The organism is Marinomonas sp. 63XJN7_9_ISO-PGPR-S23-217, from assembly GCF_056173515.1.
In genome coordinates this window covers 2409086-2466756 of record NZ_CM149678.1, presented here as the reverse complement: position 1 = coordinate 2466756, position 57671 = coordinate 2409086, and the positions used below count along the sequence as shown (strand labels likewise).

General features: G+C 44.7%; 53 protein-coding genes and 1 pseudogene (2 of these 54 running past the window's edge). 20 read left to right on the top strand and 34 right to left on the bottom strand.

From position 1 onward, the window contains the following. Positions 1 to 948, bottom strand: the 5' portion of a protein-coding gene (locus tag AC0VYI_RS11495) for a tRNA-queuosine alpha-mannosyltransferase domain-containing protein (RefSeq protein WP_475449441.1). It extends 162 nt beyond the left edge of the window; only the first 948 of its 1110 coding nucleotides appear in the window; its start codon is at positions 946 to 948; its stop codon lies off the left edge, out of view. 115 nt (positions 949 to 1063) lie between these two features. On the opposite strand from AC0VYI_RS11495, the gene AC0VYI_RS11490 reads away from it, so the two are divergent. Next, positions 1064 to 1807 (top strand): dienelactone hydrolase family protein, encoded by a 744-nt coding sequence (locus tag AC0VYI_RS11490; RefSeq protein WP_475449440.1) that lies wholly within the window; start codon positions 1064 to 1066, stop codon positions 1805 to 1807. Positions 1808 to 1825: 18 nt separating this feature from the next. Here AC0VYI_RS11490 and AC0VYI_RS11485 read toward each other — a convergent pair whose 3' ends face one another. After that, a complete protein-coding gene (locus AC0VYI_RS11485; protein ID WP_475449438.1) occupies positions 1826 to 2380 on the bottom strand; it encodes a YaeQ family protein in 555 nt (184 codons plus the stop codon). Positions 2381 to 3100: 720 nt separating this feature from the next. Between AC0VYI_RS11485 and AC0VYI_RS11480 the strand changes: the two genes are divergently transcribed. Next, entirely contained in the window at positions 3101 to 3316 is a 216-nt protein-coding gene (locus AC0VYI_RS11480; RefSeq protein ID WP_475449436.1) for a YjiS-like domain-containing protein, read from the top strand. Between the two features lie 261 nt (positions 3317 to 3577). Here AC0VYI_RS11480 and AC0VYI_RS11475 read toward each other — a convergent pair whose 3' ends face one another. From AC0VYI_RS11475 to AC0VYI_RS11465, 3 genes are all read right to left on the bottom strand, one after another. Further along, positions 3578 to 3850: a hypothetical protein gene (locus tag AC0VYI_RS11475; protein ID WP_475449434.1), complete on the bottom strand. Its 273-nt coding sequence runs from the start codon at positions 3848 to 3850 to the stop codon at positions 3578 to 3580. A 109-nt stretch (positions 3851 to 3959) separates the two neighbouring features. Next, entirely contained in the window at positions 3960 to 4400 is a 441-nt protein-coding gene (locus tag AC0VYI_RS11470) for a LexA family protein (RefSeq protein WP_233407797.1), read from the bottom strand. Between the two features lie 183 nt (positions 4401 to 4583). Continuing rightward, positions 4584 to 5078: a hypothetical protein gene (locus AC0VYI_RS11465; RefSeq protein WP_475449432.1), complete on the bottom strand. Its 495-nt coding sequence runs from the start codon at positions 5076 to 5078 to the stop codon at positions 4584 to 4586. A gap of 275 nt (positions 5079 to 5353) precedes the next feature. On the opposite strand from AC0VYI_RS11465, the gene AC0VYI_RS11460 reads away from it, so the two are divergent. Further along, positions 5354 to 5917, top strand: a complete 564-nt coding sequence (locus tag AC0VYI_RS11460) for an acetate uptake transporter (RefSeq protein WP_475432263.1) — start codon at positions 5354 to 5356, stop codon at positions 5915 to 5917. Positions 5918 to 6196: 279 nt separating this feature from the next. Beyond that, on the top strand, positions 6197 to 9664 hold the full coding sequence (locus AC0VYI_RS11455; protein WP_475449430.1) for a PAS domain-containing hybrid sensor histidine kinase/response regulator: 3468 nt from the start codon (positions 6197 to 6199) through the stop codon (positions 9662 to 9664). Between the two features lie 102 nt (positions 9665 to 9766). On the opposite strand, the gene AC0VYI_RS11450 is transcribed toward AC0VYI_RS11455, so the two are convergent. The 3 genes from AC0VYI_RS11450 to AC0VYI_RS11440 form a co-directional block, all read right to left on the bottom strand. Then, positions 9767 to 10405 (bottom strand): LuxR C-terminal-related transcriptional regulator, encoded by a 639-nt coding sequence (locus AC0VYI_RS11450; RefSeq protein ID WP_475449428.1) that lies wholly within the window; start codon positions 10403 to 10405, stop codon positions 9767 to 9769. Between the two features lie 22 nt (positions 10406 to 10427). Continuing rightward, the gene (acs, locus tag AC0VYI_RS11445; protein ID WP_475449426.1) at positions 10428 to 12383 is read right to left on the bottom strand and encodes an acetate--CoA ligase; all 1956 of its coding nucleotides are present in this window, start codon (positions 12381 to 12383) and stop codon (positions 10428 to 10430) included. A 228-nt stretch (positions 12384 to 12611) separates the two neighbouring features. Next, positions 12612 to 14804 carry an OsmC domain/YcaO domain-containing protein gene (locus tag AC0VYI_RS11440; RefSeq protein ID WP_475449425.1) on the bottom strand — a complete coding sequence of 731 codons (2193 nt, stop codon included), beginning with the start codon at positions 14802 to 14804 and terminating at the stop codon, positions 12612 to 12614. A gap of 470 nt (positions 14805 to 15274) precedes the next feature. On the opposite strand from AC0VYI_RS11440, the gene AC0VYI_RS11435 reads away from it, so the two are divergent. Then, the gene (locus AC0VYI_RS11435; RefSeq protein ID WP_475449423.1) at positions 15275 to 16318 is read left to right on the top strand and encodes an IS630 family transposase; all 1044 of its coding nucleotides are present in this window, start codon (positions 15275 to 15277) and stop codon (positions 16316 to 16318) included. Positions 16319 to 16392: 74 nt separating this feature from the next. Here the strand turns inward: AC0VYI_RS11435 and AC0VYI_RS11430 are convergent, their stop codons facing one another. From AC0VYI_RS11430 to AC0VYI_RS11410, 5 genes are all read right to left on the bottom strand, one after another. Beyond that, entirely contained in the window at positions 16393 to 17415 is a 1023-nt protein-coding gene (locus AC0VYI_RS11430; protein ID WP_475449421.1) for a DUF2971 domain-containing protein, read from the bottom strand. A 289-nt stretch (positions 17416 to 17704) separates the two neighbouring features. Beyond that, the gene (locus tag AC0VYI_RS11425) at positions 17705 to 18601 is read right to left on the bottom strand and encodes a competence protein CoiA family protein (protein WP_475449420.1); all 897 of its coding nucleotides are present in this window, start codon (positions 18599 to 18601) and stop codon (positions 17705 to 17707) included. A 128-nt stretch (positions 18602 to 18729) separates the two neighbouring features. Beyond that, positions 18730 to 19470, bottom strand: coding sequence for an IS21-like element helper ATPase IstB (istB, locus tag AC0VYI_RS11420; RefSeq protein ID WP_475443432.1), 741 nt, complete (start codon positions 19468 to 19470; stop codon positions 18730 to 18732). Positions 19471 to 19479: 9 nt separating this feature from the next. Beyond that, positions 19480 to 21012: an IS21 family transposase gene (gene istA / locus AC0VYI_RS11415; RefSeq protein ID WP_475443430.1), complete on the bottom strand. Its 1533-nt coding sequence runs from the start codon at positions 21010 to 21012 to the stop codon at positions 19480 to 19482. Positions 21013 to 21282: 270 nt separating this feature from the next. Continuing rightward, positions 21283 to 21567 (bottom strand): hypothetical protein, encoded by a 285-nt coding sequence (locus AC0VYI_RS11410; protein WP_475449418.1) that lies wholly within the window; start codon positions 21565 to 21567, stop codon positions 21283 to 21285. Between the two features lie 117 nt (positions 21568 to 21684). On the opposite strand from AC0VYI_RS11410, the gene AC0VYI_RS11405 reads away from it, so the two are divergent. Next, on the top strand, positions 21685 to 23028 hold the full coding sequence (locus AC0VYI_RS11405; protein WP_475443365.1) for an IS1182 family transposase: 1344 nt from the start codon (positions 21685 to 21687) through the stop codon (positions 23026 to 23028). A gap of 264 nt (positions 23029 to 23292) precedes the next feature. On the opposite strand, the gene AC0VYI_RS11400 is transcribed toward AC0VYI_RS11405, so the two are convergent. After that, positions 23293 to 24156, bottom strand: coding sequence for a hypothetical protein (locus AC0VYI_RS11400; protein ID WP_475449416.1), 864 nt, complete (start codon positions 24154 to 24156; stop codon positions 23293 to 23295). 979 nt (positions 24157 to 25135) lie between these two features. Here AC0VYI_RS11400 and tnpA point away from each other — a divergent pair. The 4 genes and pseudogenes from tnpA (at position 25136) to tnpC (ending at position 27398) form a co-directional block, all read left to right on the top strand. Then, on the top strand, positions 25136 to 25420 hold the full coding sequence (gene tnpA, locus AC0VYI_RS11395) for an IS66 family insertion sequence element accessory protein TnpA (RefSeq protein WP_475443557.1): 285 nt from the start codon (positions 25136 to 25138) through the stop codon (positions 25418 to 25420). Then, a complete protein-coding gene (tnpB, locus tag AC0VYI_RS11390) occupies positions 25420 to 25764 on the top strand; it encodes an IS66 family insertion sequence element accessory protein TnpB (RefSeq protein WP_067021190.1) in 345 nt (114 codons plus the stop codon). The genes tnpA and tnpB overlap by 1 nt, the downstream gene beginning before the upstream one ends. 26 nt (positions 25765 to 25790) lie before the next feature. Further along, positions 25791 to 26090, top strand: a pseudogene (locus AC0VYI_RS11385) (IS66 family transposase); the annotation flags it as partial. Between the two features lie 48 nt (positions 26091 to 26138). Beyond that, on the top strand, positions 26139 to 27398 hold the full coding sequence (gene tnpC, locus AC0VYI_RS11380; RefSeq protein WP_475449814.1) for an IS66 family transposase: 1260 nt from the start codon (positions 26139 to 26141) through the stop codon (positions 27396 to 27398). A 117-nt stretch (positions 27399 to 27515) separates the two neighbouring features. Here tnpC and AC0VYI_RS11375 read toward each other — a convergent pair whose 3' ends face one another. Further along, positions 27516 to 27734 carry a hypothetical protein gene (locus tag AC0VYI_RS11375; protein ID WP_475449414.1) on the bottom strand — a complete coding sequence of 73 codons (219 nt, stop codon included), beginning with the start codon at positions 27732 to 27734 and terminating at the stop codon, positions 27516 to 27518. A 163-nt stretch (positions 27735 to 27897) separates the two neighbouring features. Here AC0VYI_RS11375 and AC0VYI_RS11370 point away from each other — a divergent pair, with 163 nt between their 5' ends. Beyond that, positions 27898 to 28941, top strand: a complete 1044-nt coding sequence (locus AC0VYI_RS11370) for an IS630 family transposase (protein ID WP_475444872.1) — start codon at positions 27898 to 27900, stop codon at positions 28939 to 28941. A gap of 182 nt (positions 28942 to 29123) precedes the next feature. Here AC0VYI_RS11370 and AC0VYI_RS11365 read toward each other — a convergent pair whose 3' ends face one another. After that, positions 29124 to 29582, bottom strand: coding sequence for a GNAT family N-acetyltransferase (locus tag AC0VYI_RS11365; protein ID WP_475449412.1), 459 nt, complete (start codon positions 29580 to 29582; stop codon positions 29124 to 29126). A gap of 269 nt (positions 29583 to 29851) precedes the next feature. Between AC0VYI_RS11365 and dusA the strand changes: the two genes are divergently transcribed. From dusA to AC0VYI_RS11345, 4 genes are all read left to right on the top strand, one after another. Further along, on the top strand, positions 29852 to 30889 hold the full coding sequence (gene dusA / locus AC0VYI_RS11360; RefSeq protein ID WP_475449410.1) for a tRNA dihydrouridine(20/20a) synthase DusA: 1038 nt from the start codon (positions 29852 to 29854) through the stop codon (positions 30887 to 30889). A 5-nt stretch (positions 30890 to 30894) separates the two neighbouring features. Continuing rightward, entirely contained in the window at positions 30895 to 31845 is a 951-nt protein-coding gene (tal, locus tag AC0VYI_RS11355) for a transaldolase (RefSeq protein ID WP_199476826.1), read from the top strand. 117 nt (positions 31846 to 31962) lie between these two features. After that, the gene (locus tag AC0VYI_RS11350; RefSeq protein ID WP_475449408.1) at positions 31963 to 32475 is read left to right on the top strand and encodes a sugar O-acetyltransferase; all 513 of its coding nucleotides are present in this window, start codon (positions 31963 to 31965) and stop codon (positions 32473 to 32475) included. Positions 32476 to 32604: 129 nt separating this feature from the next. Next, positions 32605 to 33705, top strand: coding sequence for a PQQ-dependent sugar dehydrogenase (locus AC0VYI_RS11345; RefSeq protein WP_475449406.1), 1101 nt, complete (start codon positions 32605 to 32607; stop codon positions 33703 to 33705). 161 nt (positions 33706 to 33866) lie between these two features. On the opposite strand, the gene AC0VYI_RS11340 is transcribed toward AC0VYI_RS11345, so the two are convergent. Together AC0VYI_RS11340 and hrpA are read right to left on the bottom strand one after the other, a co-directional pair. Further along, positions 33867 to 34865 carry an MlaA family lipoprotein gene (locus AC0VYI_RS11340; protein WP_475449404.1) on the bottom strand — a complete coding sequence of 333 codons (999 nt, stop codon included), beginning with the start codon at positions 34863 to 34865 and terminating at the stop codon, positions 33867 to 33869. Between the two features lie 9 nt (positions 34866 to 34874). After that, complete coding sequence (hrpA, locus tag AC0VYI_RS11335) at positions 34875 to 38750, bottom strand: ATP-dependent RNA helicase HrpA (protein WP_475449402.1); 3876 nt, start codon at positions 38748 to 38750, stop codon at positions 34875 to 34877. A 210-nt stretch (positions 38751 to 38960) separates the two neighbouring features. On the opposite strand from hrpA, the gene cysK reads away from it, so the two are divergent. Then, positions 38961 to 39926: a cysteine synthase A gene (cysK, locus tag AC0VYI_RS11330; protein WP_199476821.1), complete on the top strand. Its 966-nt coding sequence runs from the start codon at positions 38961 to 38963 to the stop codon at positions 39924 to 39926. 110 nt (positions 39927 to 40036) lie between these two features. Here cysK and AC0VYI_RS11325 read toward each other — a convergent pair whose 3' ends face one another. The 13 genes from AC0VYI_RS11325 to AC0VYI_RS11265 form a co-directional block, all read right to left on the bottom strand. Next, the gene (locus AC0VYI_RS11325; RefSeq protein WP_475449399.1) at positions 40037 to 40285 is read right to left on the bottom strand and encodes a hypothetical protein; all 249 of its coding nucleotides are present in this window, start codon (positions 40283 to 40285) and stop codon (positions 40037 to 40039) included. 2 nt (positions 40286 to 40287) lie between these two features. Beyond that, on the bottom strand, positions 40288 to 40896 hold the full coding sequence (cyaB, locus tag AC0VYI_RS11320) for a class IV adenylate cyclase (RefSeq protein WP_475449398.1): 609 nt from the start codon (positions 40894 to 40896) through the stop codon (positions 40288 to 40290). Positions 40897 to 41042: 146 nt separating this feature from the next. Beyond that, positions 41043 to 41687, bottom strand: a complete 645-nt coding sequence (locus AC0VYI_RS11315; protein WP_475449396.1) for an HAD-IA family hydrolase — start codon at positions 41685 to 41687, stop codon at positions 41043 to 41045. 320 nt (positions 41688 to 42007) lie between these two features. Continuing rightward, entirely contained in the window at positions 42008 to 42808 is an 801-nt protein-coding gene (locus AC0VYI_RS11310) for a class II glutamine amidotransferase (RefSeq protein ID WP_475449394.1), read from the bottom strand. Beyond that, positions 42801 to 44675: a vWA domain-containing protein gene (locus AC0VYI_RS11305; RefSeq protein WP_475449392.1), complete on the bottom strand. Its 1875-nt coding sequence runs from the start codon at positions 44673 to 44675 to the stop codon at positions 42801 to 42803. Before AC0VYI_RS11305 ends, AC0VYI_RS11310 begins: the two co-directional genes overlap by 8 nt. A gap of 179 nt (positions 44676 to 44854) precedes the next feature. Beyond that, positions 44855 to 45334, bottom strand: a complete 480-nt coding sequence (locus tag AC0VYI_RS11300; RefSeq protein ID WP_475449390.1) for a YcgN family cysteine cluster protein — start codon at positions 45332 to 45334, stop codon at positions 44855 to 44857. Between the two features lie 2 nt (positions 45335 to 45336). Beyond that, complete coding sequence (locus AC0VYI_RS11295) at positions 45337 to 45630, bottom strand: YcgL domain-containing protein (RefSeq protein WP_199476813.1); 294 nt, start codon at positions 45628 to 45630, stop codon at positions 45337 to 45339. Positions 45631 to 45643: 13 nt separating this feature from the next. Then, positions 45644 to 46792, bottom strand: coding sequence for a ribonuclease D (gene rnd / locus AC0VYI_RS11290; RefSeq protein WP_199476812.1), 1149 nt, complete (start codon positions 46790 to 46792; stop codon positions 45644 to 45646). Between the two features lies 1 nt (position 46793). Continuing rightward, a complete protein-coding gene (gene recR, locus AC0VYI_RS11285) occupies positions 46794 to 47387 on the bottom strand; it encodes a recombination mediator RecR (RefSeq protein WP_475449388.1) in 594 nt (197 codons plus the stop codon). Positions 47388 to 47396: 9 nt separating this feature from the next. Next, the gene (locus tag AC0VYI_RS11280; protein WP_067017341.1) at positions 47397 to 47723 is read right to left on the bottom strand and encodes a YbaB/EbfC family nucleoid-associated protein; all 327 of its coding nucleotides are present in this window, start codon (positions 47721 to 47723) and stop codon (positions 47397 to 47399) included. A gap of 12 nt (positions 47724 to 47735) precedes the next feature. After that, the gene (dnaX, locus tag AC0VYI_RS11275; RefSeq protein WP_475449386.1) at positions 47736 to 49973 is read right to left on the bottom strand and encodes a DNA polymerase III subunit gamma/tau; all 2238 of its coding nucleotides are present in this window, start codon (positions 49971 to 49973) and stop codon (positions 47736 to 47738) included. A 184-nt stretch (positions 49974 to 50157) separates the two neighbouring features. Beyond that, positions 50158 to 51153, bottom strand: a complete 996-nt coding sequence (gene trhO / locus AC0VYI_RS11270) for an oxygen-dependent tRNA uridine(34) hydroxylase TrhO (RefSeq protein ID WP_475449385.1) — start codon at positions 51151 to 51153, stop codon at positions 50158 to 50160. A 141-nt stretch (positions 51154 to 51294) separates the two neighbouring features. Next, entirely contained in the window at positions 51295 to 52011 is a 717-nt protein-coding gene (locus tag AC0VYI_RS11265) for a 2OG-Fe(II) oxygenase (RefSeq protein ID WP_475449384.1), read from the bottom strand. Between the two features lie 144 nt (positions 52012 to 52155). On the opposite strand from AC0VYI_RS11265, the gene radD reads away from it, so the two are divergent. Further along, entirely contained in the window at positions 52156 to 53946 is a 1791-nt protein-coding gene (gene radD / locus AC0VYI_RS11260) for a DNA repair helicase RadD (protein WP_475449382.1), read from the top strand. Here the strand turns inward: radD and AC0VYI_RS11255 are convergent. Both AC0VYI_RS11255 and AC0VYI_RS11250 read right to left on the bottom strand, forming a co-directional pair. Continuing rightward, positions 53943 to 54530: a TetR/AcrR family transcriptional regulator gene (locus AC0VYI_RS11255; protein WP_475449380.1), complete on the bottom strand. Its 588-nt coding sequence runs from the start codon at positions 54528 to 54530 to the stop codon at positions 53943 to 53945. The genes radD and AC0VYI_RS11255 overlap by 4 nt on opposite strands. 114 nt (positions 54531 to 54644) lie before the next feature. Then, positions 54645 to 55409, bottom strand: a complete 765-nt coding sequence (locus AC0VYI_RS11250; protein ID WP_475449378.1) for a DUF1499 domain-containing protein — start codon at positions 55407 to 55409, stop codon at positions 54645 to 54647. A gap of 236 nt (positions 55410 to 55645) precedes the next feature. Here AC0VYI_RS11250 and AC0VYI_RS11245 point away from each other — a divergent pair, with 236 nt between their 5' ends. After that, positions 55646 to 56368: a tRNA-uridine aminocarboxypropyltransferase gene (locus AC0VYI_RS11245; RefSeq protein ID WP_199476804.1), complete on the top strand. Its 723-nt coding sequence runs from the start codon at positions 55646 to 55648 to the stop codon at positions 56366 to 56368. Here AC0VYI_RS11245 and AC0VYI_RS11240 read toward each other — a convergent pair. Beyond that, positions 56357 to 56833, bottom strand: coding sequence for a DUF2947 family protein (locus AC0VYI_RS11240; RefSeq protein WP_475449377.1), 477 nt, complete (start codon positions 56831 to 56833; stop codon positions 56357 to 56359). The two genes, AC0VYI_RS11245 and AC0VYI_RS11240, sit on opposite strands and share 12 nt — an antisense overlap. Positions 56834 to 57006: 173 nt before the next feature. Here AC0VYI_RS11240 and AC0VYI_RS11235 point away from each other — a divergent pair, with 173 nt between their 5' ends. Together AC0VYI_RS11235 and AC0VYI_RS11230 are read left to right on the top strand one after the other, a co-directional pair. After that, positions 57007 to 57183 (top strand): hypothetical protein, encoded by a 177-nt coding sequence (locus tag AC0VYI_RS11235; RefSeq protein ID WP_475449375.1) that lies wholly within the window; start codon positions 57007 to 57009, stop codon positions 57181 to 57183. Positions 57184 to 57407: 224 nt separating this feature from the next. Further along, on the top strand, positions 57408 to 57671 hold the 5' portion of the coding sequence (locus AC0VYI_RS11230; protein WP_475449373.1) for an HAD family hydrolase. The gene runs 384 nt beyond the window's last position; the window shows 264 of its 648 coding nt (coding positions 1–264); its start codon is at positions 57408 to 57410; the stop codon falls past the right edge of the window.

Below are 57671 nucleotides of genomic sequence, written 5' to 3'. Positions count from 1 at the left end.
ATAGAGGTAAGCTGGTCCAAAGAGCTCAGGGTACACTTGTCGAGCTGGCAAAACGGGCACACACCCAAGAGCAACGGCTTCAAGAACGGCTAGCCCTTGAAATTCATGCAAGGCTGTTGAGAGCACGATATCCGACGTAGCCAGAAAACCAAGATACTCACCTCGACTGGGCGCGAAACCAAATTGTCGGATACAGGAAGCAAAGCGATGTTGAATAGCCTCAAACGCTTTAGGTATGGTACGAAATTGTTCGCCTAAAATAGCAATTTCAAAATCCACACCTCGGGATTGTAACGACTGCAAAATGGCCAGCAATCGCTCAGGCCCTTTATCAAACTCCCAACGGGCATTCCATACTAATCTAAGCGGAGAATTATTTTGACAGAGAGTTGTTCGGCTCTGTTCTCCCCTCTTTTCCCAATCAATATCAATTGGCACAGGTACAACACGGGCGTTGCCTTCTATGTTACTCAACCAGTCTGGCGAGACATAATCCGGCAGTTTTTTGAGCAAACGACGAGCGCCCTCGAAAAATGACGCTTTATTGAACTGACTGTTAAACACACACTGATCCGCCGCTAAAGCGCTGTATAAAGTGACCATTTGCATTTCAACCAGACCTTGTTGTTTGTCGCTGGCGGGATAGGCAAATTGGTTTTCGTGAAAATACAATAACCAAGGAATAGACTGTAAGTTTGGGCAGAAGGCTTTTAGCCCAACGCAATCCGTCATGGACGTTGCGATCACCAAGTCGTACGCTTGTTCAATCGAGAGTTTGAATACTTTATCAAACGCAAAACTCATGGCGTTACCACGAATACGCCAAGCAAAATGCCTTGGCGGAAGCGCTAGGTAGGTCCAATCATACTCGCCCAACCCATTCATCAGGCTATTTGCCCAGGCTTTGTGACTGCTCGCCTCATAGGCACTAAGTAGTAATATTCGCACGCCTTGCTTCCGTTTCTTAGGTTAACTGACTGAGTATTTCTGGCCCATCCTCGCTCGCTCGAATATCATAGTGCCATCTTGGGCTATTCAAACACGACTTTTCGTAAGGAATTTCATGATCATTCAAAAACACGATGTTGATCTTAACACGCCGACAGGAACCATGCGCAGCACTGTCTATCGACCTCAAGGGGATGGAAGATTCCCTTGTATTATCTTTTACTCTGAAATTTTCCAGCAAACAGCCCCCATTGCTCGTTCTGCCGCGATGATGGCAGGCCATGGTTTCGTGGTTATCGTGCCGGAAGTCTTTCATGAACTAAACCCAATTGGCACCGTATTGGGTTACGATGATCAAGGCAAAGATAAAGGTAATGCTGATAAGTTTACCAAGCCTCTAGAATCTCACGATAGCGACACCGTTGCTATCTTAGACTTTTTTGCTAAAGCAGAGTATTGCACCGGACAGTTTGGCAGCATGGGCGTGTGCTTAGGTGGCCACCTTGCCTACCGCGCCGCGCTTAATCCGCGAATACAAGCGACCTTCTGCCTGTATGCAACAGACATCCACTCGAATACCATCCCTTGTGGTGAAGGTAATGACTCTTTCACTCGCACAGGCGAGATTCAAGGGGAAATTGTCATGGTGTGGGGCAAGCAAGACCCTCACGTGCCCACCGAAGGTCGGCAGAAAATTTATCAACAATTGATCGATACCAATCGCTTATTTAGCTGGCATGAATTTAATGCTCAGCACGCCTTTATGCGCGACGAAGGGGATCGCTATGATCCCGCTCTGGCTCTGGAATGCTATACAAAAGCGATAGCCTTATTTCAAAGAGCCCTGCACAAAGCCTAATCAAGACGCGAGGTCGGCTTATTGCCCGCCTCGCCATACTGGGCGCAGGGTGCATTCACCTACATCACTAGAAACCCACATATCACCATCTTGCACCGTCACGTTTAATTGCATAGAGCGGGTACATAAGGCTGCCAGCTTTTGCACTTGCGACTCGGCAAATTGCAATACTCGTAGATTATCAAACCGACTGTTTTTACCTTTATTCTGTTCCCACCAAATATCAGACTTATCGTTATAGTTCACGACCACCACTTGCTGAGCACGACCACAGGCCTTGCGCAGGCGTTTCTCATCTGGCTGGCCTAATTCTATCCACATTAAAATGTCGTCTGAAAAATTCTTCTGCCACAGATCCGGTTCATCTTCCGTGCTAATTCCCTTCGTAAAACTTAACTGCTCCGCTCCTTCCTTTTCATCAGCCAATAATGCAAAGGTGACCAAACGTACCATCATGCGCTCTTCTGTTTCGGAAGGATGCAGCGCTAAGGTTAAGTCATAACTTTGGTAATGTTGACGGTCCATATCGGACACTTGGAGAGAGGCTTTATACACCGTTGCTTTGATTGCCATGCTTGTTCACTTACTGCTAAAAGTGGAAATAGACAAGAACAGAACACCTGAGAGGATCAACACTGCTCTGCCAATATAAAGATGCGCGTATTGTACAGCAAATGATGCTATTCCGGTAAATTACTCACAAACAACACCATGAAAATGAGGCGCAATATTTCTGACCAAATGGTCAATAAATATATGAATAAGTCGTCTAAACCCAAGGCTTCTGGAGTATTGCCCATTAAGACATAACGCACCTTAAATTTTTTTCAGTTATTTATTTATTTTTATTTGACATAAAGCAAAGATTAAGGCGTAATAGGTTTTATTCTATTTAGCCCTAAAATAAATATGGATTTTCAGGCTAAATAGAATATCAAACATTACATAGAATTTAACGCAATAAACGGAGGAAGTTATTATGATCATTACTAACCATAATCATTTTACTTCCTCAACAGTCAATCGAGAAACCCGATACTGTTAACGTTTTTCGCATAACTTGTTGAATTAATACGTAGAAATGGAGGACGCAATGATGATGAACGCCAAACGTAATAACGTTTCGTCTTCAGTTGCACCTCGTTTGCTTCGTAATAATGAGCAAGCTTTGCACCCTACGCGTTCAATGTCTATGTAATATCACATTGACCGCGGAATTTACGCGGTCTATATCTCTAGGCAAATATTAAACCTCGTAAATTCCGCCAAAATATTATTTTTTGGAGAATTAGAATGAGTATCATCGACCTATTTAACCTAGCAAAAGACTACTTAGAAGCTCGTAGAACCAAACAAGCGTTTCGCCATCTCGATGACCACTTTCTAAAAGATATTGGTTTTCACCGTGAAAATGGCCAAATTCGTCCATTGTCTGGCTCAAAAGACGTCAATCAAGAAACAAACGAGCTTATTCAAGAGCCGCCGGGGAAACACTCGAGTCATAGTTGATTAGATCGTCCTGCTACCGTAACAACAAGGCGGCGGCAGGACGGTAAACAACGACAGGGAAACAATAGAAAACCGCATAATAAAAGGCAAAGATAAGCCTTAATTAGTTAGTGCTTTTTATTGGTTCTCAACGGCCCCTATGGGCTAAAAAAATCCCGATCAGTTACCTTCTGTCTTTCATATTAAAAAGCAAAAGGTAACAGGTCGGGATTTTTTATTGAATGCCTGACGATCTAAGGCATTCAATATGAAGAAACGTGACTATAATAAATTAATTTTTATTTGCTCAGGTACAAAGCCAATTTTCAAGGCCACACTAACCGCTTGGTCGTATTCTAGAATATTCAAACAACCTCCCTGATCATTTTCGATAATATATTCCTGCTGCTCACCATGGCTTGATATTACGACCAAGTTTAAATAAGCGATATCATTCGTCGACCGCCTAAATTCGCATCGATCCAACTGACCATTTTTTAGTAACTCAACCGCCCTCTCTAATCGGCACATTGACTTACTGACAATCTCTTCCATGACTAACCTCAAACATAAACTACCATCCAGCAAAGACCTATCCGAAAACCATCTTTTTAGAAACAGATGTATCAGAATATTCTCTAGGAAAGAGAGCTAAGTCCTATCATTATAATTCTGCTTTTTCTTCTACTGTCGACTGATGAATCACATTAACAACCACTCCTAAAACATCCAACCCAGATACTTTCATGGATGCCGCCGCTGGGTAAGCCTTATTTTTGGGGCGCAACAATACATCGGGTTGTAACATGAGGGTATGTACCGTTATTTCACCATTCACACGCGCCAGAACAATATCCCCACTGCGAGCGGTTAAAGATCGATCCACTACTAAAATATCGCCCGATTGAATGCCAAATTCTTTCATTGCACTGCCTTGAGCACGCACAAAGAAGATGGTCATTGAATGTGGACTCGTTGTTTGCATAACGGATTCATCAACGAAGGAGAACTGAGAATGAACCAACGCTTGTGCCCTGCTCATAGCAAGGACGGAAGCTGATTCAGAAGAGCCAAGATAAGATACACGCATAACAGCATCACTCATACTTTATATTTTTCCAGAATAAGGTTTGTCATAGAGAATAGCCAAGCGAATTTTTTTCATCACAAAGACCCTCTTTCACACAAAGATCCTATTTGCAAAAATACCATTCTGTGTTCTCAGCCTAAACATCGTCGAAAAGGTGATAAACACGCCATTAAGTCGTTAAAAAGGCTCCCCCCTTCTTTACTCATCATTTTTAAGAGAACCTTTTTTCTTAGGATAAAAAATTGCTTCGCCGCTTAATTGCACAGGTGGAAAACCGTCGCAGCCATAAAATCCATCACAACCATAGAATCCACAGCAACCGTAAAATCTATGCCTATAATTCATTCCTCCCATCCAAGGCATACCTCTAAAAAAATAGGTACCAGTATGGCTTCGCATATAGGATGCTAAAAACATCTCAGTATTGCCAATAATGACACCATTTGCCCCCAGTGCGGCGGCTCTTCTTTTCAACCCATGGATGGCACTCGCTACAATGGTCTGTCGATCAAAGGTATCAAAGGCAGGTGAGCTAATCATGCCAATGACTTCATAAGAAAAATCCGGCGCCTGTTTAAAGACCTTCACCTGGCTTACATCAATCGGATCACGGGCATTAGGGTATACATCTTGAACAGCGCAAGCAGATAAACAACACGTTAGCAACACACAGAAGATTGATCGACCAAGCATTAACACATACTCCCAACCTGTTATTAGTAGCCACTAGAATGATCATAAAAAACACTAATAGCAATCACTAAGACTAGCTCCCCCTTCGTCATGATATACCAGTCAGCTTGTATACGACTAAAGTCGAACTGACGAATGATCTGAAACCAGACACTATAGATCAGACGCCAACATCAGGCATCGGAAATACGTTAGATTCCGAAAGCTGATTGTGGTGCTAAAACGTTTTTGGGTAAAAATACAATCACTAAAATAAATATAATAAGAAGGTATCTATGGAAAACGTCACGTCTTCAATCAAAAATGTCGATTTGTCAGCCAATCCAGCCCCATTGGGATTGCTTGCTTTTGGTATGACAACCATCTTGTTGAACTTACATAACTCTGGTTTGTTTCCCTTAGGCTCAATGATACTGGCCATGGGGATTTTCTATGGCGGCTTGGCTCAAGTGATTGCTGGCATTATGGAATGGAAAAAAGGCAATACCTTTGGTACCACTGCTTTTATCTCTTACGGTTTTTTCTGGCTAACCTTAGTTGCCTTAATCACTTTACCCAAAATGGGGCTGTCTGATGGGCCCAAAGGCTTATCAATGGTCGCCTATCTTATTCTGTGGGGCGTGTTTACAGGCGGTCTATTTATTGGCACCCTGCGATTAAGCAAATCTCTGCAAGTCGTCTTCGCTACCTTAACCGTTCTGTTTTTCCTACTCGCACTGGGTGATTACACAGGAAGTGCGACTATTGCGCATTTAGCAGGCTATGAAGGACTTATCTGTGGAGCGTCTGCAGTGTATGCAGGGATGTCCCAAATTTGGGATGAGATCTACCAAAAGTAGTCGGTCAACACACTTTCTGACATTACGCCTTCTCTAATGCTCACATTCCCATGTGAGCATTGCTTTCTAAAGATCATCATACAAAGTCAAGATTTATCCCGACAACAAACCACATCGCGCTAAAGCACAACCTACCAAACCTTAGAACTTTTATAGACTGGACTTTAGTCAAGGGTCATTGTCGAGATGAATCTCGACCTAAGTCGTAGAGGATTCTGGAATAAGCTATGTTACATTGGCAAATTATCATAATAAGTCTTAGCACAGGTAATGTAATCGATGACGCTTTTTTGGGCCCTATTAGCCATACTTTATATTCTGGGTTTATATTGGATCGCTCTATGGGGAGATAAGGAAAGCCCAACCGCGAAGAAGCTGACTCGACACCCCGTTGTTTACAGCCTGTCACTGGCGATTTACTGTACGGCTTGGACCTTTTACGGCGCGGTTGGCGAAGCCTCTCGGTCTGGTTGGAATTACTTACCCGTTCTACTTGGTCCTATTTTGCTGTACTTGTTTGCCTTTCCGTTTATCCGCAAGATGATTGCCGTCAGTCACAAGCAGAATATCACCTCCATTGTCGATTTTATCTCTTCTCGCTATGGTAAACGGCCATTAACGGCACCTCTGGTGATTTTAATTGCCATGGTGGCCATCATTCCTTACATCGCTTTGCAACTCAAAGCACTGGGCTCTAACTTCGCTTTATTTGTCAATCAGGATGAGCCTTCAGCGAACCTTGTGGTATTGATCGCAACCATCTTGATTGGCGGATTTGCGATGTTATTTGGCACCCGGAAAGTGGAAGTGACCGAGTATCGCTCTGGTATGATGCTGGCCATAGGGGCGGAGTCTCTGTTTAAACTGATTGCGATTGTTGGTGTGGGGGTCGTGGCCGTCGTCGCAATGAGAAAAAACCTGCCAGAGTTAAACCCTATCACCCTCGACCTAAGTGCATGGCACTCGAATCAGCTTATTTCTTTTTCTTTTGTGATGCAGACCCTTATGTCTGCTGCAGCGGTGATTTGCTTACCAAGACAATTCCATGTCACGGTAGTCGACCATCAGAATAAGCGCCAATCCAATATGGCACGTCTGCTTTTTCCTTTGTATTTATTAATGTTTGCGCTGATTATTCCCCCTATTGCGATTGCTGGACAAAGTTTATTCTCAAGTGACATCAATGCCGACACCTATGTGATTCAATTCGCTCTGGCATCGGATAATTTACCCCTGAAAATGCTGATTTTTCTGGGTGGCATGTCTGCTACCACTGCGATGGTCATTATTTCAACCTTTGCCTTAAGCATCATGATCAGTAACGATGTGGTGCTGCCTTTAATGCTGGCACGCAGCAACGCCCAACAAGCCTTACCCTTTTATAGGCGTCGCATTTTAATCATTCGACGCCTCGCCATGATGGGGATTTTAACCCTGTCCTTTCTGTATTATCAGAAAATGGCAAACAGCGAATCTCTGGCGGGAATTGGCTTAATTGCTTTTTCTTTAGTACTGCAATTACTCCCTTCGGTCATCGGAGGACTCTATTGGAAGCGGGGTCATGCATACGGAGTCTACACAGGTTTAACGCTGGGCTTTTTATGCTGGAGCTTATTACTCATGATGCCTCTCACAGGCAACATGAACTGGACATTACATGACGAAAAATCTTGGTCCATGTTGCTCAGCCATGGGGCTTTTATTAGTTTAATCGTCAATATCATAGGGTATATCGTCGGCTCTCTCTTATCGACAGAGCGTTTAATTGATCGGATACAAGCCACCGCTTTTGTCAGCCCCACTGCGGAGATTGAGCATCGTTTTTTCAAACCTAAAAGCAAAGCCCTAAACAGTGACCTTTTTGTCCTGTTGGAAACCTTCTTAGGTGCCCAAAAATGCCAACAAGTCTTAAATACTTTTGAAACTGAGCACGCTCACCACCTTTCTGCCAATATGCCCCCTGATAGCCATTTTATCGATTATTGCGAGCGTATTTTAGGCGGCGTTCTAGGTGGTTCATCGGCAAGGACCATCATTAATTCGGTCTTAGTGGATAAGCGTATCAAGGTAGAAGAAATGGTAACCTACCTAGATGAAACCACTCAGGCGATCCAGTTTAATCAAAATTTATTGTTTATTTCGATGGACAATTTAGACCACGGCATCAGTGTGATCGACAAAGAATTACGCATGGTGGCTTGGAACAAAACCTACTTAACACTTTACCCTTATCCAGAAGGTCTGTTGAAAATTGGCTTACCCGTTGAAAACTTGATTCGCCATAATGCTGAGCGCGGAGAATGTGGCGTAGGCGAAGTGGAAGATCTGGTCAACAAACGTTTAGGCTATTTACGCAAAGGCTGCGCCCATCGTTTTTTACGACGCCGAGCCAATGGACAAGTGATTGAAATGGTCGGAAACCCGCTGCCTGGCGGTGGCTTTGTCACCAGTTTTACCGATGTCACGGAGCACATTGAAAGTCAGCAAGCCCTTAAAGAAGCCAATATCGATCTAGAAAAACGTGTTAAAGCTCGTACAGTAGAAGTACAGGGCATCAACCAAGCCTTAATGGAAGAGATAGAACGTCGTAATATCGCGGAAAAAGCCTTGATAAAAGCCAAAGCGGAAGCCGAGCATGCTAACGCCTCGAAAACCGAATTCTTAGCCCTTGCCAGTCACGATATTCTCCAACCGTTAAACGCAGCAAAACTCTATATGGGGGTGTTGCAATCCAGCGAATTGGCTGCCAATACTGCAAACGTTGTTGATAAATTATCCGACTCCCTCGAATCGACTGAATCCCTTATTTCTACCCTATTGGAAATCGCACGCTTAGATCAAGGGGCTATTAAACCCAATTTAGTCGATTGTGATTTAGAAGAACTCTTATCACCTATTATTGCGGAGTTTGGTGTCATTGCTGACAATAAATCCCTCACCTTATCCACTCGTATTTTACCCTTACATGTCCATAGCGATCCGATTTACCTACGCCGTATCATTCAGAACTTTGTCTCCAATGCCGTAAAATACACCGCCAAAGGACGAATTCTTTTATGCACACGTAAGCGAAAAGATTATGTATTACTGCAAGTATGGGACACAGGTATTGGTATTCCAGAGTCGGAACAGAAAAAAGTGTTTGACGATTTTTATCGTTGGGAAAACACCAAAGAACAAGGGATGGGGTTAGGGTTGGGCCTAGTTCGACGCCTGCAAAGTAAATTAGGTCTAGAAACTCAGTTACGCTCTACTCCAACAAAAGGCAGCTGTTTTTCGATTCGCATTCCTCTTGCCATCCATAAACAGAAAAGCGCCCTTAACCCGCCCTTAACATCGACAGACAAGCCTCTTCATCTCGCCCACTGTTACGTCTGGTGCATCGACGACGATCCAAATAACCTCACAGCGATGACCTCTTTATTAAGTCACTGGCAATGTGACTGCCAAACCTTTAAAAGTGCGGCGGATGCCAGACAAGCAGAAGGAGAAGCAGAACTATTGTTAGTCGATTATCAACTGGAACAGGGGCAAGACGGCTTATCGCTTATTCGTGAGCTACGCCACAAGGCCAATAGGGATATCCCTGCGGTACTCATCACAGCACAGCGAGAACCAGAGCTTGTGGATCACTGTAAAGAGAATAACGTGATCTATATGGCTAAGCCGGCTAAACCAGCAAAATTACGCGCCCTGATTCAACACATCCATAAACAAAGAGAGAGCCAAGCAAACACCTTTGTTTAAGTCCTTGAAGCTATTGATAACCCTATATAATACAAAACAGTGAGCAAGCTCAATGAATAAGCCCTTATCAGCCTACATAACACATCAAATCTAGGTTACGCATCACATCTGCAGCTTTAGCTCACTGGCCACCAGCACCGCTTGTGTACGATTATTAATCTCAAGCTTGCGAAAAATAGCCGTAATGTGGGCTTTTACCGTCGCTTCGGATATGGATAATTCATGGGCAATTTGCTTATTGAGCAGCCCTTCATGAAGATAACAAAGCACCTTATATTGCTGGGGAGTAAGCTCTGCCACTCGATGTTGCATGCTCAAATCCGGGGTGGGTTGGTCTTGTAATGCAGATTGTAGATAATCAGGCAGCCAAATATCGCCCGCTAAAATGGCGTGAATCGCACGGCTATAAACCACAGGTTCACTGGTTTTGGGAATAAACCCCAACGCACCAGCTTCGATAACTTGCGCGACCATTGCGCTATCGTCGCTACCAGAAATCACCGCCACAGGCACATCAGGAAAATCGGTACGAATACGTATCAAGCCAAACAGCTCGCCGCTGCCAGGCATCTTTAAATCCAACAAAAGCAGATCGACCTCCTCCATCTCGCTTAAACAGCGCAATGTCGAATCCAAGTCGTCTGCTTCTTCTATGGTAATACCGTTTATTTCTGCACGAAGCGCACCACTTAGTGCGCTTCGGAACAGAGGATGATCATCTGCGATAATAAGTGAAATCACTCACAATCCTTGTAAAAGGTTATTAGGATTTCATATTTAAACGGTTATCGATTAAATCATCAACTACACTTGGGTCCGCCAAGGTACTTGTGTCTCCTAATTGATCCTGTTCATTGGCCGCAATCTTACGCAAAATACGGCGCATAATTTTGCCTGAACGAGTTTTTGGTAACCCTTTGTTCGCCCACTGAATCAAATCAGGCGTGGCAATAGGACCAATCTCACTACGCACAAACTGCTTGAGCTCTTTCATCAAATCATCACTTGGCTGAACACCGTCTACCAAGGTCACGTACACATAAATACCCTGCCCTTTGATGTCGTGTGGATAACCAACCAATGCGGCTTCTGCAACCGATGGATGAGCAACCAGCGCACTTTCTATCTCAGCGGTACCAAGACGATGGCCAGAGACATTCAATACATCGTCCATGCGACCAGTAATCCAATAGTGACCATCTTCATCCCGGGAAGCACCATCACCAGTGAAATACATGCCTTCAAAAGTGCTGAAATAGGTCTGTTCAAAACGCTCATGATCACCATACACAGTACGCGCTTGACCAGGCCAAGAATCGACAATAACTAAGCCGCCTTCAGCAGGTCCATTGCCTTGCTGTAATTCACCTTGAGCATCGACAAGAGCAGGCTGAACGCCAAACAAAGGCCCAGTACATGACCCAGGCTTCGCATTGGTCTGTACAACACGGGGGGTCATCATCATGCCACCAGTCTCCGTTTGCCACCAAGTATCTACAATCGGACAATTGCTCTTACCAAACTGAGTGAAATACCAAGACCAAGCTTCAGGGTTAATTGGCTCACCCACACTGCCCAATACACGTAACGAATCACGTCGGCTGCTGCTGATTGGCTCATCCCCTTTTGCCATCAAGGCACGAATGGCCGTTGGCGCCGTGTAAAGAAGCGACACCTGGTATTTATCCACGACACGACCAATGCGACCAGAATCAGGGTAAGTGGGCACCCCTTCAAACAAGACGCTGGTTGCTCCGTTAACAAGTGGGCCGTAAACCATATAACTGTGTCCGGTAATCCAACCAACATCCGCAGCACACCAATAGACATCATCTGGTTTTAGGTCAAAGGCGACCTCATGGGTTAAAGAGGCGTACACCAAATAGCCGCCCGTGGTGTGTACGACGCCCTTTGGTTTACCCGTTGAACCGGATGTATACAGAATAAACAAAGGATCTTCCGCATTCATAGGTTCAGCCGGACATAAGGTCGACTCTTTTGCTACTTCTGCGGCCCAATCCAAATCGCGCCCTTCCACCCAAGGCACGTCTTTTTGGGTATAACGATAAACCAGAACACACTCAACCGAAGGGCATTTATTGTTCTCAAGAGCGGCATCGACATTATGCTTAAGAGGTATAGTATTGCCTGCACGGCGGCCTTCATCTGACGTCATTACCAATTTAACGCTACTGTCATTCAAGCGATCCGCAATGGCGTTGGCTGAAAAGCCACCAAAAATAACGGAGTGAATCGCCCCAATACGGGCACAAGCCAACATACTATAAACGGCCTGTGGAATCATCGGCATATAAATGGCCACTCGATCACCTTTTTTAATGCCTTGACGTTTCAACACATTAGCAAGTCGACCCACTTCATCATGTAATGTTTGATAGGTAATGGCGCTCTTATCGGCATTTTCGCCATCCCCTTCTAGATAGTAGGCGATTTTATTAGCATGTTTTTCCAAATGACGATCAATACAGTTGTAAGCCGCGTTTAACTCGCCGTCTTCAAACCATTTGATGCTCACGTTGCCACGTGCGAAGGAGGTATTTTTTACTTTGGTGTAGGGAGTAAACCAATCTAGACGTTGGCCTTCTTTTGCCCAGAACGCATCTGGGTTCTGTACTGACTCTTGATAGCGAGTGTTAAACTCCGACTCACTGATGTTTGCGTTCTTTACGACTGAATGCGATGGTGACAATGACTCCATGATCCGCTCCATTATTAAAGTTGTTTTGAGGATGCTAAGAGCAACTATAGTCAATAAAAAGAGAAGGTCTATTAAACTTTAGTCTTAGAGCCTTAGCTGTTTACATAATTGAGTGTCCCATACATCCTCTACTTTGATGCGATCTAAGTCAATATTTCACCAGCACACAAAAAAAGCGTCTCATTTGAAACGCTTTTTGTACACAAAGCTATTTAATCGACCCTATCGCTACGATGACGTTCCAACGTTCGCTTGGCGGGCTTGATGAAGTTTTTTATAGCTTTCAATCAAGCGTAAATGAGGCTCGATACCTTCAAGCTGCATGCTGGTTTTTGTGAGGCCATAAAAACGCACCTCCCCCGTCACGGAACCTACGACGTTTTCCATCACCTCTTTGCCAAACATGCGATTAAAACTATGCATAAAGTCTTCCAACGCTAACTCATCGTCTAACGTCACTTCTAACACGCAATTCATGGCTTGATAGAAGAGGCCGCGTTTTACGGTGTTGTCATTAAATTGTAGATACTCACCAACTAGCTCTAACGCCTCTTCGTGTTCACCCAGGGCCAAATAAATCAGTATCTTCAGTTCAATGATGGTTAACTGGCCCCACACCGTATTGTCATCAAACACAATACCAATCAGCGTAGCAATGTCGGTGTAGTTATCGAGCTGACTGTCTTCTAAACGCGTCACTAAGTCGGCAAGCTGTTTGTCACTTAACGAATGCAGATTGAGAATATCTTCACGATAATCCAAAGCCTTATTGGTATTATCCCAGACTAAATCTTCCACTGGATACACTTCAGAATAATCTGGAACCAAAATACGGCAAGCGGACGAACCTAAGTCACTGAGTTCTGCGACATACACCTCTTTGCCTAAGCCTTCCAAAATACCAAACAGTGCACTGGCCTCTTCCTCACTGGTGCCAGAGAAATCCCACTCACAGAACTCGTAATCCTGCTTATCACTGAAGAAACGCCAAGAGATCACACCAGTAGAATCGATAAAGTGTTCAACAAAGTTTTCTGGTTCACTCACCGCCATGCTGTTGAATGTGGGTTTAGGTACATCGTTCAAGCCTTCAAAACTACGACCTTGCATTAATTCCGTTAGGCTACGCTCCAAAGCCACTTCAAAACTTGGGTGAGCCCCAAACGAGGCAAAGACACCACCCGTTTTAGGATTCATCAGCGTCACATTCATTACCGGGAATTGCCCCCCCAGGGAAGCGTCTTTCACTAGGATGGGAAAGCCTTGCTCCTCCAGAGCCTGAATTCCTGCCAGGATACTTGGGTATTTCGCCAAGACTTCCATAGGCACATCAGGCAAGACAATTTCGTCTTCGATAATTTGGCGTTTAACGGCACGCTCTAAAATCTCCGACAAACATTGTACTTGTGCTTCTTGTTGGTTATTACCTGCGCTCATGCCATTGCTTAAAAACAAGTTTTCGATCAGGTTTGACGGGAAATACACCGTTTCGCCATCAGACTGGCGTGTATAGGGAATGGCACAAATACCACGCTCTTTATTACCTGAATTAGTATCGATTAAATGGGAACCACGCAGTTCGTCATCTGGGTTATAAATGTCCAGACAGTAATCATCTAAGATGCCTTCTGGCAGAGAGTCATCATCGGTTAGTGCAAACCATTTTTCATTGGGGTAATGGACAAATTCGCTGTTGGCGATTTCCAGCCCAAAGAATTGATCATTGTAGAAAAAGTTATTGTTCAAACGCTCGATAAATTCACCAAGAGCCGAGCATAATGCACTCTCTTTCGATGCCCCTTTACCATTGGTAAAACACATTGGCGATGCGGCATCACGAATATGCAGCGACCACACATTGGGCACGATATTACGCCATGATGAGATTTCAATCTTCATACCAAGGTCTGCCAGCAGCGCCGTCATATTGGCAATAGTTTGCTCTAGCGGTAAGTCTTTCCCAGGAATAAAGGTGTTGGACGAGCCATCAGGCTGCCCCATTAACATCGCGTTGGCATCGGCATCCAGATTGGCAACGGTTTCAATCTTAAATTCTGGCCCTGTTTGCACCACCTTCTTAACGGTACAACGCTCAATAGAACGTAAAATCCCTTGGCGATCTTTATCGGATATATCGTCTGGTAACTCAACCTGAATCTGGAAAACCTGATTGTAACGGTCTTCTGGATCGACAATATTATTCTGTGACAAGCGGATATTATCCGTCGAAATATCACGCGCTTTGCAATACACCTTAACGAAATACGCCGCGCACAGAGCCGATGACGCTAAAAAGTAATCAAATGGGCTTGGCGCAGAACCATCCCCTTTGTAGCGAATTGGCTGATCGGTGATCACGGTAAAATCATCAAACTTGGCTTCAAGTCTCAAATTGTCGAGAAAATTAACTTTGATTTCCATTAAACAGGGTTTCCACTTTTTGTATACGAGTTGCTCACCCAACACCGTTTATCGGCTAGGGTGAGTCATTAGCGGGAATTATCCGTGATAGATGGGGGCCGAGTAAAATCAAATCGGCTTTTTAAGGAAATTAGATGATCTGACAGCCATTTTTCAATAATGATGTCTTGTAGGATGTCGTTGACACCACTGACGAGAAGGCATTTGTGTTTGATGGGGTGTTTTTCGTAACCAAAGAAATAAAAGCTAGACCCAAAAAAGACCCACCATAACAGGTGGACTCCGGCCACAAAAAAACACGCGGTGCGTGTTTTAAGCCGCTTTGGTTAAAACGGGGTGAGATTCCTTGCACTGGATTTTGCCAGTGCAAGGAGAATGTTAGATCAACATGCGGGTGGGGTCAATGAAGAAAACAAGCCGTGAGTTTTATTATTAACCCGGCGGTTAAAATTATCTGGTATAATCACTGAATGAACGAAAAAATAGACACAAGAAAACTTACCACTCCAGAACTCGCTAGGCTACGAAAGCAAGTTGTCAGACTGCGCGAAAAAGACTTCTCTTTTAAAGACATATCTGAGGTGACAGGTGTCCATGTAGACACAGTTGGCCGTTGGTATAGAGACTACTTAAAACGTGGAAAGGCAAGCTTTGAGTATAAAAAACGTGGTCGAGAAAAAGGCTCATTTGGCAGTCTAACCAAAGCACAAGAAGCTCGAATTCAGCAAGAAATCACCGATAAAATGCCTGATCAATGCAGGCTGAATTTTGCCTTGTGGACACGTCGTGCGATCCAACAGCTCATCAAGCAATTGTGGGGAAAAGATATGCCCATTAGAACCATTGGAGACTATCTAAAACGCTGGGGATTTACCCCACAAAAGCCACTGAAAAAAGCCTATGAGCAAAACTCTCGAAAAGTGTCCAAATGGCTTGAGGAAGAGTACCCCTCGATCAAGGAAAGGGTCAAGAAGGAAGGGGCAGAGATACATTGGGGTGATGAAACAGGCCTTCGTAATGATAGTCAGCATGGACGAAGTTTTGCTCCTAAAGGCAAGACACCAGTCCAAGTGATTCCAGCAAAGCATTGCCGAATCAATATGATTTCTACTATCACAAACCAGGGAACAGTACGCTTTATGACCTACGCTGACAACATGACAGCAAAAGTACTCATTCGCTTTATGAAGCGATTGATCTCCACCTCTAAGAAAAAGGTATTTCTGATACTCGATAATCTTCGAGTACATCATGCAAAATTAGTAAAAGAGTGGTTAGCCAAGCCAAAAATCAAAGAGCAAATAGAAGTCTTTTATTTACCTGCCTACTCACCTGAACTCAATCCAGATGAGTATCTAAACTGTGATTTAAAGGCAGGTGTGCATACAGGTGATGCGCCAAAGAATGAAAAGGTTTTAAAGGATAGAGTGGTCTCTCATATGAGAGGGTTACAGAAGAACCCGAATCGAATCAAAAAGTACTTTAAGCACAATTCAATCCGTTATGCGGCATAGAAGATATAAATTTCCGCCGGGTTAATAACGCCAAAAGCAACGGTACGAAGCATCCGGCTGGCTTTTTGTTATGTTTATTTAAACTCTCGATTCTTTTGAAAATATAGTTCGTTGTTCCAGTTTGTAATTTCAATATTATCCTTACCATTAACTTCAATTCTTGCCAATTTATCTTTCAAGAGCAAGGCTTCTTTGCCTGACATAGAAAAATTATTCAGTAGCCCCGTCGTCTTTTTCTTCAAGTCAAAAATACTGGATATTTGATTATCACTTTCTAAGTTCCAAGATCCACTTGCCATCTTTAAGGAATATATCTTCCATTTTTCTTTTTCCGCCTTATTCGAAATTATAGCGTCAATATCAGTGGATACTTCAGCTTGACGTTGTACCAGAGGATTTCTAACTCCTAAATACACCTCTTTAATATCAACTTTATAACTATAGATTTTCAAACCAGGTACTTGCTCTAATACCATCGATGGGGCAACGATCTTACTAATAGTATTCCAGCACCTCATAGGATCTGAATAATAATCATCTATTGTTTCAAACATAGATAGGAAGGATTTAACCACTCTTACTTCTTCTTCATAGACCCAACTCGCATGTTTGGTTAGAAATATTTTCCTAGCTAAATTTTCAAACTCAGATCTATTCAAATCATCCGGCTCTAGCCCTTGGGATGCAAGATACACTTTATGAAGTAGATCCCTTGATCGAGGGGTCAGATTGTGAATAGTCTTGGTGTTTGTATATACGACATCTCCACGTTCCACAGGTATAAGATTGTAATCATCGCTTGTTAGAAAAGGAGTATCTACATCATAGCCAATTACAAACCCAGTATGATTTTCTCCATAATGGGCCCACATTAAAGGATTACATGGGCTTCTTGTTAATGATAAAATCGCTACCGATTTTTTTAATTCGTTTATTTTATTTTCCAAATCATTTAGTTTAACGCCCGGGCCCTGCGCATTGTCTAAGAATGAAAGTTCAAAAGGATCATTAAAAGATACGAGGTCTCGAAATCCAAGTTGAGAACTCTTCAATGCTGATAGCCCAGCAGAAAATCCGTAGTATTTGTAAAGTATCAATTATCCATCCTCGGAAACATAACAATTAAGGGGTATACAGCTGCACTTATAACCCACTGTTGAACGGCTGTATTTTATATAGGGAATTTGCTTTTTTATGGTGTGACCTCCCTGTTATATTCTGTCGCTGAAAACCAAGCTTAATATGAGCATCTTTTGCCAGATGAGCTAGGTTCGCTGCTATTTTGATCCTAAATACCTACTTTATTAGCGCAATTCGACTTTTAAGTTAAGACTAATCCCTCAGACTGTAAACCATTTGGGGGAAAATGAAAAACTAATCTATTTTTCATTTGCCCCCAAACTCCTTAAAAGGCCTTGCCTCTGTACCACATTGAGGACAAACGGCAACATTTGATTTCCATTTACAGCTACAGTTGTTACATAGATAAATACTGTTTTTAAAAACATACGCTGTTGAGTATGAAGACCTGCTCGTTCCCCAGTCTTTAGGTGGTCCAGCCTTTCGTATAGCAAGTTTTTTTTGTTTTTTTGCATTCTCACTCTGAATAAATGCTTTCTGCTCTACTTCTTTAAATCTAGGATGGTAAACCCACGACTTCCCTTTCTCTTCATTTTTTAAGAAATGTTTCAAAGCTTCTAAATACTGTCCATTTTTTGTTTTCTGAAACGCTTCTCGTAATGCCTTAGCATCAAACTCAATTACCCCTGCTTTTGTCTCTTTAGGATCAGATAGCTCAGTAGGCACAGGTCTATCTTTGTAACTGACAAAAATAACGAAAGGATAACCGCCTACACTAACCAGAACATCAACTACAACTCCAGAGAATTTTTCACCAACCCTTATATTTTGAAGGTTAATATCTTGCGTTATAACGACATGCATAATATCTGGCAGTATGTTTTTCTTGTTTTCATCGTAAATTTGATAAGGAACTGTAAGTAAAGGGATTTTTAAATCCAATCCTGCTTGTGAAATTTGACGTATCATCATTCTTACTGATACGTAAAAAGAGAAATCGCAAGGAACCTTAGTTGAATTATGAGATTTCTTAACTTTGTGCGCAAAATGCCATTCATTTTTTTTACCCTGCCTAGCTGTCAATAAGGTTTTACATGAAGGACAGATACAACCGCATTTATCGCCATTCGGAACATTTCCAACATCAACAAATTCGCCACTTTCAATGTCTTGACCAAATGGTAATAAGTTACCCAGCTTCATAACATTACCTATCAACTAATCCTATTTCTAAAAATAATGCCAGCATGGCTGCATATTCCGCTGATTCCGGACACCGGTACCGTTTTAATCCGGACACCTTTTTCTCTTCATTTTCTCAGTCTCTAGTTTTACTCCATGTGTCCGGATTGCGCCAGTTTTCTCATCGATTCTCCTCCTAGTTCTATGCGGTGACTGTTGTGGATTAAACGGTCCAGTAAAGCGTCCGCAACCGTGGCATTGCCTATCATGTTGTACCACTCTTTCACTGGCAGTTGACTGATCATGATCGTGCTGCTGGTTTGGTAACGATCTTCTAAAAGCTCTAATAAATGGCCTGCATGATCGGCACTGAGTTTTTCCATCCCCCAGTCATCGAGTATCAGCAGCTGCTTTTTGGCGAGGGCGGCAAGTTGTTTTTGATAGGTGCCGTCTAAGCGGCCAAGGCTGAGGTCATCCAGCAGTCGACTCAGGCGCAGATAGCGAACGCTATAAAGTTGCTCGCACGCCTGTGAGGCAAGGGCGCAGGCAACATAGGTTTTGCCCGCGCCCGTTGGGCCTGTGATGAGGATATTTTGATGCTTTTGCAGGTAACCTCCTGTCAACAGTTCTCCTAGTTGGATGCGCTTTAGTCCACGCCCTTCTTTGTAGAGTAGTTGGCTGGCGCTGGCTTCTACGCGCAGTTTTGCTTGTCGTTTGAGCCGTTCGATTTTGCCATGATTTCTGCCTAGCAGCTCACTGTCAAGGAGCAGTGTGAGACGTTGCTCGAAGTCCAGTTCTCCATAGGTGGTTAACTGTTCTCGTTGTTGTTCTAACGCGGTAACGGCATGACTCAGTCGCAGCATTTTGAGTTGTTCAGTCAGGTGATTCATGTTGTTCTCCTAGTGGTAGCAGTGTGGCCCGCGAACATTGCTGTGCGGGGTGTCGGGTGTCGAGTCAGAAGGAAGAGACAGTGTGCCTTCCCGATGATGATCGAGCAGATTTCGGATAAAGCGCAGAGAAGGTTTGTTGACCAGTAAGGCATCCTGACAGGCTTGCTCTAGGCGGACATCCCCATGTTTGCGCGCGAGACTCAGTATGCCAAGACAGCGACGAGTGGCTTGGGCTGGATGGGCTTTGGACAGGATCTGTTGTTTGATGACGTTTTCGGTGGCGACACCAATCTGCTTGCTCCATCCGATTAAGCGTTCTGGTGACCATTTTTGATGTTGATGATGGCTCGGCATATGTTCCATGTGGGTGCTCAGACCATAGTCTTTTCGGCTGATTGGGTGAGACGAGACGGGCTGACCTTGATGGAAGATTTGTATGATCTGCGACGTCGCTTCCAGCGTCACATATTGACCCACAAGCTGATGCGGTACCGAGTAATAATGCTTTGCGTACTCAATGTGGTAATCCGGTCCCACTTTGGCGCGTTTATGTTCTGTGTAGACATACTTCTGCATCGGTAACGGTTTCAACGCGGGTTTATCGAGGGTGTCAAAAAGGGCTTGGCGACTCACGCCAATCTTTTGCATCGGCCGTTGGTTCAGAGCGTTCATCAGCTCTCGAACCGCATTATTCAGCTCTCTTAGGGTATGGAAGGTGCGATGACGAAGGCGCATCATGATCCAGCGTTCGACAATCAGAACCGCATTTTCGGCCTTGGCTTTGTCTTTGGGTTTATAGGGACGAGCCGGCATAATGGCGGTTTGATAGTGATGCGCTAACTGACGATAACTGTCGTTGAGTTTCGGCTCATAACGATCTGTTTTTGTCACGGCAGCTTTTAAGTTGTCTGGCACCAATAAAGCGGGAACGCCACCGAAGTGTTCAAACGCATTGGCGTGACACTGTAGCCAATGCTCCAGCTTTTGACTTTCGCTGGCTTCAACGTAGGTGTAGTTAGACGCTCCCAGTGTGGCGACAAACACTTGTGAGTGGCGAACGTCGCCCGTTTCCGGATTGACGATCGGGATAGTCGGTCCGCAATAATCAATGAATAACTTGTCACCTGCGGTATGGAGTTGACGCATACTGCGTTTTTGTGTGGCGAGCCAACGACGGAAGTACTCGCAGAACTGGCTGTAGCCATAAGTGCGCTCTTGGTGCTCGGCAACATATTCTTCCCACAACAATTGCTTCGTCGCCCCTTTGCGCTTGAGTTCGATAAAAAAGTACGCAAAGTCCGGCATCACTTTCAGGCGATTAGCCGGTTTTTCTTGATACAGCGCTTTAGACAGATCGGTATCGGAAACGTCACTGGCAAGGGGCCAATAATAGTCACTTTGTTTGAAACGAGTCAGGACATCGGACACGGTAGAGCGGCCGACATTCAAACAAGAAGCAATCTGCCGCGTGGATAAATGGCACTCATGTTTGAGACGCAAAATCTCTTTAATATTGGTCATTGAGGTTCTCTTTCTGGTCATGATCACTTCCTGGCAACGTATTAGGTGTAACCAAGTGTAGTGAGCGATTGATTTAAAAGAGAAAACGAAGGGATTCCGGTGAATCCGGACAGGGTTTACGCTAATCCGGACAGGGATTCCGGGGAAAGCCAAAAAGTGTCCGGTTTAGAGCGTAATAGGTGTCCGGATAAAAACGGAATGGGTGTCCGAGTTATATCGGAATGGGTGTCCGGATTGCTCCGGTATATGCAGCATGGCACCCTGCTAAGCAAATGATTTATCTCCAACCACTCAAACCACTTCACTCGCGACAACCGTACACCGATACCCAGCTTTGCTGTCGCCGCGTGCGGTGACTTTGTCGATGGACCAGTTGCCTTTCATTTCGGGTGGGAAGGTGTCGTTTAAGGTGAGGATGCCTTCTACGACGAGTAGGCCTGAGTTTTGGCTCATGGGCTTTTGGCCGTAACACGCCACCGCGACCCAACCGCCATCGCTAGTGCGCTGCAAACCCTCGTATGGCGTGCCTTCACTCAGCGAAAACAAAAAACCACCGAGCGACATCATCTGACACATGATTACTCCTTTAGATAAAAATGAAAGGACAGAAACAAAAAAGCCCATCGCAAGGATGGGCTTGCAGACTGCTGATAAAGTCCTCGCCATTCGGCGGGGATTTTTTATAATAACGGCATGCTTAAAGAACGCCCTCAAACCCAGTCTACTTTAGAGTTTGTTTCCATCGACGAGCTCGTCCCCAGTGATCACTTGCTTCGCAAGATTGATCGAATTATTGATTTTTCCTTTCTACATGATCTTGTGAAGGATTTTTATTGCGCGGATAACGGTCGTCCCGCTCTCGATCCTACTCTCATGTTTAAGTTGCTATTTATTGGCTACCTTTTTGGTATTCGTAGTGAACGTCAGTTGATTAGAGAGGTTCAAGTTAATGTCGCTTATCGTTGGTTCTTAGGTTTAGGCCTGACTGACAAAATTCCCGATGCTTCCACTTTGAGTGCAAACCGCACACGTCGTTTTAAGGAATCCGATATCTATCAAAAGATCTTTGATGAGATCGTACTCCAGGCTATAAAACACAAGTTAGTTGGCGGAAACACCTTTTATACGGACTCCACACACCTTAAAGCCAATGCGAACAAAAAGCATTTTGAAAAAGTAGTGGTTGAACAGTCCCGACAGGCGTATATGGATGAGCTCGATAAGGCCGTTGAGGAGGATCGACTCGTTCATGGAAAAAAGCCTTTACCACCTGAAAAAAACAAGGTGGAGAGTCGTGAAATCAAGCAGAGTACGACGGATCCAGAGAGTGGCTATATGGTACGAGATACTAAGCCCAAAGGGTTCTTCTACTTAGATCACCGAACGGTTGATGCACGTTGCAACATTATTACTGACGTACACGTCACCGCAGGCAATGTCCACGATGCTGTCCCTTATTTAGAGCGATTGGACCGAATCAAAGAACGCTTTAAGCTTTTCATCACATCGGTCGGAGTCGATGCGGGGTACTTTACCTCGGCAGTTTGTCATGGGTTAGAAGAACGACATATCTATGCCGTGATGGGCTATCGTCGTCCTAATCACAAGAAAGGCTTCTTCTATAAACGCGAATACAAGTACGACAGGGAACAAGATGTCTACTTCTGTCCGCAAGGTGAAAAACTCATTTACAAAACCACTTCTCGAGAAGGTTACCGTCACTACGACTCAGATAGCCTGATCTGCGCGAACTGCCCAGAAAAGCACCGCTGCACCACAAACAAAAAATCGGTCAAAACCATTACGCGTCATGTTTGGGAAGATAGCAAAGAACGCATCAATGCCCATCGGCTAACCCCATTAGGCAAAGTCATTTATGCCAGACGAAAGGAAACCGTGGAACGAAGTTTTGCCGACGCAAAAGAGCTGCATGGCTATCGATATGCACGATTTCGAGGAACAGATAAAGTAGCTTCTCAATGTCTATTAACGGCAGCCGCCCAAAATATGAAAAAGATAGCCTTAATGCTTAGCTAGAGGCTTTTATTTGTTCAAAAAAATGACGAAATCGATAGTCAGAGCCTTAATAAAAGGCCTCAAAGAGCTCTAAGTAACTAATGAGATATCTTGAGTCACTTAGGAAGGAATGTGAGCAAAAGACTCAGAAAAATAAAACCCCAGCAAAAAACTGGGGTTTATCAGTAACCTGAAAGCCCATCGCAAGGATGGGCTTGGGGTGTTTAGTTTGGGGGGTTAAGAGTTGTTTTATCTGACCCAAAGCTCACAAACTTAGGGAGGTTTCTAGTGGCCTGGTACGTCGGACAACATATAAGTTGCCTTCAAAGCCTTCGTTTTTTTGTCCTTCAATTCAATCTTAGAATTGGAGTAATAGCCGATCTCTATATCCTCGGTAGATTGCACAGAGTTCGAGACACCGCCTTTCGACATGACACCACCAATGCCTAAACTCCAAAAATGGTGACCTTTATATGTAGGGTTGTAGTTTATAGCGGTACTTCCAATTAGGTAAGCGTTATATCGGACGCGTACCTTCATCACTCCTCGGCTAGCAGAGAGTTCTGCTAAAATGGACTCTCCAGGGTCAAGTTCTACGCTCACGCCAGCAGTCGAACCTACTGTAATTGATTTAGACTCTTGACCTCCAATCCCCCACGATTGACTGTAGGATAGAGAAGTCTCTCCCGACACACCAGTACCAAGAAAACTCACTCCATACGTGAGCTTTTGACCTATTGAGAGCGTTCCTCCAGTACTCCAGTTGGATGACGTCGTGTTGTTTACCGATTCGGAGATAGCAACATTGAAGGTACCCTTTTTGCTGCTATCATTCACGAACTCTTGAGTCTTGACAATTACTGGCTCAGACGTGATGCCTAGAATCTCTGCACTCTGAACAACCAGTACCATTTGAACCTGCTGCCAACTGTATTTTTTGTAGAGATCACCCCACGGCGTCGGACTGTGAAGAAATGCGTCGTTCGGGCTCTTGCCAAAGTATGCTTTGACTGCGTCTTTTAGTTGTTGATCACCAAGATGAAAAGTCGTCGTCTCCTCATCTGTAATTACGTGCTGTACGGTTCCGGTTGCGTTTACGCTTGATGCAGATTCATCTTGACCTGCAACAATGCTTATATTTATACCCATATCATTATCTCCTTATTTGACAACTACAATTAAGGCTATAATTTTATTAACAATGGTCTTTTAACGCTTTCTTATACTGTTAAAGTGCCAACTCTTAAATAAAACTAACTTCAGCCTTCGACAACCAAATTAGTCTTTAAATTTAAACATAGCTATTACACCTTGTTACACGAATTAAGGAGCCTACCTAAGCAGGCTTTGCTTTTCCTGATTTGAAGTGTCATTCATACGTCTAGAAAGGTGCGGTTGGCGTATTCCTTGATGTGGTCGACGTTGTCGTTTACCCAGCCTGGCTTGTCTTAAGCTAGAAAGCTGAATTAAAAGGCTAGCTGCGAGGTTTGGGGTTGCTTATTTTTCTAGGAAAGTGCGGATGGCTTGTACCATGTCGTTTTGGTCGCTGGCGGGGAGGACGACGGGGTTGCTTTCCAGTTTCATGGAGGTGACGATGTTGTTGATCAATTACTTTCCTTGAAGGGAATCCCTCTCGACTTTCAGCGCGGTTGTATCGGTTGAGGTCGAAAAATTTAGCATGAATAAGGATTAAGAGCAGTTTGTCTAATCCTTTAACACCAAACATCTATAGCTAAACAAGAAACTCGACTGAGTCTTTTGATTTCCAATCCGACTTTCTCATTATAGTAATAACAATATTCTCACGATGCTCACCATAATGATTACTAATTACATTTACCGCACAAGGCATATTTATATGAGAAACGGTACACCTAATATTAAAAGTATCATTGTGTTTTAAATTCAAAATTGCATCTTTATGTAACGCTGTCAAACGATTGAATATACTATTCAGTTCAGCAATCATGATTAGAGGAGTATTTCGAGGGTCATTTACTCTATCTTTCACAACATGTTTAGACATTTTAAAAGTAAGCGTTCATTCTACGCCGTTATTTCATCCCATCTTTTTGCACTCTAAACTGGACTCCGTTTTCATCTCATCACCGATAACGGAGTCCAACCCATGACCAAACCCTATACCCGTCGTTCTTCTTCTGAATGGCAACAAATCATTGACGATCAAGCCGAGTCTGGCTTATCCGCCCCTCAATACTGCGAACAGCATCAGGTGAGTTACGCCAGTTTTAGTAAATGGCGTCAGCATTTTTCGGGAACTAAAGCCTCGCCAGATTCTAGTCACTCAGACTTTATCGATCTCAGTCAGGTGCCCACTCTCTCAGGTACTGGACGTTGGAACATTACCTTGTGTTTAGGTGATGGTGTTGAGCTTCGATTGAGTCGTGACTGATGTTCCTGCCCGATCCCAATGCTAAAATTTGGTTGCATACCCAACCCACAGATATGCGTAAATCCTATCGTGGCTTATTAGGGCTGATCAAACAACACCTCAAAGAAAACCCACTCATCGGGTATTTTGTCTTCATTAACCGGCGCAAAACCCAGATGAAAATCCTCTATTTTGACACCTCTGGTTATTGCATTTGGTGTAAACGACTGTCGCAGGGGCAGTTCAATTATGCGTCATCAGAAAACGCTAAACACGCCCTAAGTGTGATTGAATTGCAGCACCTCTTAGCGGGCATAAAAGTCGAAAAATATCGTCAATTTAAACGCTACAAGCGAGCATCATGACAAGTTGGATGGTATAATCCAACCCCATGAATGACGCCACTTACCGACCTATTTTACCCTTCAAAAACATCGACTTGCTTCACACGAATGAGGTCGAAAAACTGCGTGCTGAAAACGAAGCTATGTCTTCAAGAATCCGCCAATACGAAGCGGAAGTGCACATGCTAAAGCGTGAGTTATTTGGGCCGAAAAGCGAACGTCGTACCTTACTCACACCAGATCAACAAGCCCTCGCTGATATCGTGGGTCCGATGTCAGCCGAACCAACCCGCGTAGAAGAAGAGTCTATCGTTGAGAAGGACAAACCTGAGTCTGCCAATGTTCGTGGCAAAGCGCCCAAGTTTCGTAAAGGCAATGAAATTAACATCACCGGATTGCGTTTTGATGAGTCTATACCGGTTCGTGAAAAGGTTATCTTAGCGGACGAATTACAAGGCCCCAATGCGCACGAATACGAAGAAGTCGGCTTCAAAGACGTCAGCCGCATCGTACAAAAAACCAGTGCCTATGAAGTCGTCATCACCAAACGTCAGGTGGTGAAGCACAAAACCAGTAAACAGCTCATTACCGCGCCACAGCCGGATCTGATTTTTGACAGTTCCCTCGCGGATGTGAGTTTTATCGTTGGCTTACTGGTTAATAAGTTCTTGTATCACTTACCCCTTTATCGTCAACACCAACAGCTTAGCGCTTCCGGCATCACCCTCAGTCGTGCAACGCTCACAAACCTCACCAAACGCGGGATCGAACTGTTACGACCCATTGTGGTAGAGCAACTGATTAGTGTGCTGGACAGCAAGGTACTGGCCATGGATGAGACACCGATAAAAGCCACCCGCCAGCCTGGGGTAGGCAACCAACCCGGCAAAATGAAGCAAGCGTATTTTTGGCCCATCTATGGCGAGCAGGACGAAGTGGTGTTTACCTTCTCCCAAAGCCGTGGCATGAAACACATCCAAGACTTACTGGATCATGTTTGGCAGGGTACCTTACTGACCGATGGTTATGCCGCTTACAGTCGTTACGAAGCCACCTCACCGGAGGTCACTCATGCTCAGTGTTGGGTGCACATGCGTCGTCAGCTACTGAAAGCCGAAATGGAAGAAACCGAGGCCGTCACCCACGCGCTGAACCTGATTGCCGCCTTGTACCAGTACGAAAGCCATATCAAACAGAAAGGTTGGTCAGATGAGAAAAAACAAGATTACCGAGTGCAACACAGTAAGCCCTTAGTGGATCAATTTTTTGCCTTCTGCGAAGAACAAACCCAACGGGCTGACCTATTACCAGACGATACCTGGATGAAAGCGTTGAACTACACCTTAAAGCGCAAACGCCAACTGATGGTCTTTTTGGAAAATCCAAACGTTGCCATGGACACCAACCACCTAGAGCGAGAGATAAGACCCATCCCAATGGGTAAGAAGAATTGGCTCTTCTGTTGGACAGAACTGGGCGCCGAACATGTCGGCATCATCCAAAGCTTGATCAGCACCTGCAAGCTGCACGACATCGACCCGAACGTCTACCTAACGGATGTCTTGCAACGAGTCACAAAAGACGTGGCCGACTTAACTCCAAGGCGCTGGAAGCACCTGTTCGCAGACAAGCCGTTGAAATCGCCATTGCTCTGAGTCAGTGGCTGTCAATGACTCCCTAGAATGAACGCTTACTTTTAAAAGACATATTGTGATGACGAAGGATTTCATTAACTGAGTTTTCAAGTGCTAATATTTCTGCTGGGGTAATCATTATGCACCTCCAATGTGCTTATTATACAACTCCATTATCTTTGAATTGAGTTCTTCGTCACTGGAAGCGACAAAACTACCAACTGATGCAGAATCTTCAGCTGTGCCAACGAGAACCTCAAACGTTTCATTATCAAAACTCTCAACAAAAATATGTTTCTCTTTCTCCGCGTCAAAAAACGAGGCAAAATTATCTTCTCGTGACATATCAAATATCATATATCCTCCCTTATGATATTGCTAAAAACCAAATTTGCTAATATCTATTACTGTCTTACCTCCCATGTTGATGGCATGCTGACGGACGCCATCAACAGAAATAGTAAAATGTTTTCACTATCCTATTAACCCGGCGGTAAAAATTATCTGGTATAATCACTGAATGAACGAAAAAATAGACACAAGAAAACTTACCACTCCAGAACTCGCTAGGCTACGAAAGCAAGTTGTCAGACTGCGCGAAAAAGACTTCTCTTTTAAAGACATATCTGAGGTGACAGGTGTCCATGTAGACACAGTTGGCCGTTGGTATAGAGACTACTTAAAACGTGGAAAGGCAAGCTTTGAGTATAAAAAGCGTGGTCGAGAAAAAGGCTCATTTGGCAGTCTAACCAAAGCACAAGAAACTCGAATTCAGCAAGAAATCACCGATAAAATGCCTGATCAATGCAGGCTGAATTTTGCCTTGTGGACACGTCGTGCGATCCAACAGCTCATCAAGCAATTGTGGGGGAAAGATATGCCCATTAGAACCATTGGAGACTATCTAAAGCGCTGGGGATTTACCCCGCAAAAGCCACTGAAAAAAGCCTATGAGCAAAACCCTCGAAAAGTGTCCAAATGGCTTGGGGAAGAGTACCCCTCGATCAAGGAAAGGGCCAAGAATGAAGGGGCAGAGATACATTGGGGTGATGAAACGGGCCTTCGTAATGATAGTCAGCATGGCCGAAGTTTTGCTCCTAAAGGCAAGACACCAGTCCAAGTGATTCCAGCAAAGTATTGCCGAATCAATATGATTTCTACTATCACAAACCAAGGAACAGTACGCTTTATGACCTACGCTGACAACATGACAGCCAAAGTACTCATTCGCTTTATGAAGCGATTGATCTCAACCTCTAAGAAAAAGGTATTTCTGATACTCGATAACCTTCGAGTACATCATGCAAAATTAGTAAAAGAGTGGTTAGCCAAGCCAAAAACCAAAGAGCAAATAGAAGTCTTTTATTTACCTGCCTACTCACCTGAACTCAATCCAGATGAGTATCTAAACTGTGATTTAAAGGCAGGTGTGCATACAGGTGATGCGCCAAAGAATGAAAAGGTTTTAAAGGATAGAGTGGTCTCTCATATGAGAGGGTTGCAGAAGAATCCGAATCGAATCAAAAAGTACTTTAAACACAATTCAATCCGTTATGCAGCATAGAAGACATAAAACTCCGCCGGGTTAATAACCAGAACAAAAATGTAAAAAAGGATCAAAGCCCACTTTCGCGGACTTTTTTTTGTGACTTGAAGTTAGTCGTCTAGGGTGCGGTTGGCGTATTCCTTGATGTGGTCAATGTTCTTGAGCCTAGAGCATTTATCACCTGATTCCATAGCCCAAGGCTAAAAATATGCGGGTATTGACCCATCAAGATCCACTGAGCCATTTGAAATAACCATGCAGTTAGAGCCCTCAATGCTCACAAAGCCAAGCTTACTATAAAACTGATGGCCAATGTCGCTATGTAAATATATGGTTTTACAGTGGTGGGTCGCGAACAATTCCATTTTTACTAAAGATACCAAGTGAGACGCGTACCCTAGTCCTCTTAGATCTTGTGGTGTCGCGACTGATCCCACACCAAAACAAGCCTCTTTGAGTCCAAACCTACTGCTATAAACAATGAGAGACGAGACGATTTGATCGTTTTCAATTAGTACATACCAAGTGCCTGCTTGATACTTGTCGCTATTGCGACAGTCTGTTAGATAGTCTTCAAAGGACAGGCCATCATGCCACACGTCAAAGCCCATAGCGTAAATAATGTCTAGCTCATTTGCCTTTGCTTCTCTTAAGTACACTCTTGCAAACCTCCACCCTTAGTAAAACTAGATAGATACTACCTTTATTTCACTCCAAACACCTTTAAACACTAAAGTTTCATCTTTCTTTTGTCGTTTTCTATCACTAGACATACCACGAGCCTGTAATTTTATGACATAATTGAGATATCACTTTTAAAATATATTGTTTGGCGATAAAACAACGCTTGCTACAAAAAAATTTTTTAGCAATTCTGTAGCTTTATAGCACCTAAAACGCCAATTTTTAACCTAAAATGACCATATTAATGCCACAAGAAAAAGCAACAAAATCAGAGTCAAACCCAGTAAAATCAAAGGATACAGTGGATAGACGCTTTAGTGTTGCACCCATGATGGACTGGACCACAAGCGATTATCGAGTGTTCGCTAGGACGCTTAGTAAAAATACGCTACTTTATACTGAGATGGTTACCACAGGGGCGTTATTGCAGGGCAATAATCCTGAAAGATTCTTACATTATGATGAATGTGAGCATCCTATCGCCTTACAACTCGGCGGTGCTGATGCGGTAGCGCTGGGCAAATGCGCGAAGTTAGCGGAAGACTACGGCTACGATGAAGTCAATTTAAACGTCGGTTGTCCGAGTGATCGAGTGCAAAACAGTTTAATTGGCGCTTGTTTAATGGCTTATCCAGACAAGGTAAAAGACGTCATGCGTGCTATGCAGGATGCGTCTAGCCTACCGATCACGGTGAAGCATCGTATCGGGCTCGATGATCAAGAAGAATACAGCGTGGTGCGAGATTTTGTGGGTGATGTGGCGACAACGGGCGTTAAGACCTTTATTGTCCACGCTCGTAATGCCATTTTGGCGGGCTTAAGCCCAAAAGAGAATCGCGAGATTCCTCCTTTAAAGTACGATTATGTGTACCAGTTGAAGAAAGATTTCCCAGACCTTGAAATCATTATAAACGGTGGCATTAAAACACTAGAGGAATGCGAACAGCACTTACAATTTGTCGATGGTGTCATGGTGGGTCGCGAGGCGTATCAAAACCCTTGGTTACTGAGCCAAGTAGACAGCCGCCTATTCGGCCAAAATGACCGTTTCGATAACCGCTTTGATGCATTGATGGCCTTTGTGCCTTATGCGAAACAGCAACTCGCCAAAGGCGAGCGTTTGATGCATCTCACTCGCCATATTTTAGGCCTTTTCCAAGGCGAGCCCGGCGGTAAACAATTTCGACGCTACCTTTCTGAGAAAGGTCATAAAGCGGACGCAAATATAGACGTATTATTAGAGGCCATTGACTTGGTCAAACAACACCAACGTAAAGGATAAGAGCAATGAGCAATAAGTTATCTCAATTAAAAGAGTTCACGACCATTGTAGCGGATACGGGTGATATCACGGCAATCAAAGAGTATTTGCCAGAAGATGCCACTACGAACCCTTCTTTGATGCTAAAAGCGTCTCAAATTCCTGAATACGCACCTTTTCTAGATCAAGCCGTTGCATGGGCTAAAGAGCAAAGTAACGACAAAGAGCAACAATTGATCGATGCCAGCGACAAGCTAGCGGTTATCGTCGGTACGGAAATTCTAAAATACGTACCTGGCCGCATTTCGACAGAAGTCGATGCACGTTTATCTTACGATACCAACGCCACTATCGAAAAAGCCCATCGCTTGATCAAACTCTACGAAGAAGCCGGCGTGTCGCGTGACCGTATTTTGATCAAAACCGCGTCGACTTGGGAAGGTATCAAAGCCGCTGAGCAACTGGAAAAAGACGGCATCAACTGTAACCTGACCCTACTGTTCTCTTTCGCCCAAGCGCAAGCTTGTGCCGAAGCGGGTGTATTCCTGATCTCTCCATTCGTGGGCCGTATCCTTGACTGGTACAAAAAGTCTACTGGCGAAGAATACACCGCTGAAACGGACCCAGGCGTTGTGTCTGTTACTGAAATTTATAACTACTACAAAGACCACGGCTACAACACCGTTGTGATGGGCGCGAGCTTCCGCAACATTGGTGAGATCGAACAGCTAGCGGGCTGTGACCGATTGACCATTAGCCCTGCTCTACTTGAAGAACTGAAAAAAGACGAAGGGAAGCTAGAGCGTAAATTAATCCCAGCTAAAGAGATTAAACCAGCGCCTGAAGCAATTACTGAACAGGCATTCCGTTGGGCAATGAACGAAGACGCTATGGCAACTGAAAAACTTGCGGAAGGTATCCGCAACTTTGCGGCCGACCAACGTAAGCTAGAAAAAACGCTGGCAGCTATGCTGTAAGCTATCGGCTTAACGATAACACTATCTAAAACGCGGCTTCGGTCGCGTTTTTTATGTGTCCCATTTATTAATCTCTATAATAATGAGTGACCCTACTCAGGGAGTAATTAACCAGCTATGACAGAATTTGAAAAGATGAAAAGCGGGGAACCATTTAATGGCCTAGATAAAGACCTTAGATTGCGTCGAGAAGCCGCTCGCCTTGCTTGCGCCAAATACAACGCTCACCCAAGCAAAGGCAATTTACGTCATATCACCCGCCTCTTTGCTAAGTTTGGCAGTGTCGTCATTGAGCCTGGCTTTCAATGTGATTATGGGACGCAAATTCACATCGGTGAGCGTTGCTATATTAATTTCAATTGTGTGTTTTTAGACAGCGCGGCCATTTATATCGGCAATGATGTACTGATTGGCCCAGGCTGCCACCTTTATGCGGTGGATCATCCACGAGATCCTCAAGCAAGAGCCGACGGAAAGTGCTTTGCCAAACCGATTACCATTGGCAATAACGTCTGGATTGGTGGGGGAGCAAAAATACTTCCAGGGGTAAGCATCGGCGATAACGCCATTATCGCAGCAAATACCGTGGTAAGACGTGATGTTTTACCAAACGAACGCTATATAGAGTGACGTCTTCTCTATGAAAAATTTCACTACTAGGCAAGTAATTGGCAATGATTGAGGAACGCCAGCAGTGCAAACAGCATAATGCCATTTTTTATATATACTCAAAGAACATATTTGAGAGACTAACTTGTTATGAAAACTTGGCTGTTATGCATTTCACTTTTGTTGAGCTTGCAAGTAGATGCGCAAATGGTCACCACCAGTGGCCCACTCAAAGTAAAACAGGTCACACAGTTTAACGGTATTCCTTGGGGAATCACCCTGCTTAGCAATAAAAAAGCCATTGTCACCATCAAAAAAGGGGAAGCTTACAGAGTTGACCTAAAAAATGGCGCCAAACTGGCACTCAGTGGGTTGCCAAAGGTGGATAACCGAGGCCAAGGTGGTTTATTCGATGTGGCGAAAGCTCCTAACTTTGAACAAAGCAAGTTACTCTATTTCACTTATGCCAAACCCACACCAAAAGGCGCAACAACGACTTTGGCTCGTGCTAAATTAGTTGGGAATAAGCTAACAAACTGGCAAGATATTTTTATCTCCGATGCGGCCACTAAAACCAACCGACACTTTGGTGGACGGATTGCCTTTGATGATGCGGGACATGTCTTTTTCACCATTGGTGATCGCGGTATAAGAAAGAACGCACAGGATCTAACCAACGATGCCGGTAGCATTTTACGTTTAACGTTGGATGGCAAAGTTCCAGCAGACAATCCATTTATAAACAACAGCCGAGTGAGAAATGAGATTTGGAGCTATGGGCATCGTAATCCCCAGGGTATTTTTTACGATACAAAAGATCATAAACTGTGGTCAAACGAACATGGACCTAGAGGGGGCGATGAAGTCAACTTAATTCGTCGCGGAGCGAATTATGGTTGGCCAATTGTGTCCCATGGCAAAGAGTACATCAATAACAATCCCGTAGGTGAGGCCAAGGAAAAAGACGGCATTGTCAAACCACTCAAAGTCTATATTCCCTCTGTCGCCCCTAGCTCACTTATTCGCTATCGGGGAAATTTATTCGCCGACTGGGATGGCAGTTTCTTATCAACAGCCTTAGTACTGAAACACCTTAACCGCATTGAGATGAAAGACAATAATGAAACAAAAGAAACGCGCTACCTTGAGTCATTACATGAACGCTTACGCTCCATGGCGGAAAGCAAAGATGGCGCCCTCTATATTGGAACGGATTCAGGCAAGTTATTAGAAGTCACGCCTCTACAATGATTCAGACTAATAAGCGTTTAGCGTCGTGTTTTACTTAAATGCTTTGATAGAGCAAGAGCGCTGATATACCCCATAAAATATATCAGTAGCGTTGTTAACCCCTCACGCCGATGGCTATAGATTAACAACGCTACTGAGCTTCAAGTACCCACTCAACAACCTCATTTCTGAGTATTTTTTGAACTATCCGTATTTTGCGGTATTAACTTTTTAACGCTATCAGCCTTTGTTGGTGAAGTGCTTTGTTTATCAGCCTTAACCTTAGGTTCTGTTGATTGAGTTGGTGTAGTTGCAGCGGGTTTTGCAGGGACTGGGTCCCCCCAACTATCTGTCGCTTGAGGCTTAGCCGGAATAGGATCGCCCCAGCTATCTGTTGCTTGTGGCTCAGAAGAACTCGAATCGCCCCAGCTATCGGTCGTGGAATCATCCCCCCAACTGTCGCTTGCATCAGGTTGTGAGTTGTTCGGTGGATTACCGTCATGTACGTTATAATCATGGGTTTGGAAGTACACATCGCGAACGAAGGTATAGGGATCGCCCACAATCAAGTTTTCAGCCCCTAACAAACTGGCTCGTTTATTGATTGCCTGTAAGCCTAATAGACCCCAACGTTGGTCACGGTTCAGCCCCACTTCATCTTGTGGACGGTAATTACTGTAGTCAACAACCATGCCGCTCGCATCTCGAACGGTGGATGGTCCAAAGAAGGGTAAAACGAGATAAGGGCCACTGGGAACGCCCCAGTATCCTAAGGTTTGACCGAAGTCTTCATCGTATTGACGAAGCCCTAATGCACTGGCTACATCGAACAGACCGAAAATACCAATGGTGCTGTTAATCACGAAACGCCAGGTCGACGCCACAAAGCCATTTTTCTTGCCTTGTAGCGCATTATTGGTAATGTTCGACACCTCACCAAGGTTAGAAAAAAAGTTACTCACCCCTCGCCTAACAATCACGGGGGTATAGTCCACATAGCCTTTGGCAATAGGTTTAAAGAAATGGGTATCTAGGGTGGTATTAAAGTTAAATACCTTACGGTTCCAACTTTCCCATGGATCCTGTTTGCTTTCATCTGCTGCCGCAAAAGTGGCTTGGGAGAAAACCAAAAGGCAAGCGATCAATACGCCGCCCACTCGTTGCAAAAGTGAATTTGTCATTAACCTTTCCTAAACCAGTTTTTTAACTTCTTGCCATTGTTTACTAAGCCGTTTATCCGAAATGGGTTCCAGCGTCCCTACCGATTGAGCAAAAAGCGAAATACGGTATTCTTCTAACATCCAGCGATATTTAACCAGCTCAGGGTCATATAACGCTTTTTCATCATGGGCTTTCTTTTGTTTAATATAGGTTTGCCATAGCCCCTCTAATTGGGACACATAACTGCTCTCTTTATTCAAATGATTCTGGAAGCGCTCTAAACGCACTTCGATTCCTTTAAAATAGCGAGGCAGTTGGCCCAACCAAAACAAGGGTGTATTCCCGATAAAACCGGGATAGACTAAGTTTTCGAGCTGCAGTTTAATGTCACCATAGACCCTTGTCCACGGTAATGGAATATTGCCTTTCATTTTCTTGGCAACTCCTTGGTAAGAAGACAACACTCTATACAGTTGATTCGCCATTTCATTGCCGACGCTGACCAATTGCTGTTTGTTATCGGCAATGCATGTTTCAAAGTCAGCCTTACGGCGCGGCAGTGTTCGACCATCTAAAAACACTTTATCCAGAATAGCGTTGAGTAAATCGTCTAATAGCACCTCTTTTTTACCAATGGGCGCAAAAATCAACATGGACTCTTTTAGCTTAGGCAAATTCTTTTGCAAATAGCGCACGTCTTTGTACAAAGTGAGCTTGAGTAACGTAATCACCCCTTTGCGATGGGTTTCGATCGCCGTTTGCTGATCGTCAAACATTTTCAACGCCACACTTTCCCCTTGAGGCACCAAGGCAGGAAAGGCGGTAACTTTAATCCCCGCCTGCTGGATCTCTTGTCGTTCAGGGATATCTTGATCAGGCCAATGGGTTAAATTCTCTTGCTCGTGCTGTTTGGTACCGAACTTAGCAAAACTTTCTTCTACCAAATCACCAAATTGCGTTTGCAGCTGCGCAAGGTCTTTGCCTATACCAAGCACTTTCCCCCGCTCATCGACCACTTCCAAGTTCAAGGTTAAGTGTGTGTCCAGCTTATCCGAATTCCACTCATTAAGGGGAATATCAATCAAGGTTTCACGTTTTATCTGCAAACTAAGCTGTTCTAGCAAATCTCCCTTATCTTTAGACAAATTGGGATAAATTCGTTCGACAAATTGTGGAATGGGGACAAATCGTCGACGCAAGGCTTTTGGTAGCGCTCTCAAAAGGGCTTCGCAGCGCTCTTTGATAAAACCAGGCACCGCCCAACCTAGATCCTCTAAACTTAACTGACGCAACAAACCAACGGGCACTTTTAGTGTGGCGCCATCGGTTTTTTGGCCCGGTTCAAAGCGGTAATCAATCGGAAGCGCAACGCCATTAAGACCATAGGAATCCGGGAACGCTATATCATCAACGTTTACATCCAGATTAATTAGGTCCTCACGGGTCATCACCAAGGCCTCAGGTGAGGTTTTTGCAAAGTACTCCAAGCCTTTTTGATTATAAATATCTTTGGGGATACGTTGATCATAAAACTGGAAAACGGCTTCATCGTCCACCAGAATATCGCGAGTTCTCAGTTTGGCCTCTTGTGTTTCTAACTGCTCAATCAACGCCTTATTTTTTCGATAAAAGGCCTGTTTGGAGCGCATCTCGCCTTCTACCAAACCTTGTCTGATCAAAATTTCACGGGCCTCTGGCTGATTAACATGACCGTAATCAATACGGCGCTTGGCAACGATAATCAGCCCATATAACGACACCTGCTCATTGGCCATCACTCGGCCTTGATTACGCTCAAAATGGGGATCAAAATATTGGCGCTTCACAAAAGGCTCGGCGTATTCTTCGATCCAAGCGGGATCAATACGCGCCGATACGCGAGCATATAACTTACTGGTTTCGACCAACTCCGCTGCCATGACCCATTGCGGTGGTTTTTTGAACAACATGGAGCCTGGAAAAATCGATACTTTCCGAGAACGACAGCCAAGCATCTCTTTACTGTCATCCATTTTATTTGCCACCTGAGTAAACAAACCCGCTAATAAAGAACGATGGATGGCTTCGTAATTTCGATTCTCATGGCTGATTTCTTTAAAGCCCAATTGCTTGCAGGCGATAATGATCTGACGGTGAATATCGCGCCATTCACGCATCCGTAAAAAGTTCAAAAATTGCTTACGGCAATACTGACGTAATTGATTTTGTGAGAGGGCTTGGCGCTGCTCCTCATAGCGCTCCCAAAGATTTAAGAACACGATAAAATCCGAGTCTTCATCTTTGTCTTGGGCGTGAGCTTGATCCGATTGCGTTTTTTTATCTTGCGGACGTTCTCGCGGGTCTGGAATCGATAAAGCACTGACGATCACCGAGACTTCTTTCAGCACCGAATGCTGCTGAGCGGCAATCAAAATTCGCCCTAGTTTGGGGTCAATCGGCAGCTTAGCAAGCTGACGGCCAATGGACGTCATTTTATCGCCTTTGATCGCTCCCAGCTCGGTCAACGCACGATAACCATCATTAATCATGCGTTTTTCTGGCATTTCAACAAAAGGAAATTTATCGACAGCACCAAGGCGTAAATTCGCCATTTGCAAAATGACCGAGGCCAAGTTGGTACGGAAAATTTCCGGGTCGGTAAATTCAGCACGAGCGGTAAAGTCAGCTTCGTCGTATAACCGAATACAAATACCATCCGCAACACGACCGCAACGCCCTGCTCGCTGATTTGCACTGGCCTGACTGATTTTCTCAATGGGTAATTGCTGCACTTTCGAGCGCACACTGTAGCGACTAATACGCGCTAAACCTGGATCGATTACATAACGAATGCCAGGCACAGTTAAGGAGGTTTCCGCCACGTTGGTGGATAACACCACACGACGCCCAGAATGGGACTTAAATATGCGCTGTTGTTCACTCACACTCAAACGCGCATACAAAGGTAAAACTTCGGTATTGCGTAGCTCAGCGCGGCGCAAAATCTCTGCGGTTTCCCGAATTTCGCGTTCACCCGGTAAAAACACCAAGATATCGCCAGCCCCTCGATAACCGGATTGACGCTCCTCTTGAATTAAACTCTCCACCGCATCAAGAATGCCCTGTTCCATACTTTGGTCTTCGTCTAACTCTTCTGAGTCGGATTTGCTCAACAAAGGCTGATAACGGATTTCTACCGGATAAGTCCGGCCTGATACTTCAATAATTGGCGCGTTATTAAAATGCTTGGAGAAACGTTCCACATCAATCGTAGCAGAGGTCACAATGACCTTAAGGTCAGGACGCTGAGCCAGCACGCGTTTAAGATAGCCCAACAAAAAGTCAATGTTTAAGCTTCGCTCATGGGCTTCGTCTATGATGATGGTATCGTAACGGTAAAGCAGGCGATCTTGTTGGATTTCTGCCAACAAAATACCGTCTGTCATTAATTTAATCAGGGTTTCATCATTGCTCTCATCATTGAAGCGTACCTGAAAACCAACTTGCTCACCCAAGGTGACCTGCATTTCATCACTGATACGCTGCGCCACACTACGTGCTGCAATACGTCTTGGTTGCGTGTGTCCAATCAACCCCGCAATACCGCGTCCGGCCTGTAAGCACATTTTCGGAAGTTGCGTCGTTTTACCGGAACCCGTTTCCCCTGCGATGATGACCACTTGGTTATTCTGGATCGCCTCAATAATCTCTTTAGAACGCGCCGCCACGGGCAACGATTCGTCATAGGTGACCTTCGGCAAACGTGCCATGCGAGCTTGATATAGGGTTTCTGATTGCTCGATCATGGTATTCAATTCAGCTTGCATCCGGTCAAAAGGCAAACCATCCTTTTGGCGTTTTAGAAGCTGAGCGTGTTTTTGATCAATAAGATGACGATCACGCGTCATTACGTCATTTGTCGACATGATAAGTAAACTAGTATCCTTTTGCTGGGCGCAGATGATAACTTGCAAAGCAACAAAGCTTGCAAAAACAGTGAATAAGGCGCGCCGTTTCTATCTATATAGTTGTAAATTCTAACATCAATCGCTAAGTAAGGGTTATAGTGAACAGACTTAAGCGCACATCTACTACGGTGTCACATCCATAACCAGATCAACGAATAAGGAAGCATCATGTCTCAACAAGTATACGACGATAATTCATTGACTATTGGTAACACCCCACTCGTTCGTCTCAACCATATTGGTAAGGGTAATATTTGGGCGAAGCTAGAATCTCGCAACCCTGCTTTCTCGGTAAAATGCCGTATTGGGGCGAACATGGTGTGGGATGCTGAAAAAAAAGGCATTTTAACCAAAGGCAAATCCATCGTTGAAGCGTCCAGTGGTAACACTGGGATCGCACTGTGCTTTGTTGCAGCCTCGCGCGGTTACCCTATTACCATCACCATGCCATCCAGCATGAGCGTTGAACGTCGTCAAGTGATGAAAGCATTAGGGGCAACTATCGTTCTGACTGAGCCTGCCAAAGGTATGAAAGGCGCCATCGAAAAAGCCGAAGAAATTGCTCAAGACGACAACTTCGTCCTACTGAAACAATTTGAAAACCCTGCTAACCCCGAAATCCACGAGAAAACCACTGGTCCAGAAATCTGGGAAGACACCAATGGCGAAATCGATGTTTTTGTTGCCGGTGTGGGCACAGGCGGTACCATTACAGGCGTCACACGCTATATTAAGAAAGTCCAAGGTAAGCCCATTACCAGTGTGGCGGTTGAACCAGCCAGCTCCCCTGTTATCAGCCAAACCCTTCATGGTGTCACGCCGACACCAGCGCCTCATAAAATCCAAGGTATCGGTGCGGGCTTTATCCCACAAAACTTGGATCTTTCCTTGGTGGATCGTGTTGAACAAGTCGAAAACGACGACGCCATTCAAATGGCACGTCGACTGATGCGAGAAGAAGGTATCTTGTGTGGTATTTCATGCGGTGCCGCCGTGGTTGCCGCAGAGCGCCTGAGCAAACTGGACGAATTTGCTGACAAAAAGATCGTCGTGATACTGCCTGATTCCGGTGAACGTTACCTTTCTACTGCCCTTTTCGAAGGCGAATTCACTGACAATGAATTGGTTCAATAGTCATTAACCAGAACCCCACCCTGCTGCCACCTTCCCAAGGGTGAAGGGCAAACAGTTCCCTCCCCTTATGTCTTCCAAGGGGAGGGTTAGGGAGGGGTTACTGTCTTCCATTAATGTGGCTTTTTAAGGCCGTAACGAACCATATCCTTACCGTTTTCAAATACCTCATTGGTTACCCAACGACCCAACACCAGCTGCTGATTATCATCCAGCACAGCCACAAATGGACGACCGTTGGCGTTATTCGTCGCCAAAGCAACCCCCGCCGCATTATCAAGCGCCAAACTGCCCGATTCAACCAAACGTAAAAACGCCTCAAGCTCCTCTAGGGTTTCAATTATTTCATTATCATTAATCATTATCACTTCTCTATTACATCAATAATGGTGCTAGAATAACAGCTATGGCCACCTTGATTAAGTGCGGCTTTTTCCATAAACATCTGTTTGTAAGATTGAGTTTGTAAAGCCTCGTCACTTAAGCCAAATTGCTGCGCCAGTGCTTCGATCTGGGCTTTATAATCAGGCAACAGTGACTCATCGTCGGTCATAATGGCAAATTCCGCAAAATCCCCGATACCCGCTAATGAATCCACCGTAATATGAAACGCTCCGACAAAATAAATACTGCGAGTTTTCTGAGCTTTTAACACAACCTCAAAGCCCATGGTTTCCAACATGCTGATGGAATTTGAGGCATTTGTAATATTGGTGGCTTCACACCGATCCGGCTCTGGCCCTTTAACAATCCATAACTTAATGCCGGACGGCTCCATGGTACGGATGCAGATACTTTTATTATCCGCTTCTAAGGACTTATCAGGACGATCAAAATACCAGTCACTTTCAACATTGTCTTGCAGCATAACGTCATGAGGAATGCCACTCAATGTCTTTAGAAATTCAGCTTTTGAGTGTAAGCAGAACTTTAGCTCCACTTCATACTTACCTTGGAAATGCTTGTTTGTCATATAGCGTTTTCGCCCTACAATCAGAATTTTCAGAAGTGTTTTGTTTTACCGCAATAAATGGCTAGCTATGGTTGATATCCTTTAACGGCGAAACCATCATCCACTACACAGATTAATTTAAAGAGGAAGGATTTTTGATGCGCTTGTTAAGTGCGGATTAATCCCGGAAGTTCTTTCATTGAATGGAAACTAACAACTGACGAAAACTCACACGGCTCATTAAATCTATTATAAAATAGCGTTCTCATTCCTGCTCTATAGCCCGCCTCGACACCCACTAGACCATCATCGATGACAACGCAGTTTTCAGCGGAAAACCCCATGTCTTTTGCTGCATGCAGATATATTCCTGGGTCAGGCTTCCATATCCCAACATCATACGAACTATAAATATTTTCGCCGAAGTAACGGGTGAGCCCACAGACCCTTAACGCCTGTTGTATTTTATCAACTGGACCACTCGACACCACGGCCATAGGTTGGTTTAAATTTTTAAGAGTTTCTTCAATATGTTCAATTGGCTTTAGTTCTGTCTCAAAAAGATCTGCAACAATGGATCGGTAGCTACCAACAAAGTCATCGGCCAAATCCACTTCAAACTCATTAGATAGCACATCGAGAATTTTTGCTAATTTCCAGCCTCTAAACCTTACCACAAGCTCGTCTGCATCTAACGCAATTCCATACTCTTTAAATTTGACTACCAAACCAATATTACAAAGTCGCTCGCTATCCACCAGCGTTCCGTCGTTATCAAATAAAAGGCATTGATTCATAGTGAACTCTGGCACTTAATCCCCCAAAGCAGTGTCACGCATCTAAAGCGTACCTTTGTAAAAATGAGACACAAACCGTTCCCTTCCCTGATACTTTTCAAGGGTTAAAGAGGGCTTACGATCTTCAATTATAGTTACTAGAGTAACACCCGCCGTATTCTCAAGGGGCTGGAAGCCCGACAAAAGATCTTTTGGTTACTTTTGTATCATTTGACAAAAGTTACCCGCTCAGCATAGCGGAACTCGCAAACACCAAGCGAATCAGAAAAATCCACTCAAACCTGCGACACCAAATAACCCCATCCCTTCCCCTAAGAAAAGACAAGAAACCTAGATTATGCAGTATCTGACAGGTCGTTAGGTTTGATTTGACTAACCACTTCCCCACCTTTAAACACGCATAACTCCCCTTCTAGCATTTGTTGCCAAGTTTCATCATGGGTTAATGGCTGGGTGGCGATCACGGTAACAACGTCTTTGTCCGTGGTAACCTCTTTAAAATCAACAATCACATCTTCATCGGATAAGGTCGCTTTTCTAAAGGGAGCTCGTCGAGTGATCCAGTGCAGTTTCGTGGTACAAAAGCAATATAAACGCACGCCATCAGACAGCATCATATTAAAGACACCTTTGTCTTTAAGCTGTGAGGCAAGTTCAAAGATGGCGACACTTAATACATCCAGTTCTGGCTCGGTATCGCCAAATTGCTGGGAGAGCTGTTCTACAATCCAACAAAAGGCGCGCTCTGAGTCGGTATTGCCAAGGGGTTGATGAATGCCAACGGGCAACCCTTGGAAACCTTCTAACTGTCCATTGTGAGCATAGGACCAGGTTTTGTCCCATAAAATACGACAAAAAGGATGGGTGTTGGGTAAGCACACCATGCCCACGTTCGCTTGACGAATGTGGCTGATCACGATGTCACATTTAAGCGACGTTTTACTCATCACTTCTGCCATATCCGAATCGGCACTAGGGCGCGGATCATGAATGGCCCAGACTTGTCCGTCCCGATACATTGCCATGCCCCAGCCATCCTTGTGAGGCCCCGTTCGGCCCCCCCGTGCACGTAAGCCGGAAAAACTAAAACAAATGTCCGTTGGGACATTGGCACTCATACCTAATAACTCACACATCGTCTAGATCATCATCCTGGAAGTCGTCGTAGCGATTACGGCGACGGCTACGTCGAATTACGAAAACTATCACCGCTAATAATAAGACAACCCCAGCAGCAATGCCCAAGTAGAGTAGCAAACTGTCGGCACCAAAGGTTTCTGCGTCTTGTGCGCTGTCATCCTCTTGGTTATTTCCGCCTGTATCATTGGCCGCTTGTTGATTACCCGTTGTTGGAGTATTGCCCACTAACTCAACATTTGGCTCAACCAAAACAGGTGCCACATTTTGTTCAGACTCAACTGAAACGGTCGAGGTGGGTGGTGTAGACGAAGCAACACTGCCCTTTTCCACATAAACTGGGTCTGACCCATTGCGGTGGATGGTCCAAGTGGGCGTCCAGTACTCAATACGCGTACCGGACTGGGTAAACCCTATTAATCTTGCCCGAGCCTTGATATTGGAATTACTAGCAACAGGAATCACTTTATTCCAATCACCATCTTTCAATTTAGCCATTTGATCAAATTGTTTGGTACCATCCGCGAAGGTTAATTCCAAACGCACATTGGAACGTTTAATATCCAGTTTGCCATTAGAAGGGGTAGCAGAGACCGTCACTAAGTTATCGCTGCTACTTTTAATCGTAAAGTTAACGGGTGGGCGGATCGCAAAATATTGACTCATTTTACGATCCAGATTTTTCCCAATAAAGTCCGTTGTTAAAACATACTCACCCGGTTGTGATAGTCCCTCTATGCGATTTTTAAAACGGCCTTTTAAGGCATCCAAATCTGTCTTAAAAATAACTTCCTTGCTGCTACCTACCAGACGGGTCAATATCTGTTCAACATCACCACGGGGAATTTGTGCGCCTTTTAAAGCCTGATCATCTCGAAACAAAGACGCCGTTGAATGAATAGGCTCGTTAACAAAAGTCACAGGGGCGATTTTAGTCACTCTTAAATTCAAATCAGAAATCGCGCGCACTTTCACTCGGGACAAATTCACATCATCTACGTGCCATTCGCCAACTGCCGGATTGGTAATAGTAATCACCGTAAAATGAGGACCCTCGCTCACTGAAACATCGGAACGGTTTGATAACACTAAATTTTTGCCATTGGGCTGTACAATCGTCGGCAATCCTCCCGCTTCGTGTAGTGACTCGATGGAAATTTGACTAACGGATGGATCCACTTTGAAATGGTCATCGATAAGCGGTAGCTCTTGATAAGGCATGCTCTGCGAGAAAATACGATCAAACGCATCCAGCATATTTTCTGGTACAGCGGCTTCTGTATGGGTCGCATTGGTTCTAAAAGACAGGTGATCCAATAAAGCTCTATCGGAATACCCTGTTAGTGAGATGGTATGAAGATGAATGCCTCGCTCTTCCAACTGTTTGGTTATGTCCGTCCAAATACGCTGACGGGAGGCTTGGTTCACACTTTCATCCAAGCTTAAATCGACATTGCCATCGGTGATTAAAATCCAATCTTGTCGGAACCCAGGCTTGAGCGAACCTGCAGCGGGCGTCTTCAGTAAAAGATCTAGAATGGACTCCACATCTGTCTTTAAGTCTTGCGTCACATAGCTTTTAAGATAATTCGCCAATTTTACTCGGCTGGCTTCCGTAACATCCGTTTCAGGAAATAAAACCCTTGGCTGTTCACCAAAAAGCCAAACGCCAATCGTCGCTTTTCCTTCTGGTGCAAGCTGGGATAAAAGCTGAATCGCTTCTGGGGTAATTCTGTCGGGATCGCTGGTTTGCATGCTGCCAGAAGCATCAACCAGAATACGAAATTGCGTATCTGCTCGACTAAGAGAAGACCACGTCGAGACAACAACAAGAGTCAATACTGCATAGACTTTAAACCATTTCACGTCTGGTAACTCCTTAGCATAAACACAATAAACGTATCATTTCGCTGAGTCTCTGATCTCAAAAACAGAACTGATGAAACCGTACTAAGCAAGTGTGACCAGGTCACGTTTAGCCAAGTCAGTGTACGAATCGAACAGTACTAAGACACGGCGTGCCAGCATACAGAAAGTCGCCATCATCAAGCGACATCATAAGGTTTCGGCATACCATGAACCCATTTAATTGCATGGGTTTCCCACTCTTCTTCCTCCACCTTACTCTCACTGATCGCATAATCACGAACCGTCAGTCCCTGGCGCAACATCTCACGTTGACTTCCTACGACCAAGGGATGCCAATTTGGCAAATCCCCTGTTTCTTTTAACACTCGATAGCTACAAGTATCTGGCAGCCAATCGAACTCGTCAATTTGTTCCGGCGTCAACGTGATACAAGAGGCTACTTTCTCTTGTCGAGTGGCATAGACTTTACATTGGCACCGACCAATATCAAGCTGTTCACAAGCCAAATCGGTATACACGACTTCACCGGTATCTTCATCTTCTAACTTTTGAAGACAGCATTTACCACACCCATCACATAGGGATTCCCATTCGTCTTTGGACATATCAAACAACGAAGTGGTTCGCCAAAATGGTTCATAACGCTTGGCAATCATGGTTAATAAACCGCCTCAGTCGGCGTTTTGTACAAATCCAACAGATAGTCTTCTTTCGCTGGTGGAAGTTGTAAATAGAAACCCTTTTCCTCAATATCTTTAATGACACTTTCAGCATTGGCCCGTGCCAATTTACTTTCCTTGGTCAGCAACATCGTCATGGCACTAATACCGGTGCCAAAACGCTTCATCAAATCTTCTGGAATCTCTTTTAAACCAACGCGTTTTTCCACATACAAGTACATGCCATCCTTTTTAGAGGAGCGAAATACTTCAACGATTAAGTGCTGTTTCATAGTGTTCTCAAGGTTACGGTTTTTCGGATTTAAAACGTTCTAGAATCGGATTAATAATCGCCTCACGACGCCATCCGTTCATCGCAGGATTGTGCCAATCGATTGGTGTTCCATCAAACAAGTGGCGCACAATAGGATCCAACAGTTTTCGTTTCATCATCGCTTCTGGCGCAATCTGTAACTCAGTGGCGCGCTCTCGCACAAAAGCCTTAATCTCCTTGGTCAACTCCCCTGCTTGAGAAGGCAGCGGCATCTCTAAGGGAAATTGAAGCTCATCACGGGAAAGACTCTTAACTATGGCGACTTTTTTGAGTATCTCATCACCATAAAGTCGGTGTTGTCGTCCAGTCAGCTCTTCCGTGTTAGCAATCGCCTTATGGTGATCGGGTAAATTTTTCCCCAAGGCCCACAAGGTTCTGTCTTTCAAGATCTGCCCTTTGGGAACATCTTCCTTGCGCGCCTGTTCGTCCCGCCATATGTACAATAAGCGCAGTAACGTTAATCCCTCAGGTGAAAGGCGCCAAGCGGCTTTCACACCGTCCCAGTTTTGCTCAGGATCGGCGTTCATTTGGTATTGCCATTTCAGGGATTCACAATCCTCAAGCACCCAATCTAGCATGTTTTTTTCTTGTAAACGTGCCACTTGTAGTGGGTATACCTCGGCCAAATACACGACATCTAACGCTGCATAGCGTTTTTGCGCATCCGTCAATGGGCGCTGAGTCCAGTCAGAACGGGTCTCATCTTTTGCCACTTCAATTTGCAAGTATTCTTGGATCAACCTCACATAGCTAAGAGACCATTGCCCTCCTGCGTAGGCTTCACCAATTTGAGTATCGTAAAAAGGTGCTGGCAATACCCCTAACAAACGATCAAACACATCTAAATCTTCAGAACAGGCGTGGAACACCTTCATAACAGACGGATTGACCATCAATTCTCGCAAAGGTTCCCACGCATCAATCGTGAGCGGGTCGATCAACACCGCCTTGTCACCTTCGCTGATTTGAATTAGCCCTGTAATGGGAAAATAGGTCGTACGACGGATAAATTCCGTATCCACAGCAATAACGGGCAGCTCAGCCCAATATTGACACCATGTAGCCAGCGACTCGTTATCGTCCACCCAGACAATATTTAAAGTGTGTTCTTGGTTATCCATGCTAGAGTTTTTTCCTACCCTCTAGCGCCAAAGCCAGAGTGTTGCCATCCACGTATTCCAGTTCACCGCCCATAGGCACGCCATGAGCGATACGACTAACGTTGATGTTTTTGGATTTAAGTTTTTCAGCGATGTAATGGCAGGTTGCTTCGCCTTCGACCGTTGAATTGGTTGCGATAATCGCTTCTTCCACTTGGTTATATTCGACCATTTTTTCCAAATGATCGAGACCCAGCTCTTCCGGCCCAATACCATCAATGGGAGACAGATGCCCAAGTAAGACAAAATAGCGACCATCAAACGTACCCGCTGACTCAATCGCAATCACATCGGCTGGTGTTTCCACTATACACAGTCTCTTGGGATCGCGCTCTTCATCACGACAAATACTGCACTCGGATTCTTCTGTTAAGGTGCGGCAGCTAGAACAGCGGCCGACCTTGTCCAAAGCATTACGTAGTGCATTAGCTAGCCTATCCGCCCCTTGATGCTCTCGTTCTAAAAGATATAACGCCATCTTTTGAGCCGATTTGGGGCCAACACCGGGTAAGCACCGTAATGATTCAATCAGCTCTTTAATTAAGGGACTAAACAAACGCTTCTCCTAGAAGGGCATTTTGAAACCAGGTGGCAGAGACATGCCCGCAGTCGCCGCTTCCATTTTTTCTTTTTGACCCACTTCGATTTTACGAACGGCATCGTTCATCGCGGCGGCCACCAAATCTTCTAGCATTTCTTTGTCGTCTTCAAACAAAGAATCGTCGATGGAAACACGTTTGACATCATGACGGCCAGTCATAACCACTTTCACAAGGCCTGCGCCTGCTTGACCTTCAACCTCCATATTAGCCACTTCTTCTTGGGCTTTTTGCATGTTTTCCTGCATTTTCTGCGCTTGGCGCATCATGTTACCCATTCCACCTTTAAACATAGTCGTCTCCAATTAAGCTTTGACTTTAACAGTATCATAAATCAGTTGTGCGCCCATCGTCTGCGATAGAGCTTGCACAACTGGGTGCGAATTAAGATGATCAATCGCCACTTGCAACGCTTCTGCGCGCTTGCTGGCAGCAAACTCCTCAGCAGTGACTCCCCTAGTATCTTCGACCGTATCAATGATCAAAGGGACATGCAGAGAGAAAAAGTCGCTTAAGGCGCCTTGTATTTGCTCATAGCGTGTTTGGTTCAACATATGACCATATTCTAATGGCACTTCCAAACGAACTCCTTGCTCGCTGGCGTCAACCAAACTCGAATTCATTAGTATATTTTGTACCAGCCCCGTTAATGGCAACCTTGGGGCCACCAGCCACCAAAGCTCCATAGAGAGATCCTGATAGTGAGCAATCTCGGGCAGCGGTATCCCTAATGCTGGCTGAGACACCGTATCTTGTTTTCTATGGGCGGGCACATTGGACTCAGCTTCTTCTGCCTCAGCTTCTTCCACTTCAGTAGAAGGCTCATCACTATCGGAATGGCCTAGGGCTTCGACTAAATCCGCCGCCGGATTAAAAGGATCAGACACATCGGCAATGGCTCTTTCTTCCGCCTCTTCTTCATCCTCTTCGTCGTCCTCATCCTCTTCTATAGCGGCAGCTTTTACTTTTTCAACGACCGCTTCAATATGCTTGCTCGATGGTGGTATGGCATCCTGCGTCTGACTTTCGTCTGTATCACTTCCCAGCTCTGGTTCCATGACGGGCTCAGAGGAGGAATCCGTTTTTATTTGAGCGTGCTCACTGGTCGTATTATCGACATCAGATACCGACGAAACCTCATCATCTTGCGGGACCAGCGGCCCCAGTTCAGGAGAGTCTTCCCAAGGGGGACGCTCAGATTCAGGCAATGACTCGCTGATAGGATTGGACAACTCAACATCATCTCTAGCCGATTCAAACCTGTCTTCGGTCAATTCAGGGCTATTTCCAGACAACTCTGCTCTGTCTTCAGATTGCACAGTACGCTGTTCAGACAAGTCAGCCTCTGGAGACACTGACGAATGCGCTTGAGTCGGCGCATCTGCAACGGCCGTCGGCTGAGCAACCTCTGTCTGGTACGATTGAGGGGGGGCAGCATGACTCACCCTCATAGGCGGTGCTGGGCGAAAAGCGATCAAGCGGAGCATCAACATCTCAAAGCCAGAGCGCGCGGTGTGTGCCAAGTGCAAATCACGGCGACCAATCAATAAACTTTGGTACATCATCTGAATTTCTTCAGGGCTGACCGTAGCAGCAATCTGCTGAATACGAGCAAGATCGCCCAACTGATCCAACAAGGCACCTGGCACTTGCTGCTCAATCGCCACGCGGTGCAAGACATCCAGCAAACTGCCACAAATGGCGGAAAAATCCGGCTGATAGTCTGCAAGTAATTCCACTCTTTGTAACACGTCAGCGGCATTCTTAGCGGCCACACTTTCCAGCAGTTCCATCACTTGAGATTGATTCACCAACCCTAACATGGCTGTCACACCGGATTCTGTGATAGTGCCATTGCCAAAGGCTATAGCTTGATCTGTCAAACTTAACGCATCGCGCATACTACCGTTCGCAGCTTGACCGATTTGCCATAACGCGGGCATATCAAAGGAAACTTGTTCGGAATTCAGTACCGTTTGTAGATAGTCCACCACTCGCTGTGGCGACATATTTTTCAGATTAAACTGCAAACAGCGCGACAAAATCGTCACAGGAAGCTTTTGTGGATCCGTCGTCGCTAATAAGAATTTAACATGTGGCGGAGGTTCTTCCAGGGTTTTTAACAAGGCGTTAAAAGAATGGGTCGAGAGCATGTGCACTTCGTCGATCAAATAGACTTTGAAGCGGCCGCGAGTGGGCGCGTATTGCACGTTTTCAAGAAGTTCGCGGGTATCTTCGACCTTGGTTCGAGACGCCGCATCGACCTCAATCAAATCGACGAAACGCCCTTCGGCAATTTCGACACAGCTGTCGCACGTGCCGCAAGGCTCAGGAGAAATACCATGGGTTTCGCAGTTTAAGCATTTAGCGAAAATACGGGCGATGGTGGTTTTCCCCACACCGCGTGTGCCACTAAATAAATAAGCGTGATGAAGACGCTGCTGGCGTAAAGCATTGACCAACGCTTGAAGGACATGGTCTTGCCCAGCCATTTCAAGAAACGTCTGCGGACGCCATTTACGTGCTAAAACTTGATAACTCATGATAGATACTGGCTAATAAAAAGCGATTTTTTATTGTACGGTAGTCCGAGCAATTTCGAAACCATTCAAACTCAAGTTGTGCAGCGTTAAAACGGGGATAATATTAAAAATATCATTTTACAGATCAGTAAGTTAGCATTTAATCAATTGACTCACCCAGATGCGCTGAGTGAGCCATAGACAATTAATTTACCTTTGGCTCATGAATTTTACGCTGGCGCTCACGCTCTAGCTCTTTTTCACGACGGTGCTTTTCCACGGCGTCCATGACTTCTGCTCCAATATGGGCTTCGCCACGCTCTCTGGCCAGCTGCACTTGGCGCTCACGCTCAATAAAACGCTGACGCTGTTCATCTGTGTATTTATCAAAACAGTGTGGGCAGCTCACTCCTTGCTGGTAACGCTCGTCTTGCTTTTCTTCTTCAGTGATCGGCATACGACAGGCATGACACTGGTCATATTGCCCTTTTTCCAAGCTATGATTCACTGAGACGCGATTATCAAACACAAAACAATCGCCTTCCCATAGGGACTCTTCTTGCGGCACCTCTTCTAAATACTTAAGAATGCCTCCTTCAAGATGGTAAACCTCTTCAAAACCTTTTTCTTTTAAGAAAGCGGTAGATTTCTCGCAACGAATTCCCCCCGTGCAAAACATGGCCACTTTTTTGTGTTTAGCTGGGTCTAAATTTTCTTCCACATAACTTGGGAATTGACGGAAAGTGTCCGTTTTCGGGTTCACTGCGTTTTTGAAGGTACCGATTTGGTATTCATAATCGTTACGGGTATCGATTAACACCACATCCGGATCAGAGATAAGATTGTTCCATTCCGTTGGTTTGACGTATGTTCCCACCACACGTTTAGGATCGATGCCTTCAATCCCCATGGTGACGATTTCTTTTTTCAACTTCACCTTAGTGCGATAGAAAGGCATGCTGTCGTCGAAAGATTCTTTATAGCCAATGTTTTCTAAGCCAGGTTGTTGATCCAACCACGCTAACATCGCATCGATTCCTTCACGAGAACCCGCCACCGTACCATTAATGCCTTCGCTAGCCAGCAATAAGGTGCCGCGAATCCCATTGTCTTCTAACACCGTCTGTAGCGGTTCACGCAAAGATTCAAAATGGGGCAGCTCAACAAATTTGTAGAGCGCACAAACAACAACTTTAGACACTTTCTTTCTCCTATGCGGTCTGGAACGTAAAACCAGAGCAATTAAACAAGCGGCGCATTATAGAGATTTTTTCAGGATATTTCGAGTCTGATTTACGGCTTCGTACACGGGGTGACCTAGGCGACACAAAAGAGAAAATGGTTATTGATCCGGGTCGAGAGTCTTCGCAGTGGTATTATTAACACGAAACCACCCAGCAATACTGTGACGCGTGCGCTGCGCCACTTTCACCTCGTGGTAAAAATTTTCGCTTAAAAACACCGCCAGTCGCCCCTTTTTCGGGAAAAAACGCCCAATTTCTACATCGGGATTATGCTCATCATACACCACAAGCTCACCGCCATCCCCTTCTTGCCAATCGTCATTAAGGTACAAAACCGTAGATAATACGCGGTTGCTTTTGCCTTTAAAGGCATCAAGATGTTTTTCGTAAAACGCACCTTTTTCATAACGAGCAAAGTGCGCTTCGTAATCAAACAAACCTAAGAAAAACTGGCGATTCAGCACAACGCGCAGCGCTTCCATTTCATCCAGAAAGGTTTTACGAGTAGCATTGATTGGGTCAATCCATTGAATATAATCACGGCGGGCATCCAAGGCAACTTGGTGATCCTGTTTACGGCCAATACCCGCCTGCAACATGGTCACATTACAAATGCTTTCTGCCTCTTCCATCAGTTTTTCCGTAAACGCCTGCGAAAAAAAATCGTCCTGAATACTCCAACCTTTTGTCTGCAGATCGTTCAACAACAGAGCGAACGGCTCAATGCGACTAAACGCAGGTAATAAAGTTTCAGGCAAGTCATCTGGCAGCAGCTCAGTAGCATCAAACGGGGAAAGCGTCGTATTACAGGTCATATCAATTTCATTCACATCAACAACGGCATCATTGCCAAAGTATTAATGATACTGTAGCACGCCTCAGAACACACGAATTTCGTTACTGATAAGTGACTCGCGTCATGCTTTCCAACAACGCTGAGACATGCTATTTTCGCAGACATGAAACAGCCTTATGTTCTTCGCGATTATCAGCAACAAGCAGTCAACGCGACCTTATCCCATTTTCGAAAAAGTGCCGATCCAGCCGTTATCGTCTTACCGACGGGGGCAGGCAAAAGCCTGGTGATCGCCGAACTCAGCCGCCTAGCACGCGGCCGTGTGATTTGTTTAGCCCACGTCAAAGAATTAGTCGAGCAAAATCACGCCAAGTTTATTGCGACGGGTTTGCAAGCGGGCATTTTTTCTGCGGGACTAAACCAAAAGAACACTACGGAAAAAACCACCTTCGCCAGCATTCAGTCTATTTCGGCTCATCTGGATGCTTTTCAGCAACCCGCCAGTCTTGTTATTATTGACGAATGCCACCGTGTTGAAATGGAAGAAGGCAGCCAATACCAAAAAACCCTCGCTCATTTTTTGGCATTAAACCCCAACACCAGAATACTGGGGTTAACCGCCACGCCCTATCGATTGGGTTCTGGTTGGATTTATCAAAGTCATTATCACGGCTTTGTCCGCGATGCCAACAATACATTTTTTAAACGCTGCATCTATGAACTCCCCCTCCAACACATGGTCAACCAGGGTTATTTAACCAAACCCATTCACTACGATGCCGCCATTGCCCATTACGACTTTAGCTTGCTCACCGAAAGCTTGGATGGCGAACAAGACACCGATACCATTGCGCTAAATGAACTCATCCACAAGCACCCGCGAGTCACACAGGCTATTACGGAACAGATCGTGCAGCTAAGTCAGGATCGCCAAGGCGTGATGATCTTTGCCTCCACCATCGAACACGCCATTGAGATTCTAGGGTATTTAAACCATTTAGAAGACAACCAGGCAGACCCGACAAAAGAATCGCCTGTCGCCCTTATCACAGGCAAAACCCCCAACAAAGAACGGGATCGATTAATCAACGAATTCAAAGCCAGAAAAATTAAATATTTGGTGAACGTATCGGTCCTGACCACAGGGTTCGATGCTCCCCATGTGGATGTCATCGCCATTTTACGTCCGACCCAATCCATTAGTTTATTTCAACAAATCGTCGGCCGAGGACTGCGCTTAAGTCCCGGCAAAAAAGACTGTTTGATTTTGGATTACACCAACAATGGCTACAACATTTTTCAACCAGAAGTGGGCGAAAAGAAACCCACCAAAGACTCAGAAGCCGTACTAGTGCATTGCCCAGAATGCGACTTTGCCAACATATTTTGGGGAAGAAAAGACAGCGAGGGTAATATCATTGAACACTTTGGACGTCGCTGTCATGGCTTGATGGACACGCCACACGGTGAAGAAGCGTGCACCTATCGATTTACTTTCAAACGCTGCCCGCACTGTAATGAAGAAAACGATATTGCAGCACGTCATTGCACTCATTGCCATGAACGATTGATCGATCCAGACGACCAACTGCGTAACGCACTTAACTTAAAAAACAACAAAGTCTTGCGCTGCTCCGGCATCACACTCACCTTATTAAAGGCTGAGCACGCCATCAAAGTGACCTACCACGACGAAGACGGTAGCACGCTCAGTGAGTCTTTCTTTTTTAACCAAAAAAAATCCAAACAACGCTTTAACGAGCATTTTGGTAGGCGCATTGCCAACGGCACTCAGCCATTGACGTTTGACACACCAGAAGACGCCATCAAATTTGAGTCCTACTTTCCTGCGCCAGATTTTGTCATCGCCAAGAAGCAGAAAAATTACTGGCAAGTCAGTGAACGATTATTTGATTACCAAGGGCTTTATCGAAAAGCAAACGAATCCCACTAACCGGCCTTTTTTTGCGCATTTTTAAACGACACATCAAAGGGCAAGTTTAAATTATTCAAACGCTCAAGCGCTTTCGTCCCTAATACGCCAGAAGGCAAACCGTCAAACAGCACCATACAAAAATTCGCCGCCATGTTTTCAGCAAAAATGACGGCGGTCTTTTCATCCACTCCTACGCGTTTAAAACGCTTAGTGACCCCCTCCGTCATCACGGACAGCTGTTTACTGTGAAAGCCACCATGAGCTAAGCTGTCAAACAAAGCCAAACGGGCAAACTCAGCGTACCGATCATAAAAAGCGAAGAGAACCTGAGCCATTTGCAGCAAATAATCGGTTGGGGATTGAGAATGTGTTTGTGCGTCCGCCGCCTCACGAAGGGCAACATCCATTTCATCGAAGAAAATATCTTTAACGAGAGAAAGTTTATCAGGGAAATGAACAAATAAGGTGCCAACTGACACACCCGCCTGAGCGCTTAAATAACGCGTACTCGTATTCTCTATGCCATTGTCTAAAAACGCTTGTTTGGCGATACGTTTAATTTTGGCGCGAGTATTGGCCTTTTGAGTTTGACGCAAGCTCACAAAACATCCCTCTTGGTAACGGTACGCCTTGGAGTTTATCCTGTCCCAATTATGAACACGAGTCTATTTTTCACCCAAAAGGCGACAAAAACAATTTATCGCCTAGCCTTCGTATTAATTGAGAAAACGCAAACGCTGCATTTGATCTAAATTAAGGCTTTCTGACAACGCCGACATGAACTTAACAATGCGCCTTGCGTTGACACCATAATCCCCTTTACCAACACGCGAACAAGAGCGCATATCCACACGAGTCTTGCCATCCTTTGTCGTCATCAGACGTATCACCACATCGTCGCGAAAACCAAAGACAGGGGTTCTTGCCGTCGCTTCGATCAAGCCGACTTCTGGATAGGAGGCGACCAACAGCCAATCATTATCCAACACCAGCTTCAAGGCTTTTTGAAACACAACCTCTTTGCTCTTGCTGGTCACAAGAGGCTTTACATTGGGATAAAACTTTTTCTGAATTCTCGCCCATTCTTTATGATATGTCAGGCTATTTTCACCAGAGTGTCGCAAAAAATTGATGTTTATATAGGCGGGAGGGGTAACGGTATCCGTTGTGATATCGTTAATATCTGGCAATCCGGAGCGTTGCACATAAAAGATAATCCACATGGCGCTGTATAACACGGTTAACACCAACACCAAATAAAAGAAGCGATTCGTCGCTGCATTGCATTCTTTACGGCAGACAATCAAAGAAATCACTGCCAAAAGAGACAATACAAGAGAAGAAATGACACTCTTTTTTAATAACGAAAAACCTGTAACAGGGTCAAAAAGCCCGACTCTAACACCAGCGATGGATATAAAAGCTAAACAACCTACCAACATCAGGAGTACATATAACACGGGCGAGATGTAGCGACTCATAAAATACTCAGATAACAGATATATGACTCACACCTTAGCCTGCTAACGCCGCCTCGAACAGAACAACGCCTAACCTTTAGACCTTATTCCTCAATATTTGCTTATTTTTCGTCAATATATACGCAAATTGCTGCAAAAAAATCATCCTAGTTATTGATTTTCAATGACTCTGCCAAAAAAAACGCTAAAATACTGCCCTCGAAAAAAAACACCTCAACGCAGCCCAAAGACACATTATGCCCTTAAAACACCCACCTCACTGCGTTGACAAACTGCGCCAACAATGTCAAGAAAGTGCGATGCGCCCTTTTATCGCCCGTGGCGCCAATGCCATTCGCTGTCCCTCTTGTTTGATGGCGGAATTTGCCTGTTTTTGTCAACATAGAAAAACCAGCGACGCCCCCTTCCAGTTTATTTTACTCTTCCACCGTGATGAGATACATAAACCAACCAACAGTGGCAGACTGATTGCCGATTTGTACCCGAACGACACGCAGGCTTTTCTTTGGCACAGAACGCAGCCCCCTGCCGCCCTTCTAAAGCAGCTTAAAGCCATCCAGGGACATTGCTCCATCTTGTTTCCCAACACCCCGACCGCACAGTCACAAAATCGACCACCACAACCCTTGCCGCTGCCTACACCAGAAGAGGGCAGCAAACATACCTTTATTGTGCTAGACGGAACTTGGAAACAGGCCAGCAAAATGTTTCATCAAAGTGAATGGTTAAAAGCTATTCCCCATCTCGAAATCAACAGTGAAGCGCAACGGTCTTTTTTAGTCAGACACTCCAGCCATCGCATGCAATTTGCCACCGCTGAAGTGGTTGCATTATTGATGGACAGCCTAGGGTACCAACAAGAAGCCGCAAAACTGCTAACTTATAACAATGTATTCAATACACATTGTCTTAACAGTCGAAAACGAAGCAATGAAAAGACAGACGACTTAACGGCGTAATAACAAGGTCGCCATGCCATCAGAATGAAATTGTACCGCTTGATTCTTTTTGCGCCCCACGAGAATCGGGCCATTATCCAGAAATAGAAAAGCCTTCCAAGTGCGTTTAAATACCGCCCAAGGCATTTCAAATACCAGCTCGTTATGACAGCAGAAAAAGACTTTTGTCTCCTCTCCCCAAGCAGCAAAATGAGCCAGAATCTCCTCAGGCAACGCCTCCTCGGTGGCGTCCCAACGTTTTTCCCATGCCACTTTCATCACTTGTCGCTCAACGGCATTCGGCCAATCTTGCTCCGTAAAATGATCAGGGTGGATTTGGCCATCACTAATATAGTCGCGCCACACCGATGCCGCGCTTTGCTCATCCAGCAAGCGAATCTCTGCAAGATCCTGCACCGCGACCTTCGGATCTTCGCGCCTAAAAATCCAACTCTTTGAAAAACTGTCTAACGATGTGTATGCCATTATTTCCTTCGTAAACCGTGAATGATGAAAAAAACTAACCAAATAGATGAAAAAGGATCGTTTGTTTGTAAGCCAATCCCCCTCTATTATTATAATTGTTGTAATAAAACAACATTTTGAGCCAAGAGCGCTAGCAAGTGCTCATTAAAAACACTTAATAAAGGAGTACCATTATGGATTCTCAAGACCAATACGAAGCACTATTAAAAGCATGGGGGTTTGAAGACCGCAGTGTAGAACGCCAAGTGCGTCGAGAAAAAATTGCTCGTGTAGCCAAAATTGTCTTATCTTTCTGTAAGGATATGATTCTTCACGCTCGCAAACCACGTTCACACGCAACAAGCCACTAATGCTGAACAGCACATTGAAACAAATAATAATACTTAGACCCAATTATCGGGTAACAGTATAACCTATTTGATACATTTTAAGGGGAGAAAAACAATAAAACCCCCTCCCTTCCTCTTCGTTACCCTCACACCCTCACCACACCTTTTATCTTAACCTTACACCTTCTTTCATACTTTGAAATTCGCTATCATCCAAGCTCACACATAACCTAAATTGTTTTTTTATGACTGATCAATACAAAGCCATTCTTTTTGACTGCGACGGTGTCATTGTTGACACAGAAAACATCTCTAACCGAATATTAAAAAGACAATTTGCTCGATATGGCCTCATCGTTGACGATGCCATGCTGCACGAGCGCTTCTCAGGCTATAGCAGCAAAAAGAACATTGAGACAGCAGAACAAATGCTTGGAAAGGCTTTACCAGAGTCATTTGAAAGAGAGTTCAGAGAAGAGTTTCAAGACACCATTAACCATCATTTAGAA

Excerpts from the sequence above, each read along its gene's own strand:
- radD (WP_475449382.1), top strand. The coding sequence starts at position 52,156 with ATGAAACAGCCTTATGTTCTTCGCGATTATCAGCAACAAGCAGTCAAC.
- AC0VYI_RS11310 (WP_475449394.1), bottom strand. The coding sequence starts at position 42,808 with ATGTGTGAGTTATTAGGTATGAGTGCCAATGTCCCAACGGACATTTGT.
- AC0VYI_RS11300 (WP_475449390.1), bottom strand. The coding sequence starts at position 45,334 with ATGATTGCCAAGCGTTATGAACCATTTTGGCGAACCACTTCGTTGTTT.
- AC0VYI_RS11245 (WP_199476804.1), top strand. The coding sequence starts at position 55,646 with ATGCCCTTAAAACACCCACCTCACTGCGTTGACAAACTGCGCCAACAA.
- tnpA (WP_475443557.1), top strand. The coding sequence starts at position 25,136 with ATGACCAAACCCTATACCCGTCGTTCTTCTTCTGAATGGCAACAAATC.
- AC0VYI_RS11400 (WP_475449416.1), bottom strand. The coding sequence starts at position 24,156 with ATGGGTATAAATATAAGCATTGTTGCAGGTCAAGATGAATCTGCATCA.
- AC0VYI_RS11465 (WP_475449432.1), bottom strand. The coding sequence starts at position 5,078 with ATGCTTGGTCGATCAATCTTCTGTGTGTTGCTAACGTGTTGTTTATCT.
- AC0VYI_RS11490 (WP_475449440.1), top strand. The coding sequence starts at position 1,064 with ATGATCATTCAAAAACACGATGTTGATCTTAACACGCCGACAGGAACC.
- cyaB (WP_475449398.1), bottom strand. The coding sequence starts at position 40,896 with ATGACAAACAAGCATTTCCAAGGTAAGTATGAAGTGGAGCTAAAGTTC.
- AC0VYI_RS11440 (WP_475449425.1), bottom strand. The coding sequence starts at position 14,804 with ATGGAAATCAAAGTTAATTTTCTCGACAATTTGAGACTTGAAGCCAAG.
- AC0VYI_RS11480 (WP_475449436.1), top strand. The coding sequence starts at position 3,101 with ATGAGTATCATCGACCTATTTAACCTAGCAAAAGACTACTTAGAAGCT.
- AC0VYI_RS11410 (WP_475449418.1), bottom strand. The coding sequence starts at position 21,567 with ATGTGTCAGATGATGTCGCTCGGTGGTTTTTTGTTTTCGCTGAGTGAA.
- tnpB (WP_067021190.1), top strand. The coding sequence starts at position 25,420 with ATGTTCCTGCCCGATCCCAATGCTAAAATTTGGTTGCATACCCAACCC.
- AC0VYI_RS11425 (WP_475449420.1), bottom strand. The coding sequence starts at position 18,601 with ATGAAGCTGGGTAACTTATTACCATTTGGTCAAGACATTGAAAGTGGC.
- acs (WP_475449426.1), bottom strand. The coding sequence starts at position 12,383 with ATGGAGTCATTGTCACCATCGCATTCAGTCGTAAAGAACGCAAACATC.
- AC0VYI_RS11455 (WP_475449430.1), top strand. The coding sequence starts at position 6,197 with ATGACGCTTTTTTGGGCCCTATTAGCCATACTTTATATTCTGGGTTTA.
- hrpA (WP_475449402.1), bottom strand. The coding sequence starts at position 38,750 with ATGTCGACAAATGACGTAATGACGCGTGATCGTCATCTTATTGATCAA.
- AC0VYI_RS11470 (WP_233407797.1), bottom strand. The coding sequence starts at position 4,400 with ATGAGTGATGCTGTTATGCGTGTATCTTATCTTGGCTCTTCTGAATCA.
- cysK (WP_199476821.1), top strand. The coding sequence starts at position 38,961 with ATGTCTCAACAAGTATACGACGATAATTCATTGACTATTGGTAACACC.
- AC0VYI_RS11350 (WP_475449408.1), top strand. The coding sequence starts at position 31,963 with ATGACAGAATTTGAAAAGATGAAAAGCGGGGAACCATTTAATGGCCTA.
- AC0VYI_RS11460 (WP_475432263.1), top strand. The coding sequence starts at position 5,354 with ATGGAAAACGTCACGTCTTCAATCAAAAATGTCGATTTGTCAGCCAAT.
- AC0VYI_RS11280 (WP_067017341.1), bottom strand. The coding sequence starts at position 47,723 with ATGTTTAAAGGTGGAATGGGTAACATGATGCGCCAAGCGCAGAAAATG.
- AC0VYI_RS11485 (WP_475449438.1), bottom strand. The coding sequence starts at position 2,380 with ATGGCAATCAAAGCAACGGTGTATAAAGCCTCTCTCCAAGTGTCCGAT.
- dusA (WP_475449410.1), top strand. The coding sequence starts at position 29,852 with ATGCCACAAGAAAAAGCAACAAAATCAGAGTCAAACCCAGTAAAATCA.
- AC0VYI_RS11235 (WP_475449375.1), top strand. The coding sequence starts at position 57,007 with ATGGATTCTCAAGACCAATACGAAGCACTATTAAAAGCATGGGGGTTT.
- AC0VYI_RS11475 (WP_475449434.1), bottom strand. The coding sequence starts at position 3,850 with ATGGAAGAGATTGTCAGTAAGTCAATGTGCCGATTAGAGAGGGCGGTT.
- istA (WP_475443430.1), bottom strand. The coding sequence starts at position 21,012 with ATGACCAGAAAGAGAACCTCAATGACCAATATTAAAGAGATTTTGCGT.
- rnd (WP_199476812.1), bottom strand. The coding sequence starts at position 46,792 with ATGGATAACCAAGAACACACTTTAAATATTGTCTGGGTGGACGATAAC.
- AC0VYI_RS11295 (WP_199476813.1), bottom strand. The coding sequence starts at position 45,630 with ATGAAACAGCACTTAATCGTTGAAGTATTTCGCTCCTCTAAAAAGGAT.
- AC0VYI_RS11265 (WP_475449384.1), bottom strand. The coding sequence starts at position 52,011 with ATGACCTGTAATACGACGCTTTCCCCGTTTGATGCTACTGAGCTGCTG.
- AC0VYI_RS11435 (WP_475449423.1), top strand. The coding sequence starts at position 15,275 with ATGAACGAAAAAATAGACACAAGAAAACTTACCACTCCAGAACTCGCT.
- AC0VYI_RS11405 (WP_475443365.1), top strand. The coding sequence starts at position 21,685 with ATGCTTAAAGAACGCCCTCAAACCCAGTCTACTTTAGAGTTTGTTTCC.
- dnaX (WP_475449386.1), bottom strand. The coding sequence starts at position 49,973 with ATGAGTTATCAAGTTTTAGCACGTAAATGGCGTCCGCAGACGTTTCTT.
- istB (WP_475443432.1), bottom strand. The coding sequence starts at position 19,470 with ATGAATCACCTGACTGAACAACTCAAAATGCTGCGACTGAGTCATGCC.
- tal (WP_199476826.1), top strand. The coding sequence starts at position 30,895 with ATGAGCAATAAGTTATCTCAATTAAAAGAGTTCACGACCATTGTAGCG.
- AC0VYI_RS11345 (WP_475449406.1), top strand. The coding sequence starts at position 32,605 with ATGAAAACTTGGCTGTTATGCATTTCACTTTTGTTGAGCTTGCAAGTA.
- AC0VYI_RS11375 (WP_475449414.1), bottom strand. The coding sequence starts at position 27,734 with ATGATATTTGATATGTCACGAGAAGATAATTTTGCCTCGTTTTTTGAC.
- AC0VYI_RS11240 (WP_475449377.1), bottom strand. The coding sequence starts at position 56,833 with ATGGCATACACATCGTTAGACAGTTTTTCAAAGAGTTGGATTTTTAGG.
- AC0VYI_RS11340 (WP_475449404.1), bottom strand. The coding sequence starts at position 34,865 with ATGACAAATTCACTTTTGCAACGAGTGGGCGGCGTATTGATCGCTTGC.
- AC0VYI_RS11370 (WP_475444872.1), top strand. The coding sequence starts at position 27,898 with ATGAACGAAAAAATAGACACAAGAAAACTTACCACTCCAGAACTCGCT.
- AC0VYI_RS11250 (WP_475449378.1), bottom strand. The coding sequence starts at position 55,409 with ATGAGTCGCTACATCTCGCCCGTGTTATATGTACTCCTGATGTTGGTA.
- AC0VYI_RS11325 (WP_475449399.1), bottom strand. The coding sequence starts at position 40,285 with ATGATTAATGATAATGAAATAATTGAAACCCTAGAGGAGCTTGAGGCG.